This is a genomic window from Corynebacterium sp. KPL2825 (assembly GCF_037908445.1).
Classification (GTDB): Bacteria; Actinomycetota; Actinomycetes; order Mycobacteriales; family Mycobacteriaceae; genus Corynebacterium; species Corynebacterium kefirresidentii.
Genome location: NZ_JBBMGI010000003.1, coordinates 1 through 56086 on the forward strand (window position 1 = coordinate 1; position 56086 = coordinate 56086).

57 protein-coding genes, 1 tRNA gene and 1 pseudogene (1 of these 59 cut by a window edge) are annotated in these 56086 nt (G+C 56.7%); 34 read left to right on the plus strand and 25 right to left on the minus strand.

Features of this window, described 5'->3' with window-relative positions:
- The first annotated feature begins 532 nt into the window (after positions 1-532).
- From WMQ00_RS02915 to WMQ00_RS02975, 13 genes are all read left to right on the plus strand, one after another.
- Positions 533-1342 (plus strand): hypothetical protein, encoded by an 810-nt coding sequence (locus tag WMQ00_RS02915; protein ID WP_234288096.1) that lies wholly within the window; start codon positions 533-535, stop codon positions 1340-1342.
- Positions 1342-2325 (plus strand): HAD-IIA family hydrolase, encoded by a 984-nt coding sequence (locus WMQ00_RS02920; RefSeq protein WP_200287549.1) that lies wholly within the window; start codon positions 1342-1344, stop codon positions 2323-2325. The genes WMQ00_RS02915 and WMQ00_RS02920 overlap by 1 nt, the downstream gene beginning before the upstream one ends.
- Positions 2316-2477 carry a hypothetical protein gene (locus WMQ00_RS02925; RefSeq protein ID WP_005324658.1) on the plus strand — a complete coding sequence of 54 codons (162 nt, stop codon included), beginning with the start codon at positions 2316-2318 and terminating at the stop codon, positions 2475-2477. Before WMQ00_RS02920 ends, WMQ00_RS02925 begins: the two co-directional genes overlap by 10 nt.
- On the plus strand, positions 2477-3283 hold the full coding sequence (locus WMQ00_RS02930) for a TlyA family RNA methyltransferase (RefSeq protein ID WP_023021615.1): 807 nt from the start codon (positions 2477-2479) through the stop codon (positions 3281-3283). The genes WMQ00_RS02925 and WMQ00_RS02930 overlap by 1 nt, the downstream gene beginning before the upstream one ends.
- Positions 3280-4164: an NAD kinase gene (locus WMQ00_RS02935; protein ID WP_200287547.1), complete on the plus strand. Its 885-nt coding sequence runs from the start codon at positions 3280-3282 to the stop codon at positions 4162-4164. The genes WMQ00_RS02930 and WMQ00_RS02935 overlap by 4 nt, the downstream gene beginning before the upstream one ends.
- Positions 4164-5825 (plus strand): DNA repair protein RecN, encoded by a 1662-nt coding sequence (gene recN / locus WMQ00_RS02940; RefSeq protein ID WP_340440657.1) that lies wholly within the window; start codon positions 4164-4166, stop codon positions 5823-5825. The genes WMQ00_RS02935 and recN overlap by 1 nt, the downstream gene beginning before the upstream one ends.
- Before the next feature lie 28 nt (positions 5826-5853).
- Positions 5854-7005: a putative cytokinetic ring protein SteA gene (gene steA, locus WMQ00_RS02945; RefSeq protein WP_239208314.1), complete on the plus strand. Its 1152-nt coding sequence runs from the start codon at positions 5854-5856 to the stop codon at positions 7003-7005.
- 3 nt (positions 7006-7008) lie between these two features.
- Positions 7009-7911, plus strand: a complete 903-nt coding sequence (locus WMQ00_RS02950) for a copper transporter (protein ID WP_340440658.1) — start codon at positions 7009-7011, stop codon at positions 7909-7911.
- A gap of 3 nt (positions 7912-7914) precedes the next feature.
- Positions 7915-8553, plus strand: coding sequence for an NUDIX domain-containing protein (locus WMQ00_RS02955; protein ID WP_200287541.1), 639 nt, complete (start codon positions 7915-7917; stop codon positions 8551-8553).
- Positions 8550-9440, plus strand: coding sequence for a site-specific tyrosine recombinase XerD (xerD, locus tag WMQ00_RS02960; RefSeq protein ID WP_049360922.1), 891 nt, complete (start codon positions 8550-8552; stop codon positions 9438-9440). The genes WMQ00_RS02955 and xerD overlap by 4 nt, the downstream gene beginning before the upstream one ends.
- Positions 9441-9452: 12 nt before the next feature.
- Positions 9453-10448, plus strand: a complete 996-nt coding sequence (locus WMQ00_RS02965; protein ID WP_200287540.1) for a hypothetical protein — start codon at positions 9453-9455, stop codon at positions 10446-10448.
- Between the two features lie 127 nt (positions 10449-10575).
- Entirely contained in the window at positions 10576-11448 is an 873-nt protein-coding gene (locus WMQ00_RS02970) for a ParA family protein (protein ID WP_034668724.1), read from the plus strand.
- A 6-nt stretch (positions 11449-11454) separates the two neighbouring features.
- On the plus strand, positions 11455-12252 hold the full coding sequence (locus WMQ00_RS02975; protein ID WP_200287539.1) for a segregation and condensation protein A: 798 nt from the start codon (positions 11455-11457) through the stop codon (positions 12250-12252).
- Here the strand turns inward: WMQ00_RS02975 and WMQ00_RS02980 are convergent.
- A complete protein-coding gene (locus tag WMQ00_RS02980) occupies positions 12249-12815 on the minus strand; it encodes a GNAT family N-acetyltransferase (RefSeq protein ID WP_200287538.1) in 567 nt (188 codons plus the stop codon). The two genes, WMQ00_RS02975 and WMQ00_RS02980, sit on opposite strands and share 4 nt — an antisense overlap.
- 88 nt (positions 12816-12903) lie before the next feature.
- On the opposite strand from WMQ00_RS02980, the gene scpB reads away from it, so the two are divergent.
- From scpB to WMQ00_RS03005, 5 genes are all read left to right on the plus strand, one after another.
- Positions 12904-13458, plus strand: coding sequence for an SMC-Scp complex subunit ScpB (scpB, locus tag WMQ00_RS02985; RefSeq protein ID WP_023021604.1), 555 nt, complete (start codon positions 12904-12906; stop codon positions 13456-13458).
- Positions 13459-13513: 55 nt separating this feature from the next.
- Positions 13514-14425 (plus strand): pseudouridine synthase, encoded by a 912-nt coding sequence (locus tag WMQ00_RS02990; RefSeq protein WP_005329503.1) that lies wholly within the window; start codon positions 13514-13516, stop codon positions 14423-14425.
- Positions 14425-15120 carry a (d)CMP kinase gene (cmk, locus tag WMQ00_RS02995; protein ID WP_200287537.1) on the plus strand — a complete coding sequence of 232 codons (696 nt, stop codon included), beginning with the start codon at positions 14425-14427 and terminating at the stop codon, positions 15118-15120. Before WMQ00_RS02990 ends, cmk begins: the two co-directional genes overlap by 1 nt.
- On the plus strand, positions 15113-16693 hold the full coding sequence (der, locus tag WMQ00_RS03000) for a ribosome biogenesis GTPase Der (RefSeq protein ID WP_200287536.1): 1581 nt from the start codon (positions 15113-15115) through the stop codon (positions 16691-16693). The genes cmk and der overlap by 8 nt, the downstream gene beginning before the upstream one ends.
- 156 nt (positions 16694-16849) lie before the next feature.
- Entirely contained in the window at positions 16850-18235 is a 1386-nt protein-coding gene (locus WMQ00_RS03005; RefSeq protein ID WP_316328673.1) for an anaerobic C4-dicarboxylate transporter, read from the plus strand.
- On the opposite strand, the gene WMQ00_RS03010 is transcribed toward WMQ00_RS03005, so the two are convergent.
- Positions 18232-19038 (minus strand): class I SAM-dependent methyltransferase, encoded by an 807-nt coding sequence (locus WMQ00_RS03010; RefSeq protein WP_023021599.1) that lies wholly within the window; start codon positions 19036-19038, stop codon positions 18232-18234. The two genes, WMQ00_RS03005 and WMQ00_RS03010, sit on opposite strands and share 4 nt — an antisense overlap.
- A gap of 37 nt (positions 19039-19075) precedes the next feature.
- On the opposite strand from WMQ00_RS03010, the gene WMQ00_RS03015 reads away from it, so the two are divergent.
- The 3 genes and pseudogenes from WMQ00_RS03015 (at position 19076) to WMQ00_RS03025 (ending at position 23202) form a co-directional block, all read left to right on the plus strand.
- The gene (locus WMQ00_RS03015; protein WP_259824497.1) at positions 19076-20506 is read left to right on the plus strand and encodes an ABC transporter transmembrane domain-containing protein; all 1431 of its coding nucleotides are present in this window, start codon (positions 19076-19078) and stop codon (positions 20504-20506) included.
- Positions 20506-22246: pseudogene (locus WMQ00_RS03020) on the plus strand (ABC transporter ATP-binding protein). Before WMQ00_RS03015 ends, WMQ00_RS03020 begins: the two are co-directional and overlap by 1 nt.
- Positions 22243-23202 (plus strand): alpha/beta hydrolase family esterase, encoded by a 960-nt coding sequence (locus WMQ00_RS03025; RefSeq protein ID WP_200287532.1) that lies wholly within the window; start codon positions 22243-22245, stop codon positions 23200-23202. The pseudogene WMQ00_RS03020 and the gene WMQ00_RS03025 overlap by 4 nt, the downstream one beginning before the upstream one ends.
- Here WMQ00_RS03025 and WMQ00_RS03030 read toward each other — a convergent pair.
- Positions 23199-24458: a site-specific DNA-methyltransferase gene (locus tag WMQ00_RS03030; RefSeq protein WP_316328671.1), complete on the minus strand. Its 1260-nt coding sequence runs from the start codon at positions 24456-24458 to the stop codon at positions 23199-23201. The two genes, WMQ00_RS03025 and WMQ00_RS03030, sit on opposite strands and share 4 nt — an antisense overlap.
- Before the next feature lie 359 nt (positions 24459-24817).
- Between WMQ00_RS03030 and WMQ00_RS03035 the strand changes: the two genes are divergently transcribed.
- Both WMQ00_RS03035 and WMQ00_RS03040 read left to right on the plus strand, forming a co-directional pair.
- The gene (locus tag WMQ00_RS03035; protein WP_023021594.1) at positions 24818-24991 is read left to right on the plus strand and encodes an antitoxin; all 174 of its coding nucleotides are present in this window, start codon (positions 24818-24820) and stop codon (positions 24989-24991) included.
- 205 nt (positions 24992-25196) lie between these two features.
- Positions 25197-26579: a hypothetical protein gene (locus tag WMQ00_RS03040; RefSeq protein WP_259824500.1), complete on the plus strand. Its 1383-nt coding sequence runs from the start codon at positions 25197-25199 to the stop codon at positions 26577-26579.
- 46 nt (positions 26580-26625) lie between these two features.
- On the opposite strand, the gene WMQ00_RS03045 is transcribed toward WMQ00_RS03040, so the two are convergent.
- From WMQ00_RS03045 to WMQ00_RS03060, 4 genes are all read right to left on the minus strand, one after another.
- Positions 26626-27234 (minus strand): response regulator transcription factor, encoded by a 609-nt coding sequence (locus WMQ00_RS03045; protein WP_340440659.1) that lies wholly within the window; start codon positions 27232-27234, stop codon positions 26626-26628.
- On the minus strand, positions 27227-28216 hold the full coding sequence (locus WMQ00_RS03050; RefSeq protein WP_234288095.1) for a sensor histidine kinase: 990 nt from the start codon (positions 28214-28216) through the stop codon (positions 27227-27229). The genes WMQ00_RS03045 and WMQ00_RS03050 overlap by 8 nt, the downstream gene beginning before the upstream one ends.
- Positions 28217-28371: 155 nt before the next feature.
- Positions 28372-29163 carry an ABC transporter permease gene (locus tag WMQ00_RS03055; protein ID WP_200287528.1) on the minus strand — a complete coding sequence of 264 codons (792 nt, stop codon included), beginning with the start codon at positions 29161-29163 and terminating at the stop codon, positions 28372-28374.
- Positions 29164-29202: 39 nt separating this feature from the next.
- The gene (locus WMQ00_RS03060) at positions 29203-30126 is read right to left on the minus strand and encodes an ABC transporter ATP-binding protein (protein ID WP_200287526.1); all 924 of its coding nucleotides are present in this window, start codon (positions 30124-30126) and stop codon (positions 29203-29205) included.
- Between the two features lie 91 nt (positions 30127-30217).
- Here WMQ00_RS03060 and WMQ00_RS03065 point away from each other — a divergent pair, with 91 nt between their 5' ends.
- Positions 30218-30790 carry a cadmium resistance transporter gene (locus tag WMQ00_RS03065; protein ID WP_200287524.1) on the plus strand — a complete coding sequence of 191 codons (573 nt, stop codon included), beginning with the start codon at positions 30218-30220 and terminating at the stop codon, positions 30788-30790.
- Between the two features lie 37 nt (positions 30791-30827).
- On the opposite strand, the gene WMQ00_RS03070 is transcribed toward WMQ00_RS03065, so the two are convergent.
- The 3 genes from WMQ00_RS03070 to WMQ00_RS03080 all read right to left on the minus strand — a co-directional run bounded on the left by WMQ00_RS03070 (position 30828) and on the right by WMQ00_RS03080 (position 32513).
- A tRNA-Pro gene (locus WMQ00_RS03070) sits at positions 30828-30901 on the minus strand.
- Positions 30902-30972: 71 nt separating this feature from the next.
- Positions 30973-31362, minus strand: a complete 390-nt coding sequence (locus WMQ00_RS03075; protein ID WP_023021590.1) for a YchJ family protein — start codon at positions 31360-31362, stop codon at positions 30973-30975.
- Positions 31362-32513 (minus strand): bifunctional alpha/beta hydrolase/OsmC family protein, encoded by a 1152-nt coding sequence (locus WMQ00_RS03080; protein ID WP_200287522.1) that lies wholly within the window; start codon positions 32511-32513, stop codon positions 31362-31364. The genes WMQ00_RS03075 and WMQ00_RS03080 overlap by 1 nt, the downstream gene beginning before the upstream one ends.
- Positions 32514-32600: 87 nt before the next feature.
- On the opposite strand from WMQ00_RS03080, the gene secA2 reads away from it, so the two are divergent.
- The 5 genes from secA2 (at position 32601) to WMQ00_RS03105 (ending at position 37601) form a co-directional block, all read left to right on the plus strand.
- Positions 32601-34892, plus strand: coding sequence for an accessory Sec system translocase SecA2 (gene secA2, locus WMQ00_RS03085; protein ID WP_340440660.1), 2292 nt, complete (start codon positions 32601-32603; stop codon positions 34890-34892).
- 85 nt (positions 34893-34977) lie between these two features.
- The gene (odhI, locus tag WMQ00_RS03090; RefSeq protein ID WP_023021587.1) at positions 34978-35412 is read left to right on the plus strand and encodes an oxoglutarate dehydrogenase inhibitor Odhl; all 435 of its coding nucleotides are present in this window, start codon (positions 34978-34980) and stop codon (positions 35410-35412) included.
- Positions 35413-35512: 100 nt separating this feature from the next.
- Positions 35513-36259 carry a transcriptional regulator FtsR gene (ftsR, locus tag WMQ00_RS03095; RefSeq protein WP_034655346.1) on the plus strand — a complete coding sequence of 249 codons (747 nt, stop codon included), beginning with the start codon at positions 35513-35515 and terminating at the stop codon, positions 36257-36259.
- Positions 36260-36297: 38 nt separating this feature from the next.
- Positions 36298-36891 (plus strand): bifunctional nuclease family protein, encoded by a 594-nt coding sequence (locus tag WMQ00_RS03100; protein WP_239208335.1) that lies wholly within the window; start codon positions 36298-36300, stop codon positions 36889-36891.
- Between the two features lie 146 nt (positions 36892-37037).
- Positions 37038-37601 carry a MerR family transcriptional regulator gene (locus tag WMQ00_RS03105; protein ID WP_023021584.1) on the plus strand — a complete coding sequence of 188 codons (564 nt, stop codon included), beginning with the start codon at positions 37038-37040 and terminating at the stop codon, positions 37599-37601.
- Positions 37602-37875: 274 nt separating this feature from the next.
- On the opposite strand, the gene WMQ00_RS03110 is transcribed toward WMQ00_RS03105, so the two are convergent.
- From WMQ00_RS03110 to gndA, 4 genes are all read right to left on the minus strand, one after another.
- Positions 37876-38721: a hypothetical protein gene (locus WMQ00_RS03110; protein ID WP_200287516.1), complete on the minus strand. Its 846-nt coding sequence runs from the start codon at positions 38719-38721 to the stop codon at positions 37876-37878.
- Positions 38722-38761: 40 nt separating this feature from the next.
- Positions 38762-39610: a hypothetical protein gene (locus WMQ00_RS03115; protein ID WP_023021582.1), complete on the minus strand. Its 849-nt coding sequence runs from the start codon at positions 39608-39610 to the stop codon at positions 38762-38764.
- Between the two features lie 19 nt (positions 39611-39629).
- Complete coding sequence (locus WMQ00_RS03120; protein WP_316330929.1) at positions 39630-40931, minus strand: DEAD/DEAH box helicase; 1302 nt, start codon at positions 40929-40931, stop codon at positions 39630-39632.
- A 105-nt stretch (positions 40932-41036) separates the two neighbouring features.
- The gene (gene gndA, locus WMQ00_RS03125) at positions 41037-42488 is read right to left on the minus strand and encodes an NADP-dependent phosphogluconate dehydrogenase (protein ID WP_023021580.1); all 1452 of its coding nucleotides are present in this window, start codon (positions 42486-42488) and stop codon (positions 41037-41039) included.
- A gap of 59 nt (positions 42489-42547) precedes the next feature.
- Between gndA and WMQ00_RS03130 the strand changes: the two genes are divergently transcribed.
- The gene (locus WMQ00_RS03130; protein ID WP_023021579.1) at positions 42548-42994 is read left to right on the plus strand and encodes a PaaI family thioesterase; all 447 of its coding nucleotides are present in this window, start codon (positions 42548-42550) and stop codon (positions 42992-42994) included.
- Here the strand turns inward: WMQ00_RS03130 and WMQ00_RS03135 are convergent.
- Together WMQ00_RS03135 and WMQ00_RS03140 are read right to left on the minus strand one after the other, a co-directional pair.
- Positions 42991-44157, minus strand: coding sequence for a saccharopine dehydrogenase family protein (locus tag WMQ00_RS03135; RefSeq protein ID WP_340440661.1), 1167 nt, complete (start codon positions 44155-44157; stop codon positions 42991-42993). The genes WMQ00_RS03130 and WMQ00_RS03135 overlap by 4 nt on opposite strands.
- 23 nt (positions 44158-44180) lie before the next feature.
- Complete coding sequence (locus WMQ00_RS03140; protein WP_023021577.1) at positions 44181-45254, minus strand: magnesium and cobalt transport protein CorA; 1074 nt, start codon at positions 45252-45254, stop codon at positions 44181-44183.
- Positions 45255-45362: 108 nt separating this feature from the next.
- On the opposite strand from WMQ00_RS03140, the gene WMQ00_RS03145 reads away from it, so the two are divergent.
- Positions 45363-45965, plus strand: coding sequence for a class I SAM-dependent methyltransferase (locus WMQ00_RS03145; RefSeq protein WP_034655351.1), 603 nt, complete (start codon positions 45363-45365; stop codon positions 45963-45965).
- On the opposite strand, the gene WMQ00_RS03150 is transcribed toward WMQ00_RS03145, so the two are convergent.
- The 4 genes from WMQ00_RS03150 to WMQ00_RS03165 all read right to left on the minus strand — a co-directional run bounded on the left by WMQ00_RS03150 (position 45962) and on the right by WMQ00_RS03165 (position 50522).
- Complete coding sequence (locus WMQ00_RS03150) at positions 45962-47497, minus strand: bifunctional hydroxymethylpyrimidine kinase/phosphomethylpyrimidine kinase (RefSeq protein ID WP_316330927.1); 1536 nt, start codon at positions 47495-47497, stop codon at positions 45962-45964. The genes WMQ00_RS03145 and WMQ00_RS03150 overlap by 4 nt on opposite strands.
- A complete protein-coding gene (thiE, locus tag WMQ00_RS03155) occupies positions 47490-48119 on the minus strand; it encodes a thiamine phosphate synthase (protein WP_023021574.1) in 630 nt (209 codons plus the stop codon). Before thiE ends, WMQ00_RS03150 begins: the two co-directional genes overlap by 8 nt.
- Positions 48120-48932, minus strand: a complete 813-nt coding sequence (gene thiM, locus WMQ00_RS03160) for a hydroxyethylthiazole kinase (protein ID WP_248098253.1) — start codon at positions 48930-48932, stop codon at positions 48120-48122.
- Between the two features lie 246 nt (positions 48933-49178).
- Positions 49179-50522: an NAD(P)/FAD-dependent oxidoreductase gene (locus WMQ00_RS03165; protein WP_023021572.1), complete on the minus strand. Its 1344-nt coding sequence runs from the start codon at positions 50520-50522 to the stop codon at positions 49179-49181.
- Positions 50523-50754: 232 nt separating this feature from the next.
- Between WMQ00_RS03165 and WMQ00_RS03170 the strand changes: the two genes are divergently transcribed.
- The gene (locus tag WMQ00_RS03170; protein ID WP_200287504.1) at positions 50755-52068 is read left to right on the plus strand and encodes an SAM-dependent methyltransferase; all 1314 of its coding nucleotides are present in this window, start codon (positions 50755-50757) and stop codon (positions 52066-52068) included.
- Here the strand turns inward: WMQ00_RS03170 and WMQ00_RS03175 are convergent.
- Positions 52065-52973: a Dyp-type peroxidase gene (locus tag WMQ00_RS03175; RefSeq protein ID WP_200287502.1), complete on the minus strand. Its 909-nt coding sequence runs from the start codon at positions 52971-52973 to the stop codon at positions 52065-52067. The two genes, WMQ00_RS03170 and WMQ00_RS03175, sit on opposite strands and share 4 nt — an antisense overlap.
- Positions 52974-53117: 144 nt before the next feature.
- Between WMQ00_RS03175 and WMQ00_RS03180 the strand changes: the two genes are divergently transcribed.
- Positions 53118-53591, plus strand: a complete 474-nt coding sequence (locus WMQ00_RS03180; RefSeq protein WP_200287501.1) for a hypothetical protein — start codon at positions 53118-53120, stop codon at positions 53589-53591.
- Between the two features lie 495 nt (positions 53592-54086).
- On the opposite strand, the gene WMQ00_RS03185 is transcribed toward WMQ00_RS03180, so the two are convergent.
- From WMQ00_RS03185 to WMQ00_RS03195, 3 genes are read right to left on the minus strand one after another with little or no spacing between them, the layout of a single operon-like run.
- A complete protein-coding gene (locus tag WMQ00_RS03185; protein ID WP_023021569.1) occupies positions 54087-54251 on the minus strand; it encodes a hypothetical protein in 165 nt (54 codons plus the stop codon).
- 13 nt (positions 54252-54264) lie between these two features.
- Positions 54265-54966, minus strand: coding sequence for a YceI family protein (locus tag WMQ00_RS03190; protein WP_023021568.1), 702 nt, complete (start codon positions 54964-54966; stop codon positions 54265-54267).
- Positions 54967-54969: 3 nt separating this feature from the next.
- Positions 54970-55311, minus strand: coding sequence for a hypothetical protein (locus tag WMQ00_RS03195; protein ID WP_034655353.1), 342 nt, complete (start codon positions 55309-55311; stop codon positions 54970-54972).
- Positions 55312-55441: 130 nt separating this feature from the next.
- Between WMQ00_RS03195 and WMQ00_RS03200 the strand changes: the two genes are divergently transcribed.
- The gene (locus WMQ00_RS03200) at positions 55442-55825 is read left to right on the plus strand and encodes an RNA polymerase-binding protein RbpA (protein ID WP_023021567.1); all 384 of its coding nucleotides are present in this window, start codon (positions 55442-55444) and stop codon (positions 55823-55825) included.
- A gap of 78 nt (positions 55826-55903) precedes the next feature.
- Here WMQ00_RS03200 and WMQ00_RS03205 read toward each other — a convergent pair whose 3' ends face one another.
- Positions 55904-56086 carry the end of a polyprenol monophosphomannose synthase gene (locus tag WMQ00_RS03205; protein WP_023021566.1) on the minus strand. The gene runs 711 nt beyond the window's last position, so only the last 183 of its 894 coding nucleotides appear in the window; the start codon falls outside the window, past its right edge; its stop codon occupies positions 55904-55906.

Sequence of the window (56086 nt, forward strand, 5' to 3'; positions counted from 1 at the left end):
AGCTAAGCCTGCACACGCTGATGGTACTGCAACCGGGAGGTTGTGGGAGAGTAAGTCACCGCCGACACCAAACAACAAAAACACAACAAAATACAACAAAGAAGAGGACGGTATACCACCGCCCTCTTCTTTTTGCGTTTTACCAGCCCTCCCGGCCGGTGGAAGGCCTCATCTGCAAAGCCAGGAGTACGGCACTAGGGCGTCCGCGGAGCGTTCAGGAACGCAATGAGCGATTAAGCCTCCTAGTGTCCTTTTGCACGCTCGTACAACTGCGCGGCCGGTCGGCGGTGAAGAGTTGTGGGGCGTTACGGGGCAGAGTGGCTTTCCACTGTGGGTGGTCCTGGCAATGTATTTGCGTCTAGTAGGATCGATCGCCGTCTCATTGAACCGGTCTGGGCGAGCGTTTGGCCTAGCGCTGTATGGCTCACGCTGCGGCAGCGCAAGAGGATCTAAATTCCGGCTTTTTCGCTTGGGGTTGTAGAATAGGGCCGGTATTTCTGTGCTAGTTCCAACCAAGAAAGGGTAGGGCTGAATGTCGGAGCGCAATCACAACGGGCGAGGTGGACGTGACCGTAAGCCACGCAATAACAAAGGCCGTGATTTTAAGGGTGACTCTCGCAAGAAGAAGTCTTTTTCGCCGCAACGCTCCGGTTACCGTGAGGAACGCATCAATCGTCGCATGAGTGATCCAGACATCCCGGCAGAGGTGGATGTCAACGATTTGGATCCCATGGTTCTGCAGGACCTAAAATCGCTCTCGAAGGAGAACTCCGAGGCCGTCGCCAAGCATATGATCATGGCTGCGACCTGGATGGAAGACGATCCCAAGCTTGCCTTGCGCCATGCACGTGCTGCTAAGGACCGTGCCGGCCGCGTGGCTATCGCCCGAGAGGTCAATGGTATTGCCGCATATCGTGCTGGCGAGTGGAAGGAAGCGCTCGCTGAATTGCGTGCATCCCGGCGTATTTCCGGCGGGCCTGGGCTGCTGGCCGTAATGGCTGACTGTGAGCGCGGCTTGGGACGCCCAGAAAAGGCGCTCGAGCTTGGGCGCACGGATGAGGCGGCCGACCTAGATGATGAATCTAAAATTGAGCTAGCGATTGTTTTAGCCGGAGCCCGCTTAGATATGGGCCAAGCCGAGTCTGCCGTCGTAACTATCCAACGCGCTCATCCTGATCGCGATGCACGCGGTATAGGTGCATGCCGCCTGGCTTATGCCTACGCCAACGCACTGCTGGAAGCTGGCCGGAAAGATGAGGCCAAGGATTGGTTTGAACACGCAGTGTCGATTGATGAGGGCGACTGGACCGATGCAGCGGAGCGCTTAGAGGAGTGTAAGTAGTGACGGTTCTAAGCAAACACGATGCTCTTCTGCTCGATCTAGATGGCACCGTGTGGGAAGGCGGCCGCCCACTTTCTAACGTGGTGGACGTCATCAATACCTGTGGTGTGCCGGCGGTGTACGTGACCAACAATGCTTCGCGCAGCCCAGAAGCAGTGTCGAAGATGCTGGCAGATATAGGGCTCGAGGCGACCACGCAGCAGATTGTTACTTCTGCCCAAGCAGTCCTTCAATTAGTGGCGGATGAGGTGCCAGCCACCTCGAAACTCCTCATTATTGGTGCTGATTCCTTCCGTGATTTGGCCCGCGAGATGGGCTTTGAGGTGGTCTCCAGCGCTGATGACAAGCCTGCCGCTGTTGTGCAGGGTTTTGACCGTTCTGTTGGCTGGGAGCAATTGACTGAAGGGGCTCTGGCCATCCGCCAGGGAGCGAAGTTTTTCGCATCGAACCTAGATACTTCCCTGCCTATCGAGCGGGGATTTGCCGTGGGCAATGGTTCCCTCGTGGCCGCCATCCAGTCCGCCACCGGGGTAGAGCCGGTGTCTGCTGGAAAGCCTGAGCCGGCCATGTTTACTTTTGCGGCGAAGCAAATTGGTGCGAAAAAACCGCTTGCTGTAGGCGACCGTTTGGATACCGATATTGCCGGTGGTAATTCTGCTGCCATGAATACCTTCCATGTGCTTACCGGTGTTTCTGGGGAACTAGAACTTATTGAGGCACCTGTGGAGGCGCGCCCCAACTTTATTGGTGCAGGTATGCATGAACTGGCTTTGCCGGTCTCTGTTGCCCGACCTGGAGCACAGGGTGGATTTACTGCTCGGTGTGATGGACATGATCTTCTGCTCGAGGGCGGTGACGAAAAATCTACCTCCGTTCAGGCATTGCGCACCGTGTTGGAAGTTGCATGGGCCATGCCGTCACCGCCCCGCTATATTCAGCCGCGAAGCGAGCGTGCGGAAAGGGTTGTTGCGCAATGGCGGTAAAGCCGCATGATTTTCGGGCTGTCAAGGAGCCGGCAGAGATCGATGCGGAAGTAGCAGAGATCCTTGGAGAAGACGCAGCGGATTTGGCCGCTGAAGTAGATCAGCTTGATCGCGCCCACAATGTGTTGCGCGATGCATTGCAGGAGAATTAATGCCCCCTCAACGTCGTAGGTTAGACGCGGAGCTGGTGCGCCGGAAGATTGCGCGCTCTCGTGAGCAGGCCCGGGAAATGATCAAGTCCGGCCGTGTCACGGTCGGTGGTTTCAAGGCACAAAAGCCGGCGTCGATAGTAGAACCAGAGGTCTCCATCAAGGTGGAGGAGTCCGAGGAAGATAAGTGGGCCTCCCGCGGTGCGCACAAGCTTTTGGGCGCCTTGGCTGCGTTCGACGTCGATATGAATGGTCGCATTCTTGATGCCGGCGCGTCTACCGGTGGCTTTACTGATGTGTGCTTAGAATACGGCGCGCAGGAAGTTCTTTCTGTGGATGTCGGCTACGGACAGCTGCTCTGGCGCCTCCAAAACGACGATCGAGTAAAAGTTCTCGACCGTACCAATATCCGGAATCTGACGCTCGAGCTTACCGACGGCCCTTGTGACGGCATGGTTGGAGATCTGTCCTTTATCTCCCTCCGGCTCGTATTGCCAGCCATTGTGGAATGCCTAAAGGATGGTGCCTGGTTATTGCCCATGGTGAAGCCGCAGTTCGAGGTGGGCAAGGACCGCCTTGGCAGCGGTGGTGTCGTTCGTTCACCGGAATTGCGCAAGGAAGTAACCAAGGAGGTCGCTCAGTTTGCCCTGTCGCTCGGGTTGAGCATGCACGGTGCTGTAGCGTCCCCGCTGCCTGGGCCAAGTGGCAACGTGGAGTATTTCCTGTGGCTGAAAAAGGACGGCGCGCCCACGGATCTGGCTAGAGTAGAAGAAATGATTGACCGTGCAGTCGAGGAAGGCCCGCAATGACCCGTGAGATCCTGTTGGTGCCTCATGCCAACCGCGAGCAGAACCTGCAGGCAACGTCGCGAGCAGCGGAGCTGCTACAAGATGCCGGGATTACTGTTCGAGTGTGTGCGGACGAGAAGGTCTTGCCTGGGCTAAAGCACGTCCCCCACACCGAAGACGCGGCTTCGGGGTGCGAATTAGTCCTGGTACTCGGTGGAGACGGAACCTTCCTCCGTGCAGCGGATATGGCACGTTCTGTGGATATTCCGGTGCTAGGAATCAACCTCGGGCATGTGGGATTTCTGGCTGAGTGGGAAGTCGAATCCCTAGATCAGGCCTTAGTGCGGGTCATAGACAAAAGGTACCGCATTGAGGATCGACTCACCATCGATGTCACCATCTTTGACGAGGAAGGAACCCTTCTCAATCGCAGCTGGGCTCTGAATGAGGCTTCGGTAGAAAACCAAAATCGCTCTGGAGTATTGGACGCAATTTTGGAAATTGACCGCAGGCCGGTGTCTTCCTTCGGTTGTGATGGGGTGCTCATCTCCACGCCTACTGGGTCGACCGCCTATGCGTTTTCGGCTGGCGGGCCGGTGCTGTGGCCCTCGCTCGACGCGATTTTGGTAGTACCGAATAATGCGCACGCTTTGTTTACTAAGCCCCTAGTCGTCTCGCCCAATTCTTTAGTAGCCGTTGAATCAACCATGCGTACAACTCCGGCGACCGTGATTTTGGATGGTTTCCGTGAGCTCGCCATGCCTCCAGGAGCTCGCGTGGAGGTAGTGCGAGGCGCGCGTCCGGTGCGATGGGTACGCTTGGATGACCAACCTTTTACTGACCGTTTAGTCTCGAAGCTGCGCCTGCCCGTAGAAGGGTGGCGCGGGCCGAAGGAGAAGTAGTGCTCGTCGATATTTCCATTAATGACCTGGGTGTTATTAGCCAGAGCTCCGCGGAGCTCTCTACTGGTCTAACCGTGCTTACTGGTGAGACTGGCGCGGGCAAGACCATGGTGGTTACTGGATTGCGGCTTTTAGCAGGTGGACGCGCGGATGCCTCCCGGGTGCGGGATGGGGCGAAGAAAGCAGCAGTAGAGGGGCATTTTTCCTCGGGGAAAGATTCTATCCGCGAGTTGGTCGAATCAGTAGGTGGGGAGCCCGATGAAAATGGAGAATACATCGTCTCCCGGACGGTTTCTGCCGCGGGCAGGTCGAGGGCCTATTTGGGTGGTCGGGCGGTGCCTGCGGCAACCCTAGGCGAATTTGCGCGCGAACTTATTACGGTCCACGGGCAAAATGATCAGCTGCGTTTGCTTGCTCCCGAGGAACAATTGGGTGCAGTAGACCGTGCGGATCCTACGTTGGCCGAGGTACGCCGTCGCTATACCGAGGCTTTTAAAAAATGGCGCCGCTTAGCAAAGGACTATAAGCGGCGTACAGAGCAGCGCCGCGAACTCGCGCAAGAGGTTGATCGCCTGCAGTTCGCGGTGGATGAGATCGACGGCGTTGCGCCGGAGCCGGGTGAGGATGAGGAGCTGGTGCAGCTGGTTCGCAAGCTGCAAGACGTCGACGGTCTTCGCGAATCCGCGGAAGTTGCACTGGCTTCTATCGACGGCACCGAGGAACTGGAAGAGGCTGCCTCGGCGTTGCTGGGCCGGGCGGTTTCGGCATTGGCGGGGACTACCGACAAGGAATTGGCCGCCTTGGGCGAACGGCTCAGTGAGATTTCTTCACAACTGGGCGATATTTCCGGCGAGCTGGGAGGGTATCTGGCCGGGTTGCCGGCGGATCCGCAGCTTTTAGAAAAGTCCTTGCAGCGCCAGCAGGAGCTTCGTACACTGACCCGCAAATATGCCGGGGATATTGACGGAGTTATAGCTTGGCGGGATGAAGCTGCAGCAAAGCTCGAATCCATGGATACCTCAACTGAAGCCCTAGAGGAATTGAAAAAGCAGGTCAAGGACGCTGAATCGGTGATGGTTGAGCGGGCTGGGGAGCTGACAAAGGGGCGCCGGCAAGCGGCGAAGGCTTTGGGGGAGCAGGTCACGCAAGAGCTGCACGGCCTAGCAATGCCGAATTCAACGTTGACGGTTGAGTTGACGCAGGCGAAATATTCTAAAACTGGCGCGGACGCGGCCGAGCTGCAGCTGAACGGAAAGCCGATCGCGTCTGCAGCTTCAGGCGGCGAACTTTCCCGTGTCATGTTGGCCTTGGAGGTGGTGCTAGCGGATGAGGACGGCGCCACCTTGGTCTTCGATGAGGTAGATGCCGGTGTGGGCGGACGCGCGGCGGTGGAAATTGGCCGCCGCCTGGCACGTTTGGCCGTGCACAACCAAGTTATCGTGGTAACACACTTGCCGCAGGTAGCAGCGTATGCCGATGCACACCTGCATGTTTCGAAGGAAAAATTCACTTCTGGTGTGGCCGAGCTTTCGCAGGACGAGCGCGTGGAGGAGTTGGCGCGCATGCTGGCAGGCTTGGATGATACGGAGACTGGTCGCGCGCACGCGCAGGAGCTTTTTGAGCGGGCACAGCAAGAAGCTTCCGCGCGCCTAACCCACTAGAAACAATAATCACGTCACAATAGGGGTCATGGCTCTGTTTTCCCGTAACCCCGAGCAGCCTGGTGCACTGCGCGATTGCACTCCGGGCGCTAAGGGGATGAAAAAATTTAGTGAAGGCGATGTCGCCGTAATTGATGCGGCTAATATCTCTCGCCACGAGGCCCAGACCCTCGTTGACCTTAAACCCTCCGCCGTGATTAACGTGGCGGAGTTTTCTACCGGTACGGTCCCCAATTATGGCCCGCACATTTTGCTTGACGCCGACATTGCCCTCGTTGAGGGCGTTGGCCAGTCCTTCGTGTCCGAGTTCAAGGATGGAAAGAAGGCGCGAATCGGGGAGGATGGCACCGTCTTTAGCGGTGATAAAGCTCTTGGCACGGGCCGCGTGGTTACTCGCGAGCGAGCAGAAAAGAACTTTACCGCGGCACAGGGTGCGCTGATTGACCACATGGAATCCTTCTTTGGCAACTCCATTGATTTTATTAACTCTGAGGGGCCGCTGCTTATCGACGGCCTCGGGGTTCCCGCTTCTGGCTCTGAGATCGCAGGCCGCAAGGTCGTGCTGTTTTCGCCAACAGACAGACACCGCGAACAGCTCAAGCAGCTGCGGAACTTTATCCGCGAGTATGAGCCGCTGCTGATTGCGGTGGGAGAGGCTGCAGATTCGTTGCTAGCACAGGGGTATAAGCCAGATTTCATCATTGGTGATCCCAATGGCGTCAGCGATGAGGCCCTGCGTTGTGGCGCCCGTGTGGTTGTTCCTGCGGATCCAGAGGGCGAGGTAGAAGGCCTTGACCGCATCCACGACCTCGGCATCGGTGCCATGACTTTTCCCGCAGCGACGCATTCAGGTACCGATTTGGGTCTGCTTTTTGCTGATTATCACGGCGCAGACCTCATCGTGCAGGCAGGCGGTGGGGTAGACCTTGATGATATTTTTGCGGATCGCACCAACCCGTCGGCGGTGCTTTCCCGGCTTAAGGCCGGCACCAAGGTGGTTGACGCGGATGCGGTGATTAACCTCTACAGTGCACCTTCGTCCAACCTTGGCTGGCTGTGGGCACTGCTGGGAATCCTGGTAGCCATTGCGGCGGTTATCCTCATTGTCGGTTTCGGCGGAAGTCAGGACTTTGCAAGTAACCTCAGCGAAACCTGGTCCAGGCTCTTTGGGGGCGCATAGAGCATGGCAAAGACTGAGCTAGTAGCAGGCTTGGGCTTCGGCGCCGCAGTAGGCGTGGCGCTGGGTGCCCTGATCATTGCTCCCAATCTGACCACCGTCATGGCCGATGATGATCCGATCCGTGAGGAGCACCGCAAGGTCGTCCAGGACAATAAGATTTTGCAGACCCAAAATGAGGCGAGCGATAAAATCGTGGCTGATTCCGGGGCGGAACTAGTAAACGGGGCATTGTCTCAGCGCCCCGTGCTCATCGTCACCACCGACGATGCAAATGGCGGAGACGTGGACGCAATCCGGAAGCTCTTGGAAACTTCCGGTGCCACGGAGGCCGGCGAGATTAAGCTGACCAAGGACTTTTTGCGCCCCGAAACTAAAGACAAGCTTTTGCCCATCCTGAAAGACACTGCGCCTAAGAAGGCAGATACCAAGGATCTGGATTCTGCGGGAGCGCTCAGCGGTGAGGTGCTCGGCACTGCATTGTCTATGGATCCTGAGAGCACGAAGCCCATGGCATCAGTACAAGAGCGTGCGGATGTGCTCCATAAGCTGCGCGACGAAGGCTTCATTGACTACGAGGATGGGACCATCGTTCCTGCCCAGGCCATTATCGTCGTCTCTGGCAATGGCCTGCGCGGCTACCCTTCCGATGCTTTGGCGGAATTTGTTACCGGGTTGGATGATGTCAATGGTTCTGTTGTGTTTAGCGGGCGTACCAAACAAACTCAGGACGATAAGGCACTTGCCCAGGTGCGCGACCAAGATGCGAAGCTGTCCACGGTCGATGGCACCGAGCGTGCAGTCGAGCGCATTGCCGTTATTTTGGCCACCGAGGAGCAGCTCGATGGTGGTCAAGGCGATTATGGTGCCACAGAGACCGCGGATTCTGCCCTACCGGGAAAGGAATAGCTCATGGCGCATGATTTCAAGGTGCTTGACTCGCAATTGCTTGTCGACGCCCCCATTCTCGCTCTCCGCCGCGACGAGGTTGTCATGCCCGGTGATGTTTCCGCCTTCCGCGAGGTAGTAGAGCACCTAGGCGCGGTGGCAGTGGTGGCACTGGACTCGGACGAACGCATTGCCATGGTGTATCAGTATCGCCACAGCGTGGGCAAGCGCCTGTGGGAATTACCGGCAGGTTTGCTCGACGTACGCGGCGAAGATGAGCTAACCGGCGCGAAGCGGGAGTTACAGGAGGAAGCTGGTCTGAGCGCACAGACGTGGTCAGTGCTGACGGATTTGGTAACTTCACCGGGGTTCTGCGAAGAAGCGGTCCGTGTTTTCTTAGCCTCCGACCTTTCTGAGGTGCCGCGTATGGAGGCTACCGGGGATGAAGAAGCTGATATGGAGGTTGCTTGGGTCCGGCTCGAGGACGCCGTCGACAAGGTAATGCGAGGCGAAATCGTCAATTCCATCGCCTGCAGCGGCATTTTGGCGGCTTATGCAGTGCTGCGCGGTGGCAAGGCGACCCGCAGCGTGGATGAGCCTTTCACGTTGCGGCCGACGTCGATGAGTGCCCGGCGCACGGGCGCGGACCTGAAGCAGCTGTGAGCGCGGTCGAAGATATAGCGCAGACGTGGCTTAACCATCTAGCGGTTGAGCGAGGCGTTTCTGCCAATACGTTGAGTAATTATCGCCGTGATGTTCGGCGCTATGTCACTTGGTTGGAGGACAACGGGGTAGAGGACCTGCGCGCGGTAACGCGGCCTATGGTGGAGGCTTATCTCAAGGATCTGCGGTCAAAAATGGCTGCGTCCTCGGCTAATCGTGCTCTCATCGTAGCCCGCGGGTTGCATAAATTTTCCGTGGCAGAAGGCGTTGTAGACGTCGATGTTGCGGTGGAGGTTACCCCTCCATCAACTGGACAGCATTTGCCGGAGACATTATCGGTGGACGAGGTCAGCGGCCTTATTGAGGCAATTCCCACTGAAACCCCGGTGGATGTGCGCGACCGTGCCCTGCTGGAAATGCTCTACGGTACTGGCGCGCGAATCTCAGAAGTAATCTCCCTAAACGTTGATGACGTTTCCTCCGCGCAAGAGGTAATCCACCTGCACGGAAAGGGCGACAAAGAGCGGATTGTGCCCTTGGGTTCGCATGCCCGCCAGGCCATTGACGCCTATTTGGTGCGGGCTCGTCCGGTGCTGAGCAAAGGCACAACGCCGGCGTTGTTTCTCAATACCCGCGGCGGAGCTTTATCGCGCCAAAGCGCGTGGGCGGTGTTAAAGACAGCTGCACAGCGTGTAGATCTGGGAAAGTCCATTTCTCCCCACACCTTGCGGCATTCTTTTGCGACGCACCTGCTTGAAGGCGGCGCAGATGTGCGCACCGTGCAAGAATTGCTGGGACATTCATCCGTGACGACAACGCAAATATATACTCACGTCACTGCCGACTCCTTGCGTGAGGTGTGGCGCACTGCTCACCCCCGTGCCTAAGAAAGGACATATATGTTTTCTACTCGTGTAGCCGGCGCGGTACTTTCTACCGCGTTGCTTTTCCCCGCGGTGGCGCAGGCACAGCTGCCACCGGAGGTAGAAGCCGCTATAGCCGCGCCTATCCCGGTTCCGGCCGGCGAAACCACGACCGTGAGCCTGCCAGTGCCGGCCGAGGCGAGCTACTCGGGTGATGGGTGGAACGTTTCTGCCTCTGGTACCTCTGCTACCATCACCGCCCCACCAGAGGGCGGCCAAATCTCTGTTCCCGTCTCCGCCCAGGGTATGAATGCAACTCTCACGCTGGTAGCCGATGGTTCGGTGGAGCAGGAAGACATTCAGGAAGAAATCGACGGTGCAGAGGGTGCTCCAGCGCCGAGCCCGGCACCGAATAGGCCGGATGACGGCGGCAATCCGCCGGCAGACAAGGGGGCCGAAGGTGGGGCGGAAAAGCCCGCGCCGGCGAAAGAGAACGAAAATCTCCCGGTAGTCCCAGGCGAAAAACCGGAACGTAAGTCGGCAGGGGAAGCCAACCTTGAAGGTGCGGAATACGTCAACCTTGAATCTCATATCGAAGGCAATACGATTACCGCGAAGATGGGGCTCAAGCAGGCCTACGACCTCTACCAGCAGTTTAAGGACACGGAGGAAAACGACGTTAAGCTGCGCTACCTTGATGGTGAAGGCAATATTATCCAAGGCGTAAAGCGCGACGTGGATGCTTCATCACGTACCCTCACTCTGACGTATCCAGAGGGGGAAGCGCCTGATAATCCCTTCATTATGCAGTTGCTGCGCAACGATGGCTCTGGTGCCGCCCTCATCGTCACTTTGCAGGACCCTAATTATCAATCTGCGTCAGAGAACCTCGATAAGCGGCAACAGGAAGAACCCAAAGATGATAATGAGAGCTCGCATATGGGCTGGATTATCGGAGGGGCAGCTGCGGCGATACTTATCGTTCTGATCGCTCTAGTGGCCGCAATCAAACGACGTTCTAGTCAACGCTAAAAGCTTGATATAAACTAAGTCTCGGTACCTTCTTGCTGTAGCGGGTACGCTTTAATGACAACGTTGTAATCAACCCTAAGCCAAGTGTCATGGTCCAGAACTTGGCGTCAAGGAAGCAGGTGTGACTGTGAGCGAAGAGGGTCTCTTTTCTGCCTCTGATGTAGAGGTGGGGCTGACCGGTCGTCCTATCCGCGAGTTGCCAGAACCCGCACCCTTGGAAAAGCATGGGCCGGCCACCATTATTTCGATGTGTAACCAAAAGGGCGGCGTGGGTAAGACCACCTCCACCATTAATATGGGAGCCTGCTTGGCTGAGTATGGCCGTAAAGTCCTCTTGGTTGACCTTGACCCGCAGGGTGCGCTTTCGGCAGGTTTGGGGCTCACACATGATGATATCGAGGACACTATCTATGACGTCATGCTCGATAGCCATACCTCTATTCACTCCGCTATCCAGCACACTGGGGTAGCAGGCCTGGATTTGGTACCGGCGAATATTGACCTTTCTGCTGCGGAAATTCAGATGGTCAATGAAGTAGGCCGCGAACACACGCTAGCTCGGGCCCTGCGCCCAGTGCGGCGCGATTATGACTTCATCATCATCGACTGCCAGCCCTCCTTGGGGCTGCTTACCGTCAACGCGCTTGCCTGTTCCCAGGGCGTGATCATCCCAATGGAGTGCGAGTTCTTCTCCCTGCGTGGTTTAGCGCTATTGACTGACACGGTGGAAAAGGTCTCTGACCGTATCAACTTTGATCTTGAGGTCATGGGCATCTTAGTGACGATGTTTGATCGCCGCACGAAGCATGCTCGGGAAGTTATGTCCCGTGTGGTGGACTATTTTGGCGATAAGGTCTTTGACACCGTAATTACTCGGACCGTTCGTTTCCCGGAAACGTCAGTGGCCGGAGAGCCGATTACTACGTGGGCGCCAAACTCTCCTGCTACGCAGCAGTATCGCAACCTGGCCAAAGAGGTCATTGAGCGCTCGACCGTTTAAGGTATCGTGACCCAGCCGGAGATTACGGGCTTTCGCATTGCACTGCGAAATTTTGAGGGCCCATTTGACCTGCTTTTGCAGCTTATCCAGTCCAAAAAGATGGACGTAACTGATGTTGCGCTTTCAGAGGTAACGGACGAGTTTGTCGCCTATACGCGGCAGCTGGGCGAGTCTGCGGATTTGGATGAAACCACTGATTTTTTGCTGGTGGCAGCGACGCTTTTGGACTTAAAGGCGGCGCGGCTCCTGCCTCGCGGTGATGTCGACGAGATTGAAGACTTGGAACTGCTGGAGTCGCGCGACCTTCTTTTTGCTCGTCTTTTGCAATATAAGGCCTATAAACTAGTAGCGGACCAATTCGCGGAGTGGCAGCGCGAGGCCCAGCGGAGCTATCCGCGGGCGGTAGCTATCGAGGAGAAGTTTGCGGAGCTACTGCCTCCTGTCTCCCTCGGCCATACGCCAGCCAGTTTCGCAGAGCTCGCCGCGGGAGTCTTCCGCCCAAAGCCGCCGGAAGAAGTGGCCACCGGCCACGTGCACTCCGTGGCGGTATCGGTACCAGAGCAAGCCGGCAAGATCCTGGAAACCCTAAAGCTACTGGGCGCCGGTCAATGGATGAGTTTTGGTTCCCTGACCCGCGATTGCACGGTTTCTATGCAAGTTGTGGGCCGTTTCTTGGCTCTTTTGGAGTTGTACAAGGCCAAGGCGGTTGACGCACAACAGGAAGAAGCGCTGGGCCAGTTGGACCTTTCGTGGACGGGTTTGGACGTTGACCCAGCGGTAGTTGCCGCCGCGAACTGGGACTAAGGACGCTGCTGGATAAACTTCAGCGTCTCGGGTGTCAGCTCGCGGTCAGAATAAACGCGTACGTCAGGCTCATCTGGGTTGTCCTCGGTGCCTACGCGGCGGCCTTCCCACACTTCTTGGAGTCCTTGCTTTTCAATGACCCGGATCGCTGCTGGGTGGTTGGTCGTCACTCGGGCGGTGATGGGGGATTCAGGATCAACCTGGTGAATGCTCTTTAGCGTCGCCGAAGTGATCTCTGTAGCAAATCCTGAGCCCCAGTGAGCAGGGCGGAGGCGGTATTTGATGTCCCAGAAATTTCCGTCTTCGACAAAAATGGCCCCACCAACTCCGACGAACTCAGAAGGATTATGGCGCATGTAGGCGGCCCATGGTCCAAAATGGTGGGCTTCCCACGACTGGGAGGAGGATTGCGCGAATGCACGGGTGGTGCGGATATCGGCAAAGCGCCCGTTGGGTCGGTGGCTCCAAATTCGCCCGTCGCTGTAGACCTTGTGGGTCTCTTCGATATTGGCAGCGGATAGTGGGATGAGAATGAGTCTGTCGGTGCGTGTAATAGTTTCCATGGCAATATGTTATCCGACTCACAATAGGAAGTGAAAGTGATTTAGGAAATCTCAGGCATCGTTTTACGCTGCAGTAAGCTTGGCTTCTATGGACCTTCCCCTCATCTCGCAGCTTCGTTCCCGCCTTGAGTCAATCTTGCTCGTGCTCGATTCCCCAGCTTCGGTGGAGTCCTTGGCGCGTGCTTTGGGGGCGGAAAGGGACGTCGTCAGTGATTGCCTGCGCGCTGTCCAGCGCGAGCTGAATGATCGTGGTTCTGGTATCGAGTTGCGCGAGACCCAAGAGGGGTGGCGCTTTTATACGCGTTCCGAAAACGCAGGCGCGGTAGAAGAATTCCTATTGGATGGCGCCCAGACAAAGCTCTCGCGTGCGGCCCTGGAGACGTTGGCGGTGGTAGCCTACCGCCAGCCCGTAACCCGCCAGCAGGTTGCCGCTGTTCGCGGCGTCAATGTCGATGGTGTTATGCGGACCCTAGGCCTGCGCGGATTGGTGCGGGAGCTGCCGCAGGATGATTTTGAAGGTGCCGCGCACCGCTATGAGACGACGGAATTGTTCCTCGAGTTATTAGGGATTGATTCTTTGGAGCGCTTGCCGGACTTGGCGCCGCTATTGCCTGACGTGGAGGCGATCGACGAGGAGTACTAGCGTGGGGTAAGATTGCCCAGGTAATTTCATATCTTCGAGAGAAAAGGACACGTACGTGACTCCTCCCGCTCGCCGTGACGGCACACCGGATAAGAAGCAGCGAGACAGTGACATCATTGTCTCTAATGCTAAGCCGGCCCGTCACCAGCATGTGTCAAAGAAAAAGCAGAAGGCTACTGCAGAATCCGTAGCCCGAGAACTGGGCGCCGATTGGCTGGTCGATGAAGACAAGCCTAAGGGGGAACGTCTCCAAAAGGTGCTCGCTAAGGCAGGCGTTGCTTCTCGTCGCCACGCTGAAATCCTCATCGATGCCGGCCGTGTTGAGGTCAACGGCAAGATCATTTCCAAGCAGGGCGTTAAGGTAAACCCCTCTGTTGACGTCATCCGAGTAGATGGTGTGCGCGTTAATGTCAACGAGGAGCACGAATATTTTGTGCTCAACAAGCCGCGCGGCATGCAGTCCACTATGTCTGATGACTTGGGCCGCCCGTGCGTAGGCGACGTGGTTTCGGAAAAGGTTGCTGCTGGCCAGCGTCTTTTTCACGTAGGCCGCCTCGACGCCGATACCGAAGGTCTGCTTATTCTCACCAATGACGGCGAGTTGGCTAACCGTTTGATGCACCCTAAGTATGAGGTGACGAAGACCTACCTCGCCACTGTTTTGGGTGAGGCCGATCGGAAGCTTGTGCGACAGCTCAAGGAAGGAATCGAGTTGGAGGATGGCCTGGCAAAGGCAGATTTTGCGCAGGTTGTAGATACCAACCAGGGATATTCTTTGGTTCGTCTTGAGCTGCACGAGGGGCGCAAGCACATTGTGCGCCGCATGTTGAAAGAGGCGGGCTTCCCCGTGCAGCGTTTGGTGCGTACCAAACTTCATACGGTGCAGTTGGGCGATATGAAGCCCGGCGGCCTACGTGCTCTCAATTCCAGCGAATTGACTAGTTTGTATAAGGCGGTGGAGATGTAATGATTTCTAATATGCCGAATCAGGGCCTCATCTTAGCTGTGGATGGCCCTTCTGGGACTGGTAAGTCGACCACGTGCCGCGCCCTAGCCAAACAACTCGATGCAAAGTACATCGACACTGGTGCCATGTACCGTGTAGCAACTCTTGCAGTGTTGCGTAAGGGAGTGGACCCTGCGGATACGTCCGCGGTGATTGCCGCTACAGCCGATCTGCCATTGGAAGTTTCCGATGATCCAGATTCCACCGAGGTTCTTCTCGGCGGCGAGGATGTCGCGCGCGTTATTCGGGAAGACGAAGTCACTCGCAATGTCTCCGCCGTATCTGCCATTCCGGAAGTTCGGGAAAACCTGGTAGCCCTGCAGCGCAAGCTAGCCCGCGAGGCACACCGGGCTATTGTAGAAGGGCGCGATATTGGCACCGTTGTGCTTGCTGATGCCCCTGCTAAAGCATTCATGACCGCCTCTGCTGAAGTCCGAGCCCGCCGACGTCAGGCGCAGAACGAAAGGGCAGGAATCGCTTCAGACTACGAGACGGTACTCGCAGACGTGCAGCGCCGCGATGCGGCAGATTCTTCACGCAAAACCTCGCCATTGCGCCCAGCAGACGATGCAACCTTAGTTGATACCTCGGATATGAGCCCTGAGGATGTCATACAGGCCTTGATTAACGTGGTAAAGGAGTCGGTCAATGACTAAGCACGATCCCCAGGAAGAGTCGGAGACTCAGTTCCATTACCCGGCCGGAAAGTTCGATGATGAGGTGGTAGAAGCCTCTCCTGGTTGGGCCGCTGATGACTTCAATGCCGAGGAGTTTGACTATGAGTTCGATGACTCGGAATTCGGCGAGGCCGATTTTGGTGAAGAAACAGAAGGGGAAGAGCCGCTAAGCGAAGAGGAATGGGAGGAACTCTCCCGTGCTTTTGGTGTTGAGTCCGATGATCACACCGAAGAAGCTCTGTGCACGGTAGCCATCGTGGGTCGCCCTAATGTGGGCAAGTCTTCTTTGGTCAATCGTTTCCTTGGCCGTCGCGAAGCAGTGGTAGAAGACCACCCGGGCGTTACCCGTGACCGAATCTCCTATGTAGCGGACTGGAATGGGCAGCGCTTTTTGGTACAAGATACCGGCGGTTGGGATCCGAACGTCAAGGGCATCCATGGCGCAATCGCTCGCCAGGCAGAGGTGGCGATGGAAACCGCTGACGTCATCGTCATGGTGGTAGACACTAAGGTGGGAATTACTGCGACGGATGAGGTCATGGCCCGCCGCCTGCAAAAATCTCCCGTGCCGGTGATTCTGGTATCGAATAAGTTTGATTCCGATAATCAGTATGCGGATATGGCCGAGTTTTATGCGCTGGGCCTGGGCGATCCGTGGCCGGTATCTGCTCAGCACGGCCGCGGCGGCGCGGATGTGCTCGATGAGATTTTGCGGGTATTTCCGGAAGAGCCGCGGCAGACCGCGATTACTTCTGGTCCGCGCCGCGTCGCTTTGGTGGGCAAGCCTAATGTGGGTAAATCCTCCCTGCTCAATAAGCTGACCAGTGAAGAGCGCTCCGTGGTGGATAATGTCGCGGGCACCACCGTGGATCCGGTGGACTCTTTGGTACAGCTGGATGAGCAGCTGTGGAAGTTCATTGATACTGCCGGCCTGCGCAAGAAGGTCAAAACCGCGCAGGGACATGAGTACTATGCCTCCTTGCGTACGCGCGGCGTTATCGATGCTGCCGAGGTCTGCATTATGCTTATCGACGCCTCTGAGGAGATTTCTGAGCAGGATCAGCGCGTGCTTAATATGGTGCTAGAGGCAGGCAAAGCCCTCGTTATCGCATTCAATAAGTGGGACCTCATGGATGAGGACCGCCGCTACTACCTTAACCGCGAGATCGATCAGCAGCTGAGCCACCTACCGTGGGTTACGCGTGTGAATATTTCCGCCGAAACGGGCCGCGCCCTGCAGAAGCTGGAACCTGCCATGATCGAGGCGCTGGAAAGCTGGGACCAGCGCGTGTCTACGGGTCAGTTGAATAACTGGTTGCGTGAGGCCATCGCAGCTAATCCTCCGCCGATGAAAAATAACCGCCTGCCGCGCGTTTTGTTCGCCACGCAGGCATCCACGCAGCCGCCGACGATTGTCTTGTTCACGACAGGATTTTTGGATGCGGCCTATCGACGCTACCTCGAGCGCAAGTTCCGTGAGCGTTTTGGCTTTCATGGAACGCCCATCCGCATCGCAGTGCGAGTGCGGGAGAGGCGCGGCAAGAAGCGCTAGCAGTATGCCCGTTACGCTGGGATTATAGCATTCAGGCGAGCGATTTTTGCACTGAAAACGGTGTGAGAATTAGCTCGCCTGTCCGTTTATGTCCGTTCATGTGGGGATCGATAGGATATAACCAGTTATAGATCCTCTCGTGATGGAAGGCTTTGTATGTTAGCCAGCGTAATCGCACCAGATTCAATTCTGGCCATCGTGCTCCAGATCATCATTATCCTTAGCGCCCTGCTCTTGGGCACTCGCTATGGTGGCATCGGGCTGGGACTAATCTCCGGCATCGGTCTGATGCTCATGGTCTTTGTTTTCGGCCTCGCCCCGGGCGAGCCTCCGGTGTCAGTGATGCTGACCATCATCGCAGTCATTGGTTGCGCGGCTACCTTGCAACAGGCCCGCGGGTTGGAAGTGATGATGCAATTTGCCGAAAAGTTCCTTCGCGCCCACCCAGAGCGCATCACCATCCTCGCGCCGCTTACTACCTGGTTCTTGACGGTCCTATGCGGTACGGGCCACGTGGTGTACACGATGTTTCCGATTATTGAGGACATTGCGCTGAAAAAGGGCATCCGCCCAGAACGCCCGATGGCTGTCGCCTCGACGTCGGCGCAGATGGGTATTACGGCCTCTCCAGTGTCTGTGGCCACCGTGTCCTTGGCGTCTATCATCGCGGAAAATGCCGGCGCTATCGACCACGCCTATTCCATCCCGCAGATCCTGATGGTGGCTCTTCCAGCGTCACTTTCTGGCGTCATTCTTGCCGCACTGTGGTCGATGCGCCGCGGCAAGGACTTGGACGAGGATCCGGCATTCCAGGAGCGAATGAAGGATCCGGAGTTTGCCGAAAGCATCAACCAATCCACTGGGTCGCTTATGGATGAGGAATTTTCGCCGGAAGCAAAGCGTGCGGTAGTTATCTTCCTCGTCGCTATCGCCAGCGTTGTCGCCCTCGGTGCCTTTGAATTCCTTCGCCCGCTTGTTCCGGGAGATGATGGCGAGCTAAGCCCGCTGTCTATGAACCTGGTTATCCAAATGGTCATGCTGGTAGCCGGCGCAATTATCTTGCTCAGCTGCAAGGCAGACCCAAAAAAGATCGCTTCCACCCCGGTGTTTAAAGCCGGCATGACCGCAGTATTCTCCGTGTTCGGTGTGGCCTGGATGGCGGATACCTTCTTCGAAGCCCATATCGACGCTTTGGAATCCAACCTGGGCTCCGTAGTGGAGGCCGCCCCATGGGCCTACGCCGTGGTGCTGGTCATCGTGTCTAAGCTGGTGAACTCGCAGGCCGCGGCCTTGGTTGCAATTGCTCCGATTGGCCTGCAGCTGGGCATCGACCCTGCCATCATCGTCGGTTTCTACGGCGCGGCCTACGGCTACTTCATCTTGCCCACCTACCCCTCGGACCTTGCCTGCATCGGCTTTGACCGCACGGGAACGACGCACATTGGCAAGTTCGTCATCAACCACTCCTTCCTGATTCCCGGCGCCATCTCGGTATTTACTTCCTGCGTCGTGGGCTCGCTCCTAGCGCAGATCCTGCTTTAATCCGACTCCCGTACCAGCACAAAGGCATCCGTGCGGTACGGGATGTGCAGTTTTTGTCCGGGCGTATATCCCAAGTGCTCGTAGAGGTACCAGTCCAGGTTGTGGGTCATGCGCTCATGGATGGCTTCGCCGTTGCGTAGCCAGTAAGACCGGGTATGCATTAGCTGGTGAAGTTGTTCCGGGGTAAGTTCGTGCTCCCAGGTCAGGCGGAGTTCTCGCTCTAAAGACCACGGCGCCGTATAGTCCGGGTAGAAACCCGGTTTATGTACATCGCCAGAGTGCATAATGCGAGAAAGCCGCAAAACCCATGGGTCGGCATTGACATCGAGCGTATTCCAGACCAAGAGGATTTTTCCGCCCGGCGCGAGGACGCGGTCAAGCTCTGCGCAGGCGGCTGCCACATCAACCCAGTGCCAGGTTTGGGCGAGGCAGGCTGCGTCTAAGGAGGCGTCGGCAAGCGCGGTGTTTTCGGCCGTAGCACGCAGGACCGGCAGGTGTAGACGGGAAGCGAGAACTCCCGCCATATCGGCGGAAGGCTCCAAGGCTATAACCCGCTCATTGGGAAGGGACTCAGTGAGCTTTCCGGTACCTGCACCTATATCAGCTACGGTGTGGGCAGGGGCGATAAGGGCAGTGACTTCGTCCGGATAGCCAGGGCGTACATCGTGGTACGTGCTAGCGCCGCGGCGGAAGGCTTGGGCGGAGGCGGTGCGTTGCGCGGCAGTGCGGAAACCGGGGCCTTGCTTCGTGGAGGCCTTGCGGTAGCTAGGAAAGTGACGGGGATCTGGGCGGCGAGTCGACATAGCTCATCTAACCTACCGCGAATTAGAATGGCTGCCTATGAGGACACTTCCCGCAGCATCAGATCCCAGGTGGCTGCTGAAGACGGTCTTTTCCCGCCCTGCTCTTACTGTGCCGGCAGCGCTATGCATGGTTGTGTCCTTTCTGCTTAACGCCACCACCCCAGTGATAGTGGGCCATGCCATCGATGAAGCCGTGGAGCAGGGATCCATCCACCGGCTGGGGCTATGGCTAGCGGTATTAGTAGCCGCATTCGGTCTTAATGCCCTAGCCGCCTGGTACGGGCGCGGGCTGAATGCCCGAGCCATGTTGGTAATTGGCCACGATGTCCGCATGGCCATCACGGATAGGATTCAAGACCCGCGTGGAATGGCGGGCAAGCCCCGCAGCGCCGGCGAGTTGCTGGCTATTGCCTCCACGGACGCTAGGCGGGTGCAGAATGCGGTGATGATGACGGTATTCCCCGTCGCAGAGATTAGCGCCATTGTGTATGTGGCTATCATGACCAGCCGCATCAATCTACCCTTGGGCATTGCCATTTTGTGTGGCGGCCCGCTCGTGGTGTCGGGCTCGGTGCGCGCGGCACAGCCACTGCGCGCCCGCTCAGGAATCCGCCAGGCGGCGTTGGCCAAAGCCAGTGCAATGGCCACCGATCTGGTGCACGGCCTTCGGATACTCAAAGGCTTGGGTGCGGTAGCAACGGTGAGTATGCGCTATGCCCAGGCCTCTGACACTGCCTATGAGCGAACGGTAGACGCCAATGCCTCCCAAGCGCGCCTCAATGCTGCTACGGAGATTTTGGGCTCGGTGTATGTCATTGCGGTGGGCCTTGGGGCAGGTGCGCTGGCAATGCATTCCACTATCAGTGTGGGTGAGCTTATTACGGTTATTGGTCTGACGCAGTTCGTCATCACGCCGATGACGATGTTGGGACGAAATATTGCCTCGCGCTGGGCAGCCGCGCAGGCAAGTGCTGCCCGCATTACGGACGTCCTTGCCGCTCCCAGCGTGGAAGGCAAGAAACCGCAGCTTCCGGCCCTCGCCCCTGGAGTGAGCGTGGTGGCCGAGCCTGTCCCAGGTGATCTAGTTTTTCTGCCGCGGGAGCGTTTCCTTGTTGCTCCGCACGATACGCTGCTTTTTGAGGGAACCGTGCAGGAGAATATTTCTTCCGATAGCGCGGTTGCCAAACGGGCGCTTTACACGGCCGCGGGGGAAGATATCCCGGGTGGTTTAGATCGCGAGGTGGGGGAGGGCGGCCGGAATCTTTCCGGGGGACAACAGCAGCGCGTGGCGCTAGCACGAGCAATTGCGGCGGACCCTGCGGTCCTTGTTTTAGCCGATCCCACTACCGCCGTGGACTCGGTGACTGAGCAAGTCATTGCGCAGCGGGTAGCACACCACCGCGGTATAAAGCCAACACTCGTTTATACCGCTTCGCCGGCATGGACTGCTATGGGATCGAGGCTATGATGCGGTTTCCTACGGCTTCTTGGCGCCAGGTGCGCGAAGAAATTAGCCGGCAACTTTCCGACGTCCCCGGTTCGCGGCTGCAGGCTGCCGTGGCCCTTGCCTTACTCACCGCGGGCGCAAGCGCCAATGTAGCGATCCCGATCCTGCTGGGAAAGATTGTTGATGCCGTCATCACCAAAAGCGCAATTTCTACTATTGGCCTTTCGTTGATAGTGGTAGCCGTCGTCTCCGCAGTGCTCTCCGCAGCGGGGTTCTTTCTTCTCTCCCGCCTTATAGAGCGGGTGATTTCGGCTTTGCGTGAAGACATGCTGTCTACCGCTTTGCGCTTGCCCACACATCGTGTGGAGGAAGCGGGCACCGGGGATTTGGTCTCTCGCTCTACCGATGATGTAGCAGAGCTCTCGGCAGCGGTCACCGAGACCGCACCAGTGTTGGCCAAATCTGCTTTTGCCATCACCACCACCGGGGTGGCGCTGCTTAGCCTCAATTGGCAATACATACTGGTAATAGTTGCAGTTACGCCGCTATATGTAGTCGCCGCTTGCAGGTACCTGCACCGAGCCCCTGGCCGCTATGCCGACGAGCGTGCGGCCATGGCTGAGCGCGCGCAGGCTTCTTGAGGCGATACGAGGGCGAAAGACCGTGCGCGCCTTTGGACTGGAAGGGCAGATGCATGCCGGCATCGAACGTGCCTCCGCGCAAGTGGTAAAGGATGGCTACGCAGCACGTAAAACCATGATGGTTCTACAGCTGTGGATGACTGGCATCGAGCTCACCATGCTGTGCTGTGGTCTTGGGGTGAGTTTTTGGGCGGTGCAAACGGGAGCACTCACGGTTGGCGCCGTAACCTCAGCCATGCTTCTGCTCATCCGTTTGCGGGGCCCACTCATGGGATTGATGCGGGTAATCGACACCGTACAATCCGGCTACGCCTCGCTGTCTCGCATAGTCGGGGTCGTCGTTGACCCGCCGCGGGCGGTGCCGGATTACGGCGCTCCAGCCCCATACGGAGAAGCCGAAATGCGAAATGTGAGTTTTAGCTACGGCAACGGTGGCTGGGCTGTACGAGACATCAGCCTCAATATTCCTGCCGGGCATACGGTGGCTTTAGTCGGAGCCTCCGGCGCGGGTAAGACTACCGTGGCCGCACTTTTGGCTGGCTTGCGGGTTCCTGAGGAAGGAAAGGTCTTGGTCGACGGGGTAGAGGTAGCACTTCTTTCGGACGCTGAGCGCGTGGCGCGATTAGCCATGATCTCCCAAGAGGTACACGTTTTTTCAGGCACCCTCCGCGAGGATCTTTCTTTGGCTGCCCCTCAGGCAAGCGACGCACAGATGCTTCAAGCACTCGACCGGGTGGGCGCACGCTGGTTTGCGCAACTAGACGAGGGCCTAGATACGGTTATCGGCTCACAGGGAGTCCAATTAGATCCTGTGGCGTCCCAACAACTCGCGCTAGCACGAATATTGCTTTTGGACCCGAAAATCGTCATTATGGATGAGGCCACTGCGGAGGCGGGTTCGGTGGGAGCCGAAGCCCTCGAAAAGGCCGCCATCGAAGTCACCCGTGGGCGTTCGGCGTTGGTCGTGGCGCATCGGCTCGACCAAGCAGCACGGGCGGATAGAATCATCGTGATGGATAATGGCCGCGTGGTTGAACAGGGAAGTCACCACGACCTGCTAGATTATGGTGGCCGTTATAAGCACTTATGGGACGCATGGCAGAAGGGAAGACAAGGATGAACGCGAGGTCACTTCGGGCCGTGCTCGGTGCGGTAACTGTGTGTTTCCTTGCCGCTGCTGGCACTTCGTGTTCTAGCGAATCAACAGAGTCCCCGCACGCGGCAGAGACCACCAACACCGTTAACCTAGGAATCCCTACCTCCGCACCCTTGAACGGCCCTGAGCCGGGCTCTTTTAGGACGATCAACCTGCCTTCCGGGCGTTCCTTTATCCTCAGTGTGCCCAAAGACTATTCTGGGGATAAAAAATGGCCTATCGTCCTCGCCTTTCACGGGTGGGGTCAGTCTGCCGAAAACCTCCGTGGTTATTCTCGTCTTGATGCTGCAGATGCCATCATGATTTTCCCAGAAGGCAAGAAAAAGGCGTGGAGCCCCGCTCCATATGCCAAGACCTCGACAACGGAAGATAAGAAGTTTGTGCGGGAAATAATTGATGCGGTCCGCGCTACTTACCGCGTAGATGATGGTCGAATTTTTGCCACCGGTATGTCTAATGGCGGCGGATTCGCTGCCTATCTGGCCTGCCAGATGCCCGATACCTTCAAATCCGTTGCCACCGTTTCCGCTGCCTATTATGAAGACATTCTGAAAAACTGTGCGCACTCTCCCGTCGGGCGGCTGGATATGCACGGCACCGTAGACCCTGTGGTGGGCTATTACGGAGGCACTCGCCACAAGACCAAGTACTACTCCGTGGAGTCCGTGCTGGAACAGGACCGCAAACGCAATGGTTGTTCGACCAAGGTCGATACCACCCGCTTGGTCAATAATGCGCTCGATATGAGGTGGAGTGGTTGTACCGCACCGCTCGAACATATCCGTATCGCCGGGGGTTCGCACGTGTGGCCTGGAGGCACGGCGGACGCGCATAACGAGGTAGGTAGGTTCTTCGCTACCGATCGCGTCTTAGATTTCTTCGGAATTCCTGGTCGTCCTGCCGGTACCGCACAAACCTAGCTCTGCTTAAAGACCTGAAAGGTAGCACCTGGAACCTTGCGCACCCTTTCCATGCAAATATCTGCAACGGTAGAAAAACCAGCGCGGTGAGCCGTGCTACGCGGGGAGGTAGGCTCCGGAATTTGCGCTAGATGGAAAGTCCTGGACCCCCCATCTTCGGCGTTGAGCTCTATAACCGCCTGCGCTGTGGTGCCGGACCCAGCAAAGAAGTCTAAGACGCGAGCATCCTTGCCACCACCAATGGACAGAAGGTGTTTAATCAGGCGTACCGGCTTTGGAAAATCGAAGATGCCCTCTATACCCATTGCTTCTTCCGCATCGCGTCGGCCGGTGCGGGTCACTCCAAAGCGCTCGCCGTCCAGGATCGAACGTGGGCGTGCTCCTACCTTCTGGTAGTTCTTGGTGTAGACAAACCCGCGACGGAAAACCAGCTCATCGTAGAACTGTTCCACCTTGTCGAGGCTCCATCGCCAGCGAGCGACCTTTTTCTTTCCCACCGGTTGGTCTGGCCAATACTCCTTTCCATCGGGCCCTGAAATAGGAAAATCTAGAGAAGGAAGGTACCCAAGGGTTTTAGAATCTAGGCGTACCAAGGAGTATTTTCCCTTGTCATCCTCATGGTTATATTTAGTGGAGGTATGACCTTGGATATCGATATTGAAACCGGGGTTGTCTGGAGTTCGGGCGTAACACAGGATGTATTCGTGCTCTACCACGGCGTATTTTGCATCATTTTTGCCAGTACCGGCCTTCTTCCAAATCAATTGGCCGGCAAAGCATCCCTCGCCAAACACCTCATCGAGCACCTTGCGGGTATTGGCTACCTCGTCTTCACCAATGGAGACGAAGATGAACCCCTCAGGGGACAGTACTTCACGAGCCAAAATTAACCGGGGGAGCATCATCGAAAGCCATTCCGAGTGCCATTCCGCATAGCTACCTGAACGCATCTGGCGACGTAAACGATAGTTATCGCGGTAGACGAAGTCTTTGCCCGTGTTATAAGGGGGATCGATATATATGACGTCGAAGACTTCCCGGCGGGCGGCTAGCTCTTTTAAGACTGGAAGGTTATCTGCGGCAAAAATCCTATTGAGGGAGTCACCCGGTGTACTAAGAGCAGAATCGAGCGGGAAATTCCGCGCCAAGGGCGTATGTGCGGCTTCTCGGGCTGCGTCTTTGCCTGGCCAAACTAAGCCAAAAAATTCCCCGCCCGTATCCGGGTGTGATGGGCGCGGTGGGTTAGCAGTAGCCATGGTGCAAAGCCTTTGTCAGGGGAGGAAACGTCAATATCGTCTAACGCTAGCATTCGCAAGAATCTGGGCATTTGGTATTAGCCAAAATGCTGCCGCTGCCTAATAGCATGGGGCTTTGGAGTGCGGCTAAGCCAGTGGCCTGACATGGTCGTCAGGCTGTGGGGGGCCTCCATTTGTCATTCTGAGAAGAACTCCGTTACAGAGCGGAATTGCTTTTGGTTTAGCGGAAAAGAATATTTGGTCTAGTGACTCAATCGCTCGATTTGGTGGCATGGAGCTAGAAGTATCGGTACGTTGGGATGTGTTGCCGGACACGGCAATAATTAGACAAAGCTAGAACTAGAAGAAAGGATAACCACATGGGTATCTTCGATAAGGCCAAGGATGCACTGAACTCCGACAAGGGCGAAGAGTTCACCGATAAGGGCTTGGACAAGGCTGCTGACGCAGCTAAGGGCAAGCTGGGCGAGGACAAGGCAGACCAGATCGACAAGGCTCGCGACGCTGCTGATGGCAAGCTCGGCAACGAGTAAATAGCGTTCACCTGCTAGACGGGTGAACAGTTAGTTTTTATTTTGGCCCCCAACCCGTCAGGGTGGGGGCCAAAATTGTATTGGGCTTGAACGCAGTGATCTGCAATAGGTCTATCCCAGTGATGTCACCTTTTTGTGGGTGAATTGAGCTATAAAATGGGCGAACCGGGCTGAATTTTTGCAGGAAATCGCTAGGATTATTTGTGTGAACAATCTTGAAGGCTCCGTCTCCCACGCGGGCTCCGCTAAGCAGCGCTTGCTGGAGCAGAGTGCTCGTATCCTGGCCAAGGGTGGGCGCGACGCTTTACAGGTTTGTGCTGTCGCGGAGCAAATCGATGTGCCAGTCGATGAAGCTAAGTCCTTTTTTGAAGACGACCACGACCTATATATTCAAACCAGCCGATTCCTGGATGAAAGAATCCGTGTGGCAGCGTTTAAGGCACTAGATAGGTTGCCGGATGATGCTGCGGCTATTGAGAAACTTCGTGAAGTAGCCAAGGTTTACTTTAACTTAGCTATTGAAAACCCGACCTATTTCGCTGCTTATAATAACTGTCAGACGGCGACGAGCTTTCCCAACTTTGAAGACGGCATTGAGCAGGCGGAAAGCTTCGACGCATTTCCTCCCATCTTCCGCTGGGTACTCGAGCACATGCGGGATGCGGCAGTTGCCGCACGGGGCGAGTTTAAGCACCGGCTGGTAGTTATCCAGTCGCTCTCTTTCTTGTGTGAGCTGCAGGGAATTACCCACTTGGCCACGTTTGGAATTATGCGACACCTTTCGCCGACGGCGAAGAAGCAGACCTTTAATGCTTGTCTTGAGACGTTGTTTTCCGGCTTGGAAATTTGCTTGCGCGACGGGCAGATAGCCCCCTTCGAACCAGAGGCGCTTTCTGGGGAACCGCCGGTCCCGTTTACTACTGCTGCAAAGGACATGCCAAAGTGCACGGCGGAGGAAAAGCGCGCAGCCATTTTCCGAGGTGCGGCGGAAGAAATCGTCTACAATGGGCTTCCTAATCTGCATCTGGGCTCAGCAGCTGCACGGGCGGGCGTAGATCTGCCAGATGCCGAGCATCTCTTTGACGGCGATTCTCACCTGTTGCGTGCTTTGGAAGAATCCTTGGATGAAGCTAATACGCTGGCAATCATGCGCCAAAACCAGGTTCTGCCTGAAGGCTCCCACGGACTTGCTTATATCAAGGCAACCGGCTTTGGGTACTTGGAATATGCGCTTGAGGATCCCATTGGGTTTGTTGCCCTCATTGAGGTCTCTAGCCGCTCAATCGTCCCCGTTTCTTTCGACGAGACCGGCGAAACTGAGCAACCATTTGATATGGGCAAGGCATTTACCTTCATCATGAATTTGGTGCGAGATGCCATTTCTGAGTCTAATGGACCACGTTCGCCGTGGATTCTTTTTACTCAGATTGCAGCTTTGTGGGCTTCCATCCACGGCCTCTCGCAGCTAAGTACCGTAGGGGCCTTGCGCTATCACTCGGCTAATTTCTACTTCAACCTGGCTTCTAAGGTGATGGATATAATCCTTCAGGGCATGGTCAATGTGCTCGAGCTAAAAAGGCCCGATTAGGCATATACAAGCAACAGGGGGATTTCAGCACTGGGGCCGCGTTTTATTAAAGCCAACCTTGTGCTTGCGCAATGGTCGCTGCCTCAAAGCGATTTTCAGCCGCGGTTTTAGCGATGAGCGAAGATACAATATTGCGTACCGTGCCATTGCTCAGGTGTACCTTGCGGGCGATCTGGTGAGTTCCGCTACCTTTCAAGACAAATTTTGCGACTTCCTGTTCGCGTGTGTTCAGTGGATTTTCCTGAATGAAAATGGTCTCTTGGGCGAGTGCTGGGTCAATGACCTTGAGCCCGGAGTGCACCCGCCGAATGTCTTCGGCTAGTTTTTCTGGCGGGGTATCTTTGACTACGAACCCGGAAACTCCGGTCTCCAGCGCCCGTTTCACGTAGCCACCGCGGCCGAAGGTAGTGACTATGAGGCTGCGGCAGCCCGTGCCTTGCAGTTCAGCGGCGGCATCTAGCCCGTTCTTGCCGGGCATTTCAATATCCAGCAGAGCAACATCGACGCTATGCTTGGCGACGAGCCCCGCAATCTCCGCACCCGTTGCACACTGTGCCACAACGCTAATGTCTGGCTCTGTTTCCAAGAGAGCAACTAGCGCGCCTCGCACCAATGATTGGTCCTCAGCAATGAGAACTCGAATGGTTTCAGGCATCGCCTACACCTCCGTCGGTGCTAAGAGGAAGAAAGTCGTTGTCTCCGTCCATAGTAACCAAGGCGAGCGTGCAGTCATTGCGGCGCGTAAAAAGCAGCTGCCCGCCAGCTTTTGTCACGCGTTTGCGCAGACCATTAAGCCCTCCTTGGGGACGGAACAGGCTTTCTTCTGCACCGAATCCGCAGCCATCGTCTGCTACCTGCAGTTGGTGGTCTGTCACTTGGACCCAGCAATGGGTGGCACCGGAGTGCCGGACCACGTTGGTGGTCAATTCGCGCAGCGCCCAGGAAAATTCGGCGTCATAAAGACCAGTGGCCTTGGTAGCCGAAGGCAAATAGGGCGCAATACCCGCGGTTTCGAGCGCCCTCCGAGCGGCGTGGATTTCGCCTTCAAAGGTGGGCATACGCATCCGAGTCACTGTGGAGCGGACTTCCGCCAGACCTCGGCGAGAAAGCTCACTTACCTCTTGCAGTTCCTGCCTTGCCCGCTGTGGATCCGTATCTATTAGCCGGCGCGCCAGCTCGGACTTAAGATTAATCACGGTAAGAGAGTGCCCCAAGAGATCGTGAACATCGGTCGCAATATCCTCGCGCTGGCGTGCCAGCTCCAATCGGCGTTCTAGCTCTGCGCGACTATCTTGACGCTGGGAAAAGGTGCCGAGCAGCACTAAAAATATTGGCCAAGCGAAAAGGACGATGAGGACCCAGCCGATATTTTTGGGCGTAAGGTACCAAGTGGCAGCAGCCACCACAGTCCCTGTAAGAAGGGTGAACGCTAAGCTGTGGCGCAAAGGAAGGTTAAAGCCGAGCAATGCCGCCAAGTACGGCGCAAAAATGACGGCAATGCTCCCGAAGAAGACAGTCGACAATACCGCGATGGCTGCAAGTGCAAACCAATACAGCCCGATTCGCTGCTCTACCCGCCATCCGCGGGGGTAGTAGCCTCCAGCGCCGAAAGCGAAGAAATAGACAAGACCGAACACTAGAGCGCACGAAAGGGCCCCGGTTTGATTAGTAAGGGTCATCCCCGGCGCGGCAAAAGTGCTCCCCAGTCCGGGAATGAGGAAGACTAACCACACACTGGCAAAAAGCGCACTTTTGAGGCTGAAACCGCGGAATGGCTCTCGGAGAGATGACATCAGCGCCGAGCTTTGTCGCGGGAGCGTAGCAGGAGACACGCGGTCAGGAAGATTGTCGTCCATACCGTGAAGTTTAGCCACGCCATCCACAACGGGTGCGTAATCGTGCCTTCATCCCCGTTGAGAAACTGGCTTCCTTCTGCCAGAGGCCACTGGGCTAGTACAGCTGGACCGAAAAGGGGAGTGAAGCGGCCCCACTCCATTAGCGGCTTGGTCAGCGGTGTGAACACATTCGCCGCGAAAAGAAAAAGAACGACAGACGTCGAGGCGATTGCGACGGAGTTGTCGGTGGGCAACGCCATTGCCCACACCAAGCCATAGAAGCCCAAGGGAATGGAAACTAGGAGGCAGGAAATGAAGCTTAAGATCCACTGGTGTGGCTGCATTTCCGCATGTGTAGCGGCGCCAGTCAAATATACTGCCGTAATGGGTAGCAGGGCTTGAAAGCCGATGGATATGAGGTTTGCCCATAGCAGCTGGCGTGAGCGTAATGGAGTAAGCGCTAGTTGGCGTGCCCACCCAGTCTTGGCATCGGTGACGGCGGAGCCAGCGGCTGCAACGGAACCAGCGACGCCGCCGTAGAGTGCCATGCTGATCATTTCTAAGGCAGCATAATTACCTCCTTTAAAGGGGGTATCGCCAAAGTCCATCATGGCGCCGAAGAGGAGATAGAAAAACACCGGCAAAATGGTGCTGAAAAATATCGGGGTGAAGTTTCGACGCAGGCGCAGCAGGTTATGGGCAGCAAACCGCAGGGTTCGTGCAGTGGTGGTTGCAGGTTTTATCGTCATGGGAGATTCCTTGTGCAAAGGTTTACTAGAAGTGGCTGGTTAAGGTTGGGGCGCAGTCATCGCTAAAAATGCGTCCTCTAAGGAGCGGTTCCGAATTGTGATGTCGCGCGCCGAGGTGTGGTTAAGGAGGTATCTTGCAAGCGCATCAGAGTCACTGGTTACCATGCGGGCGTAGTCGCCGGATTGGTAAATCTCGGCAGAAATCGGTAGCTCGTCTGTAGAGGGGACTGGCCCTGCGAACCTCGCCTCGACAATGCGCTGGGCCGAATGCTCGCGAAAATCCTGGGCGCTTGCATCCGCACGTAGTTTGCCTTCATGAAGGAGAATAATCCTTTGCGCAAAATTGTCCGCCTCCTCCAGATAGTGGGTGGCAAAGACAATAGTTCGTCCCAACTCTGCCTGGCGGCGCATGGTGGTCCAGAACTCGTGGCGAGCATTAGCATCCATTCCTGCAGTAGGCTCATCGAGCAAGAGAACGCGGGGATTGCCTAAAAGTGCGAGGGCGAAGCGTACACGCTGTTGCTCGCCGCCAGAACATTTGCCCACCTTTCGGTGAAGGATCCGTGTGAGGTCGGCTTGTTCGGCTATATCCCCGACTGGCAGGGGATGCGGAAAGGTGGCGGACATCATCTGCAGGGTGTCTAGGATTGTCAGTTCGGGTAGGAGGCCGCCGGTTTGCAATACGGCACCGATTTCTGAGCCTTGGACGGCGGCCCGTGGGGTGCGGCCAAGCACGGCAATGTTGCCTGCGGTGGGGGTGGTGAGCCCTAGGATGAGGTCAAAGAGGGTGGTTTTACCTGCACCATTGGTGCCTAGGAGCCCTACGATCTCGCCTTGGGAGATGCTAAATGAAACCTCGCTCAGCGCACGGACCGGCTCTGAGCTCCTCGTGGCGAAAGTTTTACTGACTCCGGATACTTTTATGGCTGGCGTGTGTTTAGCCCTAAGGTCTGTCGTGCTCATACCTAAAAGGTATTCGGGGCCAGCAAGAATGGTGAATAGGATCTGTCATGAAATTTTCATGACAAGTGTCATGGCGCGATAGGCTGGGTGAGTGCTTACTACTCTCGCAGCGGCCGCTGGGCTATTTGTGGCCACCAATATCGATGACATTATAGTGCTATCCCTCTTTTTCGCCCGCGGTGCTGGGCGCAAGGGAACAACTGCCGCGATACTGATGGGCCAGTATCTCGGTTTCCTTGGCATACTGGTGGCCTCTTCCGTTGTCGGATTGGGCTTCAACGCCGTTATACCGACCGATCTCATTCGCTACTTTGGCCTCATCCCGTTGTTGCTGGGCCTGTGGGCGGCGTGGCAGGCATTCCGAGGTGAGGATGACGATGAGGATATTTCCGGCAAAAAGCTGAGCACGCTGGCGGTCGCCGGAGTCACTTTTGCCAATGGAGGGGACAATATCGGCGTATACGTGCCCGTTTTTACTACCTCTACGCCGGCCGAAGTAGCAGTTTATTGTGCCGTCTTTCTCGCGCTTGTAGCTCCACTGGTTTGGGCGGCGCGGTTTGTGGCAACTCGGCCTGGAATAGCCGAAGCGCTGGAGAAGTGGGAGAGTGTGCTCTTTCCCGTGGTGCTCATTGCGCTGGGAATCTCGATTTTGCTTGCAGTATAAGAAAAGCCAGCACCGTGTAGGTGCTGGCCGCTATTTGTCGGGCTAACAGGATTTGAACCTGCGACCCCTACACCCCCAGTGTAGTGCGCTACCAAACTGCGCCATAGCCCGCCGTCGCACTGTGCGACTCATCTAGATTACATCAGTAGGATTCTACTGTGAAATTTGGGGTGTAACCTGCGTTAAAGCTCGCCGGTGGAATACACCCACGTACCGTCGAAGCGGCGGAACGAGGAACGTTCGCGCTGCGAACCGACAGCTGCTCCCTTATAAAACGCCTCAAATTCCACTACGCCGGAACTATCCATAAGGCCGCCGCCTTGGGTATCTAGGATATCGAGGCGGTAGAACCTAATGGGGGAGTCTGCCAAGTCGAGGGCCTCAGGTCGAGTGACAGGGTCCCACGTGCGCAGCAAGTACTCCTCGTCGCCGGTAACAAAAGCGCTAAACCGGGAGCGCATGAGCGCTTCTGCGGTGGGCGCATTGCTACCGGCATGGTACTTGCCGCAGCACTCGCCGTAGGAAAGGCCGGTGCCACAAGGACAGCGGCGCGAGGAGTCATAAGCAGGCATTAGTGTGCGTCCACGATGGTGACGTTGCCTAGCATGCGCTCGACATCAGTATCCTTCGCGGCAGAGTGCAAAATTGATACCTCTTCCGCTGAGAGGTTACCGGCGAGTTCGATACGGCGCTCGAAGCTGGCAGGGCCGGTTTGGATGATGCTCACATGGACGTCGTCAAGCGCGAGCTTTTTGCCAGCCTCCTTGATAGCTTGGGTCGACGCCGCAGCGAGGGCAGACATAAGAAGGCCCTCGGCGGTAAAACCCTTGCCCTTGCCGCCGTTCTTTTTAGTGCGGTCGGCGCTAAGGCTATGGTCATTGTGGCGCACGACCACGCCGAATTTGGTGCCGGTAGCCGGCTGCGCAACAGCGGCGTCGGTACCTACTTCTTCCGGCGTGTAATCGGGAACGATAAACTGCTCGGCCCACGCCCCGATGAGATCCGCTGCACGAGCGGCCGTACCTTGCTTGGTGAGCAGGTGGTCGGCCTTGTCGAGGGAGACCAAGGACTTGGGGTAGCGCGTGAGGAGGAAGATATTCTGCGCATTATCGATACCCACGGTTTGGTCGATGGGAGAGTGCAACACCATCAAGGGCTTGCGTAGCTTAGGCAGATATTCCTCGGGGTTGGTATCTGCCAAGTCCTCCAAGAACTTGCGGGAGATGATGAGCCCGCGGCCGCCGAGGACGACTTCTACTTCACCATTGGCGTCGACCTCGCCAATCTTATCCGCGTAGTGAAGCACGGAGTGGGCTGGATCAAACGGGGCGCCGAGGGTAGCTACCGCTTTGAGGGACTTCATGGTCTTAGCTGCCTTCAAAGCGGCGGCTCCGCCCAGCGAGTGGCCCATCAGCAATTGGGGTGCAGAATAGTGTTCCGTCAGCCACGCGGCTGCGGCGTGGATGTCATCGACGTTTTGGCTAAAGGTAGTATCGCCGAATTCACCGGCGGACTGGCCCAGGCCGGGAAAATCAAAGCGCAGCGTGGCGATGCCGAACTCGGTGAGCTGCTTCGCGGTGCGGGCGGCACCAGGGGTATGGCGGGAGCCGGCGAAGCAATGGGCAAAGATGGCGTAGGCGATCGGGGGAGAATCCGGGAAGTCGATGGTTCCAGCCATCTCAGTACCCCGGCTCGAAGGCAGCTTTACATTGACGGATTGCATGAGAACTAGAATAACGGGCCTCTTTCCCGCAATCCATACGAGGTTGACTACAGTCGATAGGAGCAATCCATTTAAGGAGGATGAGTCATGGGCGCGTTTGATTGGTTCTGGAAGGCAATGGGCTCGCAAAGCGAGCGTAATAATAAGAAATCCAAGGCCATCGTGGGTTCGGCAGACGAAGCTGCCCGGACATTGAGCCAGCACGATGACGCAGCTGTGGCCCAGGCCGCGCGCGATGCCGTTCAGTCCGGTGAGATAGTGGACAAGGCGCAGTTCCTCGCGGCCCTGGCAGTGGCCTGCGAACGCACCCTGGGCATGAACCCCTTTAACGTGCAATCACAAGCGGTCCTGCGCCTACTCACCGGAGACGTCATCCAGATGGCCACCGGTGAAGGCAAGACACTGGTGGGTGCCATGGCTGCCACCGGCTTTGCGCTGACCGGAAAGCGCGTCCATGTAGTTACCGTCAATAACTATCTTGCTGCTCGCGACGCCGAATGGATGCGCCCCGTAGTGGAGTTCTTTGGCCTGAGCGTTGCCTCGGTAACAGAGGGCATGACTCCGGACGAGCGCCGCGTTGCCTACGCACAGGATATTATCTATGCGCCCGTGAACGAGCTAGGCTTCGACCTGCTGCGCGATAACCAGATCACTGACCGTTCCCACACCGTGCAGGCCGCCGGGGATGTTGCCTTGGTGGACGAAGCCGACTCCGTCTTGGTAGATGAGGCCCTTGTGCCGCTGGTACTTGCCGGAAACCGACCGGGCGAAGCACCCACCGGACATATCACCAATGTGGTTTCCCACCTGCGCGAAAAGCTGGACTACATCATCTCTGAGGACGGCCGCACCGTTCAATTGACCGAAGATGGTGCGCGCCGTGTGGAGCAAGAATTGGGCATTGATTCGCTCTATTCCGAGGAGAATATCGGCACCATTTTGGTGAAGGTTAACCTTGCCCTGCATGCCAAAGCGCTGCTTATCCGAGACATTCACTACATTGTGGTTGACGGCAAGCTGCAGCTTATCGATGCCTCGCGGGGCCGCGTTGCCGACCTGCAGCGCTGGCCCGATGGCCTGCAAGCGGCGGTAGAGGCCAAGGAAGGCCTGGAAGTCTCTGAAGGTGGGCGCATTCTCGATACCATCACCTTGCAAGAACTTATACGGCGCTACCCACTGGTGTGCGGGATGACGGGCACCGCGGTGGAGGCAACCGATCAGCTGCGCCAGTTCTACGGTCTGCACGTCTCTGTTATTGACCGTAATAAGCCTCTGCAGCGGTTTGACGAACAAGACCGTATCTTTGCGACGGTCGAGGATAAATCTGCCGCTATCGTGGAAGAAATCGCCGCCATCCACGCTACGGGGCAACCCATCCTGGTGGGCACGCAGGATGTCGCCGAATCGGAGGATTTGGCAGATGCACTGGGCAAGCGGGGCATTGAGGTCAATGTCCTCAACGCCAAAAATGATGAGCAAGAGGCGCGGATAGTCGCCGAGGCCGGAGATATCGGGCGCGTTACCGTTTCTACCCAGATGGCCGGTCGTGGTACTGATATCAAGTTGGGCGGCGCTAGTGAGGCCGACCATGACGCAGTAGCGGAGCTTGGCGGCCTAGCGGTCATCGGTACCTCGCGGCACCGCACCGCCCGCTTGGACAACCAGCTGCGCGGGCGTGCGGGCCGGCAAGGAGATCCGGGGCTTTCCCTCTTCTTTGTCTCCTTGGAGGATGACGTGGTTCAGCAAGGCGGCGACGGCGAAACTGTCCGCGCCCAACCGGCCGAGGACGGACGTATCGAGTCCAAACGGGTCAGTGACTTTGTAGCGCACTGCCAGCGCGTGACCGAAGGGCAATTGCTCGAGATCCATGCCCAGACATGGAAGTACAATCAGCTCTTAGCTGATCAAAGCATCATCATTGATGAGCGCCGAGCCAAGCTTTTGGATACCGATCAAGCCTGGCAGGAGCTTTCCCAACGCGCCCCAGAGCGCGCAGCAGAGCTTGCGGAGGTTCCCGAGGAAGCTCGCGTTAAGGCCGCACGCGAAATCATGCTTTATCACTTGGACCTTGCATGGGCCGACCATCTGGAGCTCATGGACGATGTCCGTGAGTCCATTCACTTGCGCGCTATCGCCCGCGAGACGCCGATCGATGAATACCACCGCATTGCGGTAAGGGAGTTTAAGGACTTGGCCCAGCGGGCCGTCGAAAAGTCGGTGGAAACCTTCCACACAGTGCTTATCGACGCCGCCGGGGCGCACCTTGATGACGCCGGCCTAGCCCGCCCGAGTGCTACGTGGACCTACATGGTTTCCGATAACCCCCTTGCGGGCAAGGGAAATTCCGTGCTGAGCGGTATCGGAAACATTTTCCGGTGAAATAAATCTCCACCAAAGGGTCGCGGACCCAAATAAGTCGCTAGTATTGTCATAAGTAACTCGTAACTAATCCCCGGAGGTAACAATGAGCGAGAACACCGGAACCCCGGAACCACAGGTAGAGACCACATCTGTATTCCGCGCAGACCTGCTCAAGGAGATGGAAAACGGCGCGAATGGCAACGAGACTGCCGTTGCCGGTACCGATAACCTGGCAGAGGGCCAGGCACTCTTGGTGGTCAAGCGCGGCCCGAATGCGGGTGCCCGCTTCTTGTTGGACCAGGCGACTACCACCGCTGGCCGCCATCCCGAGGCGGACATCTTCCTCGATGACGTTACGGTATCCCGCCGTCACGCGGAATTCCGCAAGAATGATGATGACAAGTTTGAGGTAGTTGACGTGGGATCCCTCAACGGAACCTACGTGAACCGCGAGCCACGCAACTCCCAGGTGCTCGAGGTGGGAGATGAAATCCAGATTGGCAAGTTCCGTTTGGTTTTCATCGCTAACCAGAGCTAATTCTTTCGTAGACCAGCCGCGCTTCCGTTCGAGGAAGGGCGGTGTAGTCTACGTATGGCACGATAAGAACTTTTTTCAGGACCCCTAAGAGATAGACACAGTGAGCGCAGCAGATTCTTCGGCAGCAGCAGTACGCCGTACCAGCCCCAAAGCTAAAAAGGCTAAGACTATGTCCATTGGCGTGGTTTTGGAGACGCTGAATCAGCAATTCCCAGACGTCACGGTGTCCAAGATTCGCTTCCTTGAATCAGAGGGGCTTATTAGCCCGCAGCGCACGGCCTCGGGCTACCGCCGCTTCACCCAAGAAGACGTGGACCGGCTGCGTTATATTCTCACCACTCAGCGCGATAACTATACGCCGCTAAAGGTTATCCGTGAGCAGCTAGAGGCCATGGATTCCGGTCAGGTCACCGCCATTGTTTCTGCGGGCCATGCCGAAACCCTCCTGTCCCCGCAGCAGTTTAAGGCCCCTGTCGTCACGCGTTTGACTGATGTAGAGGTAGCCACGCAGGCGGGGTCCAGTGAAGATGACGTCGCATCCTTAGTGAAGTACGGCCTCATTCGCCCAGATGCTGCTGGGTTTTTCAATACCGATGACGTGGCTATTGTCTCAGCCGCCGTGGCCCTCAAGGCTTTTGGTTTCGGTGCCCGTGAGCTTAAGTCCCTGCGCAATAACGCGCGCCGGCAGGCTGACCTGATTTCCCAGGCCGCAGCTCCAGTGGCACACTCAAACTCTGATACTGCACACCAGAAGGCGGAAGAAATCTCCCAGCAGATGACCGCGCTCGTGGTGTCTTTGCATGCGACCCTGGTGAAATCAGACCTACGTGACGAATACCAGGCTTAATACACCACCAATTCCATCTTTGTGGGAGAGTGGTAGTCATGAGTGATGTAACCCTAGAGTTCCACGGAATCCACCAAGTCGGTCCTGAAGATGATGTCTGCGCATTGTTGCGCTGGCCAGAGGAAAATCGCTTGATCCCCGTGTGGATTTCTCCCATTGAGGGCATGCAATTGGCCGCCGCTTTAGATGGGCACCAGCCAAACCGGCCCAACTCGCACGATCTGATCTGCGAGATCCTTGAGGCAACAGGCGGGGTGGAATCCATAGACGTTGCCAACTACCACCAGGGAACGTTCATGGTAGACATTAAGGCTGCGAACGGCGAGGCTTATGATGCTCGGGTTAGCGATGCGCTAGCTGTATCCGAATTTTTCAATGTCCCCATTTCTGCCGAGGCGGAGCTCCTCGCGCAGGTATCCGTTTATGCCAGTGATGCGGATCTGAAAGAATATTTCGACTTGGAGATTTCTACCCCTTCTCAAGATGATTCGGAAACTGGCAGCGAAAACGCGGAGTCTTCCACATCGGCATCAGGGAATGCGCAGGCAGATGCGGATTTCGAGGCCATGATGAGATCTTTGGGAATGGAAGAAAAGGATTTCCTTTCGGGGGATGATGAAGAAAAAAGTTAATGACACGCGTGTGACTAATGGTGACAATGTGGTTCTAGAAGTCTAAAGTTGTACTTGAAAGTTGAGCAGGCAGCGCTTGACGGGTGCATGCGCTTGGCTTTTAATTGATCTTTAGAACTTCCAACAAACCCCATTGGAGTAATTACGTGAGCATTATCGAGGACTCCCAGTCCGAATCCACCTACGTACAGGAATCACTTTTTGATGTCGGACCTGATGAGGAAGTGGGCTACCGCGTGCCTATTGCCTGCCAGGTTGCCGGCATTACTTATCGCCAGCTGGACTATTGGGCACGCACCAACTTGGTGAATCCGTCCATTCGAACGGCACGTGGTTCTGGTTCCCAGCGCCTGTATTCCTTCAAGGATGTATTGGTACTCAAGATTGTTAAGCGCCTGCTAGATACCGGCATTTCCCTGCAAAATATCCGTTTGGCCGTTGAGTCCCTGCGGGATCGTGGTGTCAATGATTTGGCAGAGCTCACCCTCGTATCAGATGGCACCACCGTGTATGAGTGCCGTTCTAACGATGAGGTAATTGACTTGCTTGCCGGTGGCCAGGGCGTCTTTGGCATTGCAGTTCCTGGTATCTTGAAGGAACTGTCCGGTACCATTTCTTCTTTCCCTTCGGAACGCATCGAAGACTTCGCCGAGGACAACGTCGTCGGGCTCGACGAGCTTGCTGCCCGTCGCAAGCGCAAGAGCTCCTAGGCTTTGAACATAAGAATCCACCCTATTTCCCGGCTCACGGGGAAATAGGGTGGATTTTTGATCTCCAAACAACGAGCAGCCTACGTTAAGCGCCCCTCGGAACCTTGTATCTCTTCGCGTCGCTGGGCCCTAGCCCAAGGCGCTTCAATCCGGCTTTTAACACGGGCTCGATTATTGAAGTGCCACCTGTGCCTAGCTGTCGGTACCTCTATGGAGATAGAAATAAAGGCACCCAACATAATCGTTTGGTGCCGAGGGAAAGGGCGGTTGGATATTAAACGCCTGCGGCCTTAGTTATAGCGCCAGTAAGCTTGGCTTCCTCCGCTGAGTCAACGGTGGTGAAACTATCGGCTGCGGACTTTAGAGCTGCATCCACGTTGCCTTCACCTACGTGCACGACACTGAGGGAAACGTCCTTCGAAGCAGCGTCCTTAAGTGCAGCCGTAAATTGAGCATCATCCATGTCTTGCTCGGTACCTGTAGTCACCACGAGCACCCGCGCCTTGTCGCCGCTACCTGCAGCTTGGTCGGCAGCGTTAGCTACAGCCGCTACAACAGCGCTGCGCGTTTGTGGAACACCGCCGGTACCAAAGCCGCCGAGGGTGCCGGATACGGCATTGCCATCCCCAAAACCCAAGTTCTGGCGGTAGCCAACCGTTGCCGTCTCAGAGATGGGTGAAGAATAATTCCACAAGGACACAGCCCCGCCGTCAGCAGCTAGGTCAGACGCGGTGGTGCCCAAGGCCTGGGAGACAGGACCGTAGATGGGAGCCATTGAGGAGGAAGTATCCAAAAGAAGTAGGGTATTTGCAGCCATCGTTAGATCGGGTTTGGGTTGTGCTGCGGAACTAGGAGCTGGGGCGGAGCTCCGTGGAGAGGAAGAACTGGTAGGCGCGGCGGAAGTGGGGACACTGGAGGTCGTTTTCGTGGTCATCTCCGTTGTAGCCTCGCTGCTGCTTTCAACAGCTGCGGGAGCAGCGGCATCGTTCTCATCGGCGTTGTCCATACCTCGCACGAGGAAGGTCACCAAGGCGATGATGGCCAGAAGCGCGATGACAGCCACTGCAATAACCCATCCCGCTACTGCGAAGGTATTTTTCCCATTTGAATGCCGTGCCATGTGGTGTGTTCCTCCCAAGCAAACTGCCGTTGTTAGTGGCTTATTGTAGCGGGGCGAGTGCCTGATCTATCACAGCGACAAGCCTGGCTCGCAGCGGTTCGGCCTTCTGCGCCAGGGAACGCTGCCGAGAGACATATTCGGCTTTGCCTTCAGGGGTTTCGATGGGCACTACCCCGAGACCCCAATCACGGCAGTCATAAGGAGAGGCCTCCATGTCTAGGATGCGTGCTTCAATCGCCAAATCTAGGCAGTCAAGGAATAGCTTGCCGGGAACCAAAGGGCCTAGCTTCCACGCCCATTTATAAAGATCCATCGTGACGTGTACGCAGCCCGCTTGGTCATTTGCGGGCTGGTCTTCGCGGTGCAGCACGGTGAGGTTAAGCGGACGAGCTGGTGGGGTGAAGAAACGGAAGGCATCGTAGTGGGAGCACTTAATTGAGTGTTCATCCACAACGCGGTTTGTGCCTTCTGCACCTAGGCGCAAAGGAAGCGAATGGCGCGGGGTGTCTGTGTGGTAAACCATCGCCCATTCGTGCAGGCCAAAGCAGTCAAAGTGGGCGGGGTTGCTTGCAGAGTGGCGAAGAAGATTCGAGATATAACGAACCGAGCTACCGCGGCGTTGTAGAAAGCCAGCCACATCGACGGTTACGCCGTCTGGGGTGGCGTGGTAGTCGCGCCATTCGGCGTGTGGGGGAGTGCCTTCTAGCGCTATTCCTACACCCGGGTGCCAACGCTTCAAGTGGGAAGGCCGGACGGGGTAGTACTCAAAGAGAAAATCGAAGACAGGGTGATAGCTGCCAGGGTGGCGGAAACGCTCTAAGCGGTCGGTGGCTTGCTTTTCGTGTTGTTGCAGCTGAGCTTGCCAATCATCCGGGCTCAAAGTGTGCACGAGGGCATTCCTCCTTGTCTTAGCGGCCGCGGCGACGGGTGTTTCTACTACCTGGGCGGCGGCGTTGAGATGGGGATTTCTTCTTTGCGGGCTTCGCTTGGTTCTGGGGCGTGGCCTGCCCAGGCGGGGGAAGGGCGGGACCATTCGGTTTGCGAGCACCCGTTACCTCCTTGAGTACAGGTGCACCTGCAGGAATATCGCGGCTAGAAATATCGTGCTCAGTAGCCGTGACCCCTGCTTTGTTAATAAGCGCTGATACTTCCTTGCGTTGTTCATCCATGACCAAAGTAACGACGGTCCCCGCCGCGCCGCCACGTGCCGTGCGCCCAGCGCGATGGAGATATGCCTTGTGTTCTGCGGGTGGATCGATATGAACGACGAGGGAAACATCCGCAACATCGATACCGCGGGCGGCAATATCTGTGGCAACCAGCACGGGGACGCTGCCATCGCTAAAGCCCTCGATGGCGCGGGTGCGCGCGCCTTGCCCCTTATCTCCATGTAGCGGATAAGCATTGATGCCAGCACGGCGCAGCTTTTTGACTTGCCTATCCACCCCGTGCTTCGTACGCATGAACATGATGGTTTTGCCCTGGCGAGCAGCAATTCGCAAGGCTACTTCATTCCGCGCCGGACGGTCACCGACGAAAAAGAGATGATGGGACATGGAGTCCACCGCAGCTTGAACCGGAGCAGTGGAGTGGACAATAGGATCGTGGAGGAATTGCTCCACCAGCTTATTGACGTCCCCGTCGAGGGTCGCCGAAAACAGCAATCGCTGACCTGTTGCTGGGGTCAACCGCAGGAGTTTGCGTACCTGGGGTAGAAAGCCCATATCGGCCATTTGATCGGCCTCATCAAGGGTGGTGATGCGGACCGCATCCAAATACAGCTTTCCCTGGTTTATGAGATCTTGGGCGCGGCCAGGGGTGGCGACGAGAACATCGACGGGGCGTGCCAGCGAGCGGATATGGTGATTGATATTTACCCCACCCACCACGGCGAGAACTCTCAAGCCAAGCGTTGCCGCAGGTTCATCAAGACGCTGGTAAATCTGGGTGGCCAACTCCCGGGTTGGCGCAAGAATGAGCGCACGGGGATGAGCGGGCTTGGAAGCACCCGTTCCGGCAAGGCGCGCGAGCATGGGTAAACCGAAGGTAAAGGTTTTTCCGGAACCGGTAGGGCCGCGGCCGAGTACATCTTTGCCCGCGAGGACGTCGGGAATCGCGGCGCTTTGGATGGGAAATGGTTCGGTGATGCCTTGGTCACGCAATACGTGCACTAGGCGCTGGGGTAAGCCGAGATCGGCAAAGGTAGTCATTGTTTACCCATACTATCGGCAGTAAGGCGGATCGCCGCATTCGTGTGGAAGCGCCTGCTAAATATGGGAAAGGGCCCCGAAGGGCCCCATCAAAGAAATACGAATCTAGTCGATTTGGGTCAAGCTGCGGTCGCCAGACCACTCGATGTGGAAGGCACCTGGCTTATCGGTGCGCTTGAAGGTGTGTGCGCCAAAGAAATCGCGCTGGCCTTGAATCAGGGCGGCGGGAAGGCGCTCGGCGCGCAGGCTGTCATAATAGGAGAGGGAAGAGGCAAAGACTGGGGCCGGTAGGCCCAGCTGAGTGGCAGCGACGACTACTCGGCGCCACGGATCGATGAGGTCTTCCAGCTCACCCTTGAAGTAAGGATCGAGGATGAGGGCAGGAAGGTCTGCATTATTGTCGTAGGCTGCGCGGATGCGATCCAAGAACTTGGCCCGGATGATGCAGCCGCCACGCCAGATAGTAGCTAGGTCGCGAGGGTCCACATCCCATCCGAATTCCTCGGATCCAGCCTTGATCTCATCGAAGCCTTGGGAGTAAGCAATGAGCTTGGCCGCATAAAGGGCGCGGCGCACGTCTTCAATAAACGCGGCTTTGTCCACGTCCAGCTCCTTGATAGTGCCGGCAGGCAGCTGGCCTTCTTGGGCAGCGCTGCGCTGCGCGGTGGAGGAGGAAAGCGCGCGGGCGAAGACCGATTCGGCGATGCCGGTAATGGGAACACCGAGCTCCAAGCCATTGATGGCAGTCCAGCGGCCGGTGCCCTTTTGGCCGGCGGCGTCTACGATGACGTCGACAAGCGGGGCACCAGTCTCCGGATCCTTTTGGGCCAAAACCTCGGCGGTAATTTCAATGAGATAGGAGTCAAGGTCGCCGGAGTTCCATTCGCGGAATACCTCTGCGATCTCGGCCGGCGCCATGCCTGCACCGTAACGCAGTAGCTGATAAGCCTCGCCGATGACCTGCATATCGGCGTATTCGATACCATTGTGGACCATCTTTACAAAGTGGCCGGCGCCATCTGGACCAATGTGGGTAACGCATGGAGTGCCATCAACATTAGCGGCGATGGACTCAAGAATCGGGCCAAGAGTCTCCCAGGATTCCTTCGGGCCACCAGGCATGATAGCCGGGCCATTGAGCGCACCCTCCTCGCCGCCAGAGATGCCAGCACCCACAAAGTGCTTGCCGCGGGCGGCTACGTCCTTCTCGCGGCGAATGGTGTCCGTGAACAGCGCGTTACCGCCATCAATAATGACATCGCCCTCATCCATGGCCTCAGCCAGCTGATCGATGACCGCATCGGTGGCCTTGCCAGCCTTAACCATGATGATTGCCTTGCGTGGGCGCTCCAAAGAAGCCACGAAGTCCTCGATGGTCTCCGAAGGCACGAAATTGCCTTCCTCACCGTGAGCCTCAATGAGCGCATGGGTCTTTTCAGGGCTGCGGTTGTAGACCGCTACGGTATTGCCGTTGCGGGCAAAGTTACGGGCCAAATTAGATCCCATGACCGCCAATCCCACGACGCCAATTTGAGCAAGTTCATTCTTATCAGTCATGCTGCCTATCCTACGTCACTGAGATGCGGTGCTGGCATCAATGGCTAGGCTGGTGGACTATGTCGGATACGCAGAAACTCAATGACTTGCTTCACCTCGCTCATACGCGGGTACTCACTGCAGAAGAATTGGCGTCACTTAATGCCCTCAATGGCGGCCTTGCGGAATTGATAGGGCTGCAATTTACCCATATAGGCCCGCGCGAAGCGCGTGCGAAACTGCAGGTTAAGCCCGAGCATCATCAGCCCTGGGGAGTGGCCAATGGCGGGCTGTACTGTTCCATTGCAGAAACCGTGGCCTCCATCGCGAGCGTGGTGGCTGCCGACGCCCCCGCAGTAGGAGTGAATAATTCCAGCGACTTTATCCGCTCTACGGGACAGGGGGAACTGGAGGCTGTGGCTACACCAGTGCAGCTTGGCGGGCGCACCCACCTGTGGAGCGTTGAGATGCGCCAGGGCGGGGAGCTCATTGCCCGCACCACTTTGCGCACCATGATTTTGCGTTAGCTCACCCGCTTGGCAGTAAAGGACATCCCGTGGGAGGATAGCCGTTCCAAATACGGCTCAGCTAGTCCGGTGGCCGGGGTAAGCACGCCTCCTGTGCGGTCAGAGTCGGTGCGCGATTCGAGTAGGCAGAGTGCAGCCTGGCTCAGCATCATGGCGGTAACCTCGTAGCCGGGGTCCCCCAGCGCTGAGACGGTTGCAAGCCAGCGCTCGCCGTCCTCAGTCACACCGTGGTGGCCGATGTGGAAATGTGCGCCCTCAAGCCCAGGCGTGGGCAGGACCTTTTCCACCACGGGGCGCAAGCGTGATTGGGTGCCATCAAAAAGCAGCTTGGTGGCGAGTGCCAGTCCATAGGCCCGTGCACGACCGGCTAGCCCAGTCCCTGCAAACCACGCTTCCTTATAAAACAAGCGCTTGCCCCACGCCCGCCCAAGCAGAGCGTTGGAGCGGCGCACCACGCGGGTATTAAACATGGACATGAAAAATGGACCCACCCAGCCCACGCCGTCGACTTCTTTGATTTCGAAGTCATTTTGAAGGCCGTCTAAGCGTGGCCCGGCCTTGGGATCCGGGTCTAGTGAGTAAGGATTGTGCAGGTTGCGGGCCACATCTTTATCCGCGTGCGCGGCATGCGAGACCTGCAGGGAAGACTCTATGGTGCCCGGTGAGATTCCGCCTTTGAGCTTGTCGACGACCATCTGCACCCGTGCAAACGGCTTTCCTGCCGCCTGGTAGAGATTGAGCATGCCAATATCCGAGGGGACGGAATCGAAGCCGCAGGAATGAACGATGCGCGCACCTGTAGATTCGGCCACGGCATGGTGGGAATCGATGCTGCGGCGAATAAAGGGAACCTCACCGCACAGGTCAACATAGTCTACGCCATGGCGCGCGCAGGCGGCAACGACGTTATCCCCATAAAGGCTGTAGGGTCCGATCACGGTGATTAGTACCTTGGTATGTTCCACCATGTGCTCCACAGCGTCGGCATCATCGGCGGCGGCGATGGCGATGTCCCAGTGCTGATTGAGTTCATCGCGCAGCGCGGCTAGCACCGGTCGGTTCCGGCCGGCCAGAGTCACAGAGGGCGCGTTAATCGAGGCAAGGTAGCGCGCCACCAATTGCCCGACAAGCCCGGTGGCACCATAGACAGTGATATCGCTCATAGTATACGAGCGTACCGCAGTTTTTAGAGCCAGTGGTTCTTTCGGAACCAAGCCCACAGGCCCACAACGACCAAAATCATAATGATAATCGCCATGGGGTAGCCCAAAGCCCAATGCAGTTCCGGCATGATGTCGAAGTTCATACCGTAGATACCGGCCACCAGGGTGGGCGCAGCCCACATGCCAACGACCGCAGAAATGGTGCGCATATCTGAGTTTTGCTGCATGGTTACCTTGGCCACCGAGGCATCGATAAGCGAGGTAAGGCGCTCATCGAAGCTGGAGACCTGGTCTTTGACTACGAGCTCGTGGTCGTTGACGTCGCGCAGATACGAGCGCAATTGCTTAGAAATCAGATCCTTGTGGTCAGAAACCATGGATTTCAGTGCCACCGAAAGTGGGTCGATGGCATGCTTCATCTCCAGCACCTCACGCTTGAACATGTAAATGCGGTCCACATCAAACTTGAGGTTAGGGGTAAAGATTTCTTCTTCCAGCTCATCGACCTCAATGCTGATGAGACGAGAGATCTCCGAGTAACGGTCCACCATCATATCCAGGATCTTCCAGGCCATAGCCACTGGGCCAAGCTCCACCAGATCCTGCTCATCTTCCACCGTGTAGGCCAAGTTGGGAAGCTTTGCCCCGTGGCGCACGGTAATGATGAAGTTGGAACCCATGATCATCTGGATCTCACCGGTAGAAATGATCTGGCGCTTATCCGTTACTTCATCATGGTCGCGATAGTTCACGGAGCGGGCGACGACGAAGAGCTGGTCATCGTAGCGTTCGAGTTTGGGACGCTGGTGAGCCATAACTGCGTCTTCCACGATGAGTTCGTGGATGCCAAACTGTGAGGCTACCTTGGTCATCTGAGACTCATAGGGCTCGTGCAGGCCCACCCAGATAAAACCACGGCCATATTCTTCGATAGCTTCCAAAGCAGAGCTGGTGGAGTATTCACCGGGAAGCGACTCGCCATCAACAAAAACGCGGCAGTGTTCAATCGCGCGTTCCGGCGGTACCGGCAGGGAGGTGGGCTTACTTAGAGGCTCGGGTTTCTTGCGGCCCCTAAAGGGTGAAGGTACGGATGGCATCGTTTCAGCCTCCTTTGCGCGGTAGTGCGGACAAGTTCGCAAAAATTCGACGGCGATTTTATGCAGCGGGTAAATCTTACACCGAAGGCGGGTAATATAATCGAATCTATGCCCACGTGGAAAGAAGTAACCGAAGCTAATCCCGAGCATTCCCATAATTTTGCCCGCAAATGGAAGCTGCTTGCCGCACAAGGCAAGGACATCAATGGCGAGGCCCGGCTTATTGATGCCATGGTCGAGCGCAACTCCACCATCCTCGACGCCGGCTGTGGCACTGGCCGAGTCGGTGGCGAATTGCTTCGCCGCGGCCACAGCGTCGTGGGAGTCGACGTAGATCCCATTCTTATTGAGCACGCAGAGCACGACTTTCCGGACGGCCACTGGTTCGTTGGAGACCTGTGCGAGGAAGAGGTGCCGGAAGGCCCCTTTGATATCGCCGTGTCTGCCGGCAATGTGATGGGCTTTCTAGCAAAAGAAGGCCGCGAGCCCGCTTTGCGCAATATCTTTAATTCTCTCAAACCAGGTGGTCGCCTGGTCACCGGCTTCGGCGAGGGCCGGGGCTGGGAGTTCTCCGACTTTCTTGATATGGCGCAGAAGGTGGGCTACCGAGTCGACTTCACCTTCTCCTCGTGGGACATGAAGCTATTCTCGGAGCATTCCACCTTCCTCGTCGCCGTCCTTTCGCGTCCGGGGTCGGACCTTCTGGCCTAAAAGCGCCTATCGGCTTGGTCGAAGAAATCTACCTCATGGTGGCTCGCTGTGATGTAGGCGCGCTCGGCCCGTGTACGAGTGCGCTCATCCGCCCCGCTGAGAGCCTGCTCGACAATGTCGAGGCTGGCGCGGACTCCGTTGAGGAAGTCTTCACCGCCGTACATGGAAAGCCAGGAGTGATAGGGATGTTCTGGGGAATCGAAATCTGCGAGGTGTAGGCCTACCTCTGCATAAAGCCAGTAGCAGGGCAATACTGCCGCAGCGCCTACCACGTAGTCATCCGTATGAGTTGAACGGATAAGGAAGTCCGTATAGGCGCTAGTAACCCTAGAAGCTGCGGTAGTGATGCCCTCTTGGAGCCAGCCGCGGTGCAGCTCGGCCTCAACCGCCAAGCAATCATGCGCTCCTTCGGCCCAGTGCAGTTGCTGTGCCGCTGCAGGGGCTAGGCTGGCTAGGCGCGCCAAGGCCTTGGAATAGGCGTTGAGGTACTGGGCATCTTGGTCAAGATAGAACCCAAAGGCTTCTTTATCCAAAGCGCCCGTTCCCAATGCCCGAATAAACGGCAGAGCCTTGATAGCCTCCCAGTGATTTCCCGCCAGGTTCCACAGACGTTGCGTGTGTGGTCCGGCCGCAGGAACGCGGGGCTGCTCGACGTTTTCTGGTTCCTTCAAGCTGCCGGACAGGTAGGGCTGCGGCAGGGTAGAGGCCGCCCGCATGAGGCGCTGCGAGCGGTGCAGGTGGTCCACGGGACCGTGCCCTTTGCCCACCTGGAGCGCATCCGCGTGCACAATGGCTTCGTGCAGCCAGTGGGTGGACCACGTAAGCGCTGCGGTGTGGCTATCGCCGGCTCCAAGCCGGGTAGCCAGAGCAGAGGAGAGGGAGCAACCTGTGCCGTGCGTATTCTTCGTGTCCACCCGGCTCGAGGAGACGCGGTGAACGGACCCATCCGGATTCACTACCGCATTGTCTGCGATATCGGAATCGAGGTGACCGCCCTTGACCACAACTGCAGTAGAAGCTTCCTTCGCCCATTGTTTAGCGGTGGCGATGGCCTGCTCGAGGTCGCCTGCCTCCTCGGTGTTGGTGAGAACAGCCAATTCTTTCAAGTTTGGGGTGATGATATCCACCCGGGAACACAGATCTCGCACGGCCTGTTCGGCTTCCTGCTCCAGCAGCCTATCCCCGCTGGTAGCCACCATGACCGGATCCAAGACCACGGGAACATCCTCCGGCAGGCGACGTAGGAAATCTGCGACCTTGGCGGTAATGGCGGCGTCTGCAAGCATGCCAATCTTTACCGCGTCTATCTCCACATCGTCAATGACTGCGTCTAGCTGCTCTTGCAGAAATTCTACTGGCGGGACATGTACGCTGCGGACACCCTGGGTGTTTTGGGCTACCAAGGCTGTTACCACATTCATGCCATATCCGCCCGCAGCGGCAATGGACTTTAGGTCAGCCTGGATGCCCGCTCCGCCCGTGGGGTCTGTACCCGCGATGGACAGTACGCGGGGATAGTTGCCCTTAGCCATGGAAAGCCTCCTTTAATCGGGCGGCTGCTGCTGCAGGATCCTTGGCCGCCATGATGTCGCTGACTACGCAAATGCCGGCAAAGTCGCTTCCCGCCAGCTCGTGCGCGTTATGGTCTTTAATGCCGCCGATGGCGACGGAATCAATGCCGCGTTCCCGTGCGGCGCGGGCGAGGGCTGCTGCTGCATCTGGCCCCATCCCCGCCGGGGCGTTCTTCTTCGTGTTCGTAGAATACACAGGGCCGATACCGATGACATCCGGGCGGGCGTCATCCGAAATGGCAGCAAGTTCGGCGTGGTTGCCAATGGACAAGCCGATAAGTTGCTCATCGGACAGCATCCCTCGGGCTTCACGAAAGGCCATGTCATTTTGACCAATGTGTAGATGGCAGCCGAGTTTTGCTGCTACCTCCACGCGGTCATTGATAAAAAGCGGAACATTGCCGAGCACGGCCAGCAGCTCGCGGGCGGTGTGTTCAATCTGCTCATCACTAGCTTCCTTATCCCGCAGCTGGACGACGCTAACCCCACCGCGTACAGCTTCCTTCACGATGCGAACCACGTTTTCTCGCCCGCCTGCCAGATCTGGATCTGTGACAAGGTAAAGCGACCAGTCGATTGCCATTTAAACCCCTTCGACGTCTGTGAGCTTGATTAGTCCCTCGATGTCCGCCGTCGGGACATCGTAGAGCGCGTCCAGCCAAGCAACGGCAAAGGAGCCTGGCGCGTGGTGCTTTTCAGCTGCCACGCTGCCTGCGGCTCCCACGTGTGCGTGGGCCGCGATGATTGCTTCGAAAGGATCCTCCCACGCCGCCAAATATGCTGCGCAGATAGCACCGAGTGAACAACCAGTACCAATGACGTTTTGGAGCATCGGATGACCGGAGTGCAGATAGGCAGCGCGCGTGGTTTCACCGGCGTGGACGATAAGATCGCGTGGGCCGGAAATGGCTACTACAGCGCCAGTGTCCCGGGAAAGCGCTAGTGCGGAATCTAACGCGGCTTCCACTTCATCAGTAGATTCGACACCGCGGCCGCCCTGTCCGGTACCTGCGAGCGCAATGATTTCTGAAGCATTGCCGCGGATTGCCCCTGGGCCAAGGGGCAGCACGTCGTGCATGAACTTGGTGCGGTTGGAGAGACCGCCGGCACCTACCGGATCGAGTACCCAGGGGGTCTGTGCGGCATTCGCACCCGCGATGGCCTCGCGCATGCCGCCGTATTGTTCGGAGCTAGGCGTGCCACAGTTGATGAGAACACCGCCGGCTACCTGTGCAAACTCGCGGGATTCCTCCGGAGTATCAACCATCGCCGGGCTGGCGCCAACGGCCAAGAGGGCGTTGGCGGTGACGTTGGAAACGACCTTATTGGTCAAACATTGAATAAGTGGTGTGGACTCGCGCACGGCATCGTGCGCGCGGAGAAAACTATATCCCACAACTATCCCTTCGCTAGTTCTAACTGAGTGCAGGTTCGATGGGTATTTCTCAGCCGCACTGTGTGCGGCACCCCATGTTGCGTTTCTCAGCCTAACAAAGGTCACGGAAACTATGTGCGAAAATCGGCGCTCCAGTGCCCAGTTGGGGTGGTGCTATCGCTATCAATGAGTAACGACAGGAAAATAGAAAATCGCCGCCCTTGCCCTGCATTGAGGCAGGAGAGCGGCGATGCGATCGAGGAGTAATTACTTCTCGTTCTTGTTAATGATGTTGCGCGCGATGCGCTGCTGAGTGGTGATTTCTAGGTTGCCGCGGTCACGGGAAAGAATATTGGTTGCCCAGTTCACCAGCACTGCCAGGCGGCTGCGCAGGCCAATCACATAAGTCAGGTGCAGGCCCAGCCAAGCTACCCAGCCAGCGAAGCCACCGAACTCGGTCTTGCCCAGCTTGACGACGGCGTTGAAGCGCTTGACGATTGCCATGGAGCCCTTGTCAAAGTAATCAAAGGCTTCCTTCTCATTGGCGGTAGACTCCTCGTCCACCTTTGCCTGAATGAGCTTAGCGACGTGCGCGCCACCCTGGATAGCAACCTGTGCGAGGCCAGGCAGGCGGTTGAGGGAGATCATGTCACCGACCATGTAGACGTTATTGTGCTCGCCCACGGTCAGGTCCTCATTCACGGAGACACGACCAGCGCGGTCTGCCTCGACGCCAGCCTGCTCGGCCACCATCTTGCCCAGTGGGGAAGCGGCCACACCGGCGGACCAGATCTTGGTAGCGCCCGTCAGGGTGGTCTCTTCCTCGGTTTTCATGTCCTTATAAGTGACGGTATCCGCAGTCACATCGGTCACCATGGCGTTGAGGTGCACCTGTACGCCTTCCTTTTCCAAGGTGCGCTGTGCCTTGCGGCCCAAGCGCTTGCCAAATGGCGGCAGTACCTGTGGGGCGCCGTCAAGCAAGTAGATCTTGGCGGAGGTGGTCCCGTAGTTGGAATAGACATCGTTGAGGGTGCGGTTTGCTAGTTCGGCAATCTGGCCGGTCAGCTCGACGCCGGTTGGCCCAGCACCAACGATGATGAAGGTAAGCAGGCGCTCGCGCTCCGCTGGGTCATCGGTAAGCTCAGCCTTCTCAAACGCTGAGATGATGCGAGAGCGCAGCTCGAGGGCATCGTCCAAGGTCTTCATGCCTGGGGCGAACTCTGCAAAATGGTCGTTGCCAAAATAGGACTGACCGGAGCCCGCTGCAACCACCAGGGAATCATATGCGTAAGTGCGGGAGAACTCATCCTGCTCGGCAGTGACGGTCTGGTCAGCCAGGTTGATATCGGTAACCTCGGCGTTGACGAAGTGAACATTATCCTGATCGCGCAGCAGCTGGCGGGTGGACGGGGCCACCTCACCGGCGGAAATCATGCCTGTTGCTACCTGGTACAGCATCGGCTGGAACAGGTGGTGGTTCTTCTTATCGATGAGAGTGATTTCTACATCGGCGTTCTTTAGCTTCTGGACGGTGTTGAGACCACCGAAGCCAGCGCCAACCACGACAACGTGGTGACGGCCACCATTGGGACGATAAGCGGTATCAGTCATGGATTTATTGCGACCTTCCTCAAGAAAGCTAATGTTTTGCACCCATTCAGTGTAAACACTTCTAACAGAACGTGCATACTCATTGACTGATAAACTTCCGTGCATCGTTATTATTTTCGCGGCAGGAACCATTGCGCCTGTGCGGAGCGCCTAAGCCGAGGTGCGTGCCAAGCTGACTAAGGTAATTGCCGATAGTGACTTCCTCCGCCCACCAAGGAGCGCACCTGGCATTATGAGTTTTATCCGCCCCGAGCATTTGAGCTCCATCGATGCAGATTCCTGGCCCAATGTGGCTACAGTCCCTTCACCTCGTTGGCCTGGTTTAAAGGCTCGCCGTGCAGAGGCTGAATTTGCCAAGGCTTGCGATGACGCCGGATTGGAACTCGACTTGGAAGTAGAGGGCGGACCAGATCTCAAGGTCGGACACGATGCCTTGTTTGAACGAATCGCCGCCAGTGGATGGCTGGGGTTCGCAGAAAGCTTTATGGCAGGAGAGTGGTCCGTCAGCTCGTCCTCCCAGCTGGTAAAAGTGCTTGGGCGGTTGCTGGGGGTGGGATATCTTCCCAAGGCCAAGATGCTAGACACCGGCAATTCGGAGCCAGGGGAGTTGCCGATGGATTTGGTCCGGCTCTATTCCGGTGATGGTTTAAGCCATGTGGGTGGCATCTTTTCTAGCGGTGTGCCGACGACCATTAGGGAGACAGTAGAAAGCTATAGCCCCAAGGCCGGCCGCAAGGAACCGAAAAGCCACTTCGTGGATGTCACGACGCTAAGCGAGCCCACGAGTGTGGACAGAGATGATTTGGGCGATGCCCAGCGTCGCGCCGCTGATTGGCTTCTCGACGTCACTCGCACCGGCGCCGGAACCCACCTATTGGTGTACCCAGCCGCTGGAATGCAGCCTGCCATGCGCGCAACCAAGCGGCGCGCAACGGTAGACGTATTGACCAGCGATGTAGAGCAGATAAGTCACATGCGTGAGGCGCTCGTGCTCGAGGGGGCAGATGATTCCATCCATGTGGAACGCATTCCCGGGGTTGTCCCAAATCCCAAGCAATGGCGCGGACACTATGACGCAATCGTCACCGTGGAAAAGATAGAACAGCTTAGCCCACAGGAGCGCAAAGAGTATATTCGCGCAGTCGACCGGTTCTTAACCCCTAATGGCCGGGCAGGAATTCAGTCCCTTGTGGCGACCGAAGCAATGACCGACGCCGGAAAGGCCTCGATTCAGGCCTTGCGGGCATATGTGTGGCCTGCACTGGACTATCCGCTTACTGCGGAGCTGCACCAGCTCGTCGATAAGAACTCGAACCTGCGCATCGTATCGGAAACACACGTGGGGACGCACTACCTAGAATCTTTGCGTCAGCAACGATCCTTTTTTGATGGGCACCTGCGGGAGGCCGCGGCGGCTGGGTTCGACCCAGTATTCCGCCGCCTGTGGAACTTCCAATTTGCCCTCCGCGAGGCCTTAATGACGCTCGGAATGATTGATGCGGTGCAATTTGGATTGGTCCACCGCAACCGTGGGGGACGCCGCTAGGCGGGCGGTAGCTCGTCGAAGTTTTTCATCAGGTCCGCGCTGGGCACAAAGAAGTTGGTGCCAGTAAGAGCGGTGGAGAAGTCTAGAATGCGGTCGTAATTTCCCTCTGGCTTGCCGATGAACATATTGCGCAGACGTTCCATGACGTTTTCTGGATCCTTTGCATAGCCGATGAAGTAAGTACCCATCTCACCAGCAGCAAAAGAACCAAAGACCATATTCTCGCGGTAGATATCTTCCTCAAGGTCGTTGAGAGCAACGTGAGAATTGGAAGGCTTGATATCATCGTCGAGCTCGATATCGTCAGCCTTGGTGCGACCAATGACCTTTTCTTGCTCTTCGGTGCTCAGCTCGTTCCACTTGTCGAGGTCGTGGATGTATTTTTGTACGGTGACATAGGAGCCACGGGGGTAATCGGCGGCGTCGTCAAGCAGCACGGTATCCAAAGCTTCCTCGGCGAGGGGATTGGCGGTGCCGTCTACAAAGCCAAGCAGGTCGCGCTGGTCAAGGTATTTAAACCCGTGGGTCTCATCGATGACCGTTGCAGCATCACCCAGTTGGTCTAAAACCTGCCGGGCCATTTCGTGGCAGAGATCGTAGCTATTAGCGCGGAAGTGGAACAGAATATCGCCTGGCGTTGCTGGGGCCTTGTGCGCTGCGTCAATTGCCTCGAATTCCTTTAGCCGATTAGGAAGGGGTGCGCTGGTCAAACGCGGCCACATGGAGGCGCCAATGCCAACTACGGTATAAAGCTCGCCTTCGTTATAGCGGAAGTTCACGGACTTGAAGAGTCCGGCGAACCCCGTCAGCATGTCGCGGGTGGCTTGCTCGCAGCCGTCCTTGATTTCGAGAACTAGAAAGAGGGCTGCGCGGGAAGGCTTATCTACTACATGCTGAATCGTCATAATGCCGATTTTACGCACCCAGTAGTGATCAGGTCCGTTCGCCGACTTGGAATCGCCCCTGATAGAGACCTGCTTGGCCTTTATATGCGCTAGTGTGCATTTTAGTTGAAAACTAACCGATAGCCGGGTGAGAAGATGTGGGGCATGGATACGAAGAAGCAAAAGAAAAGCACCGCGCGGATCTTCGTATTATTTGCGCGGAAAGACGATTCACTTGATGAGTCCTTTGCAGGGGTTGCGCTGACGCGCGCCCAAGAAGAAGCCATGGGGCAATGCGTAGACCGCTCAGGGGTGACCTGTTGGACTGAAGAGACATGCCTGCGTGGGTGGAACGGTCCACTGGATGAAGAACACCATCCGGAAGTGGTTTACATCGTATTTAGAGGTGGACACGCGCAGGGATCGGATCCGTCGAGCGCAGAATTCGATCCAGAGCTTAAGGCCGCATGGGCTACGAGAGACCAAGCCGAGAAAGAAGTCGCCCGCGGCAAGAGTAATGACGAGAGACCAATCTTCGTGAAGGAATGTCATATTTGGAAAGCTTCATTCGGGCGCGTGTTGTCAGGAGCGAACAATAGAGGCGGGGTCCAGGTATCAATGTATGGAGTCAGGAACTAAAAGGGGGGAATGCCACCCCTAGTTTAAATGACATAATGTACATTATCGGACATCTATCCATGGTTAGGCAGTTCCTCATTTATACCTTGGCATACCTCGAGCCTTCTGGTCGGTCTTATCAGAATCCCCGCTTGCTCCTTTTATTGCGGCGATTATCTTCGCTCCGCCTTCTGCTGTGAAGCTCTGCTTTGCGATGTCGCGCAGTTGCCGCGATACACTCCAGTGGCCACTGGTCCGCCAAGCTGGCTGACTAATCCTATTGAGGGCCGCCGGTATGCAGTCTGCCTCTGCGACGCCAGGCGCCTTAACTATTAAGCACTATTGAGCCCCTCCGTGCCACGGGCGCCAGCCATCTATGGCGTGTGGCTCCCGATGGGTGGTCAGACGGGTGGATTTTGGCAAAAATGCACCCCCACTGGAGTATGCAACCACACCACCATATAACGTCACATTGACGATATTCGGGGCAACTACCGCTCGCTTTGGATGTCTTATTTAACGATTACGGTAAGCACTCCACAGCTGCCATATAGTCAAAAGCGCCAAGCAGGCAGAAATCGCTACGATGACCCACATGTGTTGAACGGCTACGAAAATGGTAAAGCCGATGACTATAAGAAGGCGCAGCCACATAAACGGGATCATTTGGCGGGTGTTCATAGGCTCGTCCTTATTAGTCCTTCTTGAAGGAAATGCGAAGATTGACCTCGCCCTTTTCCTCAACCTTTGCGGCCAACATTTCCGGGGTTTCTACGCCATAATCAAGGCGATTAACTGGAACGGTGCCGCCGATGACGATGTTATCCCCGTCGCGGAGAACGTCAAAGTCTTGGGAAACCTCGTGTGTCTCATCCTTGATGGTCAAGTCACCGGTGAGCTTTACCGTGCCAATGGTGCCGTCATCTGGGACGTCGGCAAGCGAAGCGGGTTTGGTGAGCTTAAAGGAAGACTCTGGGAAAAGTTGCGTCTCAAAGAGTTTGGACTTCATATTTTGGTCGCGGACCTTTTTATCCGTAGACAACTCATCCATATCCACGGTGACCGTCGCGGTTTTGAGGGTGGAATCAGAAATTTCTGCTTGACCGGTTACCTCAGTAGTCGAACCAGATGTAGTGGTCTTTTCTGCAGGTAGGATCTCATTGAAGGTAAAACCAACCGAGGTATGATTATCAGCACGCCCCTTGGCAACCTGCCAGGATCCATCTAGTTCCGTAGACGCAGCCTTAGCTCCATCGGCGGAAATAGGCTCTGTTTTTACACCGGCGCCCTTGAGAAGCGAATACACCATAGGGCCAATGGCCACGGCGGTGAGCAATACAATGAGCACCACAAAGATGGTAATGACGAGCTTGCGGTTATAAAAAAGCTTTTTCATCTTCTATCGAAGTCCTTCTAGGCGTCGGGCCAGGGCTACAAGCTCTTCGCACAAACCGGCAAGCTCCTGCGCACTAGCACCTTCCTCCGCGGCGGTATTGATATCTTCTGCGGAACAACGTAGTTCAAAAAGTCCGTCGCGCAAACTTTCTGCCTTCTCCGGAGTAAGGATCACAGCGTTAGCGGGAATACCCGTGCCACTAACATTATTTCTTTGCTCATACGCCCGCTGTTTGCACGAGGCGCTGCAAAACTTCCGTGGCCGCCCTCTACCGCCTTGATCAATGTCCTTCCCACACCACTGGCAGGAACCGACGTTGCGTTCACGACTAGCTGTACGGATCACCCGATACACTTTAGTCCATTTTGGGCGGGCTGGGAACAAAGGCGCGAGGGTGTTCGTTATAATTAGTAGCTCTTAGGCGAAGTTTTGCTTCGCACTCAATCAGGGATCTCTTTGAAAAGGATGATGTTGCATGGCAGATCGCGTACTCCGTGGCAGCCGTATGGGCGCAGTCAGCTACGAAACCGACCGCGACCACGACCTCGCACCGCGCCAAATGGTGAAGTACCGCACCGAAGACGGCGAGATTTATGAGGTGCCTTTTGCGGATGATGCTGAAATCCCTGAGGAATGGATGTGCAAAAACGGCAAGCTAGGCCACCTTGTAGAAGGTGAAGGCGTTGAGTCTAAGCCGGCTAAGCCGCCACGTACCCACTGGGATATGCTGCGTGAGCGCCGCTCCATTGAGGAGCTGGACGAGCTCCTAGAAGAGCGCATTAACCACCTGCGCTCCCGTCGCCGTTCCGCAGCCCGCCTGCTAAAGGAGCAGCAGGAACAGCAGCAAAAGAACTCATAAGGTTCTGCCGCAGACAAAGGCCCGTACCTCCTTAATTTTACTAAGGGACGGTACGGGCCTTTAGCGTTGAAGCATGGGCTACTTCTTCAACTGTGCAATCTGGTGCTTTGCTAGGTGAGCAATTTCCCCGGCGAAGTCAGATGCCCAGCCGGCGCCCTTGCGGGCCTGCACGCCTAGATCGTGAATGGAGCCATCCTTGACCTCACGATTGACCAGCTTGGATACGGCGCCGCCGAAATCCTGCAGCTGCTCCGTGCGGTG

Bases quoted from the DNA above. Each gene is read 5' to 3' on its own strand.
- WMQ00_RS03060 (WP_200287526.1), bottom strand. From the start codon at position 30,126: ATGAGCACGACAGACCTTAGGGCTAAACACACGCCAGCCATAAAAGTA.
- WMQ00_RS03110 (WP_200287516.1), bottom strand. From the start codon at position 38,721: ATGGCACGGCATTCAAATGGGAAAAATACCTTCGCAGTAGCGGGATGG.
- WMQ00_RS03100 (WP_239208335.1), top strand. From the start codon at position 36,298: ATGAGTGATGTAACCCTAGAGTTCCACGGAATCCACCAAGTCGGTCCT.
- WMQ00_RS02925 (WP_005324658.1), top strand. From the start codon at position 2,316: ATGGCGGTAAAGCCGCATGATTTTCGGGCTGTCAAGGAGCCGGCAGAG.
- WMQ00_RS02935 (WP_200287547.1), top strand. From the start codon at position 3,280: ATGACCCGTGAGATCCTGTTGGTGCCTCATGCCAACCGCGAGCAGAAC.
- WMQ00_RS02915 (WP_234288096.1), top strand. From the start codon at position 533: ATGTCGGAGCGCAATCACAACGGGCGAGGTGGACGTGACCGTAAGCCA.
- WMQ00_RS03130 (WP_023021579.1), top strand. From the start codon at position 42,548: ATGTCGGATACGCAGAAACTCAATGACTTGCTTCACCTCGCTCATACG.
- WMQ00_RS03150 (WP_316330927.1), bottom strand. From the start codon at position 47,497: ATGGCTAAGGGCAACTATCCCCGCGTACTGTCCATCGCGGGTACAGAC.
- scpB (WP_023021604.1), top strand. From the start codon at position 12,904: ATGGACCTTCCCCTCATCTCGCAGCTTCGTTCCCGCCTTGAGTCAATC.
- WMQ00_RS03025 (WP_200287532.1), top strand. From the start codon at position 22,243: ATGAACGCGAGGTCACTTCGGGCCGTGCTCGGTGCGGTAACTGTGTGT.
- WMQ00_RS03035 (WP_023021594.1), top strand. From the start codon at position 24,818: ATGGGTATCTTCGATAAGGCCAAGGATGCACTGAACTCCGACAAGGGC.
- WMQ00_RS02955 (WP_200287541.1), top strand. From the start codon at position 7,915: ATGGCGCATGATTTCAAGGTGCTTGACTCGCAATTGCTTGTCGACGCC.
- WMQ00_RS02950 (WP_340440658.1), top strand. From the start codon at position 7,009: ATGGCAAAGACTGAGCTAGTAGCAGGCTTGGGCTTCGGCGCCGCAGTA.
- WMQ00_RS03055 (WP_200287528.1), bottom strand. From the start codon at position 29,163: ATGACGATAAAACCTGCAACCACCACTGCACGAACCCTGCGGTTTGCT.
- odhI (WP_023021587.1), top strand. From the start codon at position 34,978: ATGAGCGAGAACACCGGAACCCCGGAACCACAGGTAGAGACCACATCT.
- cmk (WP_200287537.1), top strand. From the start codon at position 14,425: ATGATTTCTAATATGCCGAATCAGGGCCTCATCTTAGCTGTGGATGGC.
- der (WP_200287536.1), top strand. From the start codon at position 15,113: ATGACTAAGCACGATCCCCAGGAAGAGTCGGAGACTCAGTTCCATTAC.
- WMQ00_RS03200 (WP_023021567.1), top strand. From the start codon at position 55,442: ATGGCAGATCGCGTACTCCGTGGCAGCCGTATGGGCGCAGTCAGCTAC.
- WMQ00_RS03170 (WP_200287504.1), top strand. From the start codon at position 50,755: ATGAGTTTTATCCGCCCCGAGCATTTGAGCTCCATCGATGCAGATTCC.
- WMQ00_RS03075 (WP_023021590.1), bottom strand. From the start codon at position 31,362: ATGCCTGCTTATGACTCCTCGCGCCGCTGTCCTTGTGGCACCGGCCTT.
- WMQ00_RS03175 (WP_200287502.1), bottom strand. From the start codon at position 52,973: ATGACGATTCAGCATGTAGTAGATAAGCCTTCCCGCGCAGCCCTCTTT.
- WMQ00_RS03145 (WP_034655351.1), top strand. From the start codon at position 45,363: ATGCCCACGTGGAAAGAAGTAACCGAAGCTAATCCCGAGCATTCCCAT.
- WMQ00_RS03030 (WP_316328671.1), bottom strand. From the start codon at position 24,458: ATGGCTACTGCTAACCCACCGCGCCCATCACACCCGGATACGGGCGGG.
- WMQ00_RS02980 (WP_200287538.1), bottom strand. From the start codon at position 12,815: ATGGAAACTATTACACGCACCGACAGACTCATTCTCATCCCACTATCC.
- WMQ00_RS02965 (WP_200287540.1), top strand. From the start codon at position 9,453: ATGTTTTCTACTCGTGTAGCCGGCGCGGTACTTTCTACCGCGTTGCTT.
- WMQ00_RS03165 (WP_023021572.1), bottom strand. From the start codon at position 50,522: ATGACTGATACCGCTTATCGTCCCAATGGTGGCCGTCACCACGTTGTC.
- WMQ00_RS03080 (WP_200287522.1), bottom strand. From the start codon at position 32,513: ATGCAATCCGTCAATGTAAAGCTGCCTTCGAGCCGGGGTACTGAGATG.
- WMQ00_RS03135 (WP_340440661.1), bottom strand. From the start codon at position 44,157: ATGAGCGATATCACTGTCTATGGTGCCACCGGGCTTGTCGGGCAATTG.
- WMQ00_RS03045 (WP_340440659.1), bottom strand. From the start codon at position 27,234: ATGCCTGAAACCATTCGAGTTCTCATTGCTGAGGACCAATCATTGGTG.
- thiE (WP_023021574.1), bottom strand. From the start codon at position 48,119: ATGGCAATCGACTGGTCGCTTTACCTTGTCACAGATCCAGATCTGGCA.
- WMQ00_RS03015 (WP_259824497.1), top strand. From the start codon at position 19,076: ATGAGGACACTTCCCGCAGCATCAGATCCCAGGTGGCTGCTGAAGACG.
- gndA (WP_023021580.1), bottom strand. From the start codon at position 42,488: ATGACTGATAAGAATGAACTTGCTCAAATTGGCGTCGTGGGATTGGCG.
- secA2 (WP_340440660.1), top strand. From the start codon at position 32,601: ATGGGCGCGTTTGATTGGTTCTGGAAGGCAATGGGCTCGCAAAGCGAG.
- WMQ00_RS03190 (WP_023021568.1), bottom strand. From the start codon at position 54,966: ATGAAAAAGCTTTTTTATAACCGCAAGCTCGTCATTACCATCTTTGTG.
- WMQ00_RS03005 (WP_316328673.1), top strand. From the start codon at position 16,850: ATGTTAGCCAGCGTAATCGCACCAGATTCAATTCTGGCCATCGTGCTC.
- WMQ00_RS03010 (WP_023021599.1), bottom strand. From the start codon at position 19,038: ATGTCGACTCGCCGCCCAGATCCCCGTCACTTTCCTAGCTACCGCAAG.
- steA (WP_239208314.1), top strand. From the start codon at position 5,854: ATGGCTCTGTTTTCCCGTAACCCCGAGCAGCCTGGTGCACTGCGCGAT.
- WMQ00_RS02930 (WP_023021615.1), top strand. From the start codon at position 2,477: ATGCCCCCTCAACGTCGTAGGTTAGACGCGGAGCTGGTGCGCCGGAAG.
- WMQ00_RS03180 (WP_200287501.1), top strand. From the start codon at position 53,118: ATGGATACGAAGAAGCAAAAGAAAAGCACCGCGCGGATCTTCGTATTA.
- WMQ00_RS03120 (WP_316330929.1), bottom strand. From the start codon at position 40,931: ATGACTACCTTTGCCGATCTCGGCTTACCCCAGCGCCTAGTGCACGTA.
- WMQ00_RS03140 (WP_023021577.1), bottom strand. From the start codon at position 45,254: ATGCCATCCGTACCTTCACCCTTTAGGGGCCGCAAGAAACCCGAGCCT.
- WMQ00_RS03185 (WP_023021569.1), bottom strand. From the start codon at position 54,251: ATGAACACCCGCCAAATGATCCCGTTTATGTGGCTGCGCCTTCTTATA.